This is a genomic window from Maribellus mangrovi (genome assembly GCF_037646455.1).
Taxonomy (GTDB): Bacteria; Bacteroidota; Bacteroidia; order Bacteroidales; family Prolixibacteraceae; genus Draconibacterium; species Draconibacterium mangrovi_A.
This window is the reverse complement of the sequence record NZ_JBBIXN010000003.1, coordinates 430,160-487,830: the sequence shown is the minus strand read 5'-3', so window position 1 is coordinate 487,830 and position 57,671 is coordinate 430,160. Positions and strand designations below refer to the sequence as shown.

The following is a 57,671-nucleotide window of genomic DNA, read 5'->3' as shown; positions in this document are numbered from 1 at the left end:
TCGTTTCAGATGTAAGTCTCATAGCGCGCCCCTTTTTCGAGAGAGCTGGATTTGAGGTGATACAAGAACAAAATAAGCTGATCCGGGGAGAGAACCTGATCAATTACCGTATGCAGAAAATGTTAACTTAGGGCCTCAAAGCAATCTAAAATGTCCGAAACGTCCGTTTTCAAAAACAAAAACCTCTACATTATTTTTGGTGTTACACTGATCGCTATGATGGGTGTAGCCAGCATCACTCCGGCCTTTCCTGATATTATCCGTTATTTCGACATCAGTCCGCAACAGGTTGGTGGATTAATAGTGGCATTTACGCTTCCGGGTATTTTTCTTACACCTTTTACCGGCATACTGGCCGACCGTTACGGCAGAAAGATTGTGTTGGTTCCTTCGTTATTTATATTCGGAATGGCAGGATTTGCCTGCATGTTCACCAAAGATTTTTACTGGTTGCTGGCTTTGCGATTTTTCCAGGGCATTGGAGCCAGTTCGCTTTCAAGCATGAACATTACCCTCGTTGGTGATTTGTTCGGGGGGAAACAGCGTACCGCCGTTATGGGATACAACGCCAGTGTATTAAGTATTGCTACAGCTTCCTACCCTGCTCTTGGCGGAGTTATTGCCATTTTAGGCTGGCATTACATTTTTGCTTTGCCGATATTGGCCATTCCTCTTGGATTATGCGTGATCAGGTGTTTAAATAATCCCGAACCAAGAAACAAAGCGAATTTACGCTCTTACTTTGGCAAAGTTTGGCAAACCATCAATCGGAAAACCGTGTGGGGATTGCTCCTGCTTAATTTCATTATTTTCCTGATCTTATACGGCACTTACCTGACCTATTTCCCCCTGATGCTGGAAAAAAGGCTAGGTGCCGAATCGTATCAAATCGGGCTGATGATGTCGTTAATGTCGATAACAACGGCAGGGATCAGTTCTCAATTGGGACGAATCCACCAGTGGCTGGGATTGAAAAAACAGTTGATCTTTGGCAGTTCGGCTTACTTGGTTGCCACCTTGATTATGATGACTGCCGGGGATTATAAACTAATCGGGATTGCTGTTGTGATCTTTGGGTTGGGTCACGGCGTAATTATTCCCTCCATACAAAATATGATGGTGGGGTTTGCCGGCATTAGTGAACGCGCGGCTTTTATGTCGCTGAACTCGATGGTACTGCGTGGCGGGCAAACTTTTGGCCCCTTAATGGTGGGATTGTTCTATGCATTAAAAGGACTTGAAGCGGCATTCCTGGCCGGTGCAATTATGGCTGGAATCATGTTAGTGATTATCTTTCTAATGGTATATACAGAAGATCAGAAAAAGGAGCATTAAAATCCCGGACTATTACGCCTACGAATACATTTCACTTCATAATTACTTCCTCTGAGAAATAGTGTTCGTTTTAGTGCATCATTTCTTATGAACTGAATATTCAATTAAAAATATTTCTATATTCATCCCGAAAATGTGAAGCAATCGACCTTTCGATATTTTACTGTTATTCAAACCATTACGCAACAACAAAACAAAAAGATTAACCCGTTTTATTTTTTTCCGTAATCACGTTCATGAAACCATTGAATATTCAAATCAGGAAAGCCGGGATCGAAGATCTTGATTTCCTGCTTCGACTGGAAAAAAGCTGTTTCGAACCTTTTCAGCAAAACACGCGACAAAACATCAGGTACAGCCTGCTAAGCGATTTCCAGAGTGTGCTAATTGCCGAAGCAAACGAAAAAAACACAGAAGCCGTAGGCTCACTCACCTTGTTTTTATATCAGCACACCATCCGAATTTATTCGGTGGCTATTCTTCCCGAACATCAAAATAAAGGTTTTGGCGAGTTACTTTTGAAACATGTGTTTGAGCTGGCCCGGCGCAAAAAATATGGGAAGATTGCCATTGAAGTAAACGAGAAAAACACAGCCCTGGTCAACTGGTATCAAAAACGCGGATTCCGGGCTATAAAAAACATTCCGGATTATTATGCAGAAGGTGAGCATGCCTTAAAAATGGAGTGCCGAATGAAAGCCGAATTAAATGGAAAAACCTCGAACATCATTGTGATTAACCAGCCTTTTAAGTGGTCGTTTACCGAGGTGGACGCCAACATTATCACGGTAAAAGATTACATCAATAATCCAAACTATCAGAACTGCACGGATTACCGGGTTTTTAACCTGTGTAGTTCGTACAAATACCAGAGTTACGGTTACTATGTTTCACTACTGGCATCGGCACGTGGCCAGCGGGTTATCCCGAGTATTGCAACCATCCGCGATTTCAGACTACTGAATGTGGTAAACAGCGCAGCTTTCGATATCGAGGAAGAAATTAATCGTTCGTTAACGCGCGAGAAAAACAACACTTTTTCACTGAAAGTCTTTTTCGGGCAAACCTCCACCCGAGGTTTTAAAGCACTGGCCATGAAACTCTACCAGTTATTTGAAGCACCATTATTTAAGGTTGAATTTGTGAAACATGACAAGTGGCTGATCAAAGATATTCAGGTATTGACATTACCGCGACTTAGTGACGACGAACTGGAAAATATGTACGAGTTTGCGCGAAAATATTTTAGCAGAAAACGCTTTAGCAAACCCAAGCTCACCAATTTTAAATACGATATAGCCGTGCTGGTGAATCCCGAAGAAGAAACACCGCCGTCGAACACTACAGCTCTGCAAAAACTAAAGAATGCCGCCGGTAAGAAAGGTGTTTTCCTAGAGTTCATTACGCGTAAAAACATGGACAAGATCAACGAGTTTGATGCCTTGTTCATCCGCGAAACCACCAACGTGAACGATTATACCTACGAGTTCTCGCGAATGGCTTATGCTGAAGGATTGGTGGTAATCGATGATCCGTGGTCGATTCTGAAATGCTCAAACAAAATCTATCAGAACGAGATTTTCAGAAAACACAAAATTCCCACACCGCAAACCCTTGTTTTCACTAAAAACCTGTTCAATAAAAAAATGCTGAATGCGGTCAGTTACCCGATAGTGTTAAAACAACCCGACAGCGCTTTCTCGCTGGGTGTATTCAAAGTTGATAATGAAAAAGAGGCATTGACCGCGCTTGATCAGCTGTTTAAAAAATCGGACATGGTAGTTTGCCAGGAATTCGTGTATTCCGATTTCGACTGGAGGATCGGTATTCTGGACAACAAAGCTTTGTTTGCCTGCAAATATTACATGAGCGAAAACCACTGGCAAATCTACAACTGGAAAGACAAAGACGCTGAAGTGGAAGGTGATTCCGAAACCTTGCCGGTGGAAGAGGTGCCTGAACCGGTGTTGAAAACAGCGTTAAAAGCTGCAGCTCTGATCGGTGATGGACTTTATGGTGTGGATCTTAAAATGATTGGAGATAAAGTTTATGTATTGGAAGTGAACGACAATCCCAACATCGACGACGGAATAGAAGACCTTGTGCTGGGTGACATATTGTACGACACGCTGATCGATTCGCTGATCAACAGGATAGAAATTGCCAAGAACGTTCAAAAAATTGAACTGACGGTAAAATAATTATCGGTTGGATTCAGCCCGGAACTTTTTTTTGCATCATTCTTTAGCGCGGTTTGTACCCACAGAATTGCTGTCGTTGATTTTAGTAAAATACAGGCTTGCTCATTAAAACCGAGTCGGTCTTTTCGTATGTTAATGATTCGAACAAACATAGAAAGTCTTTCCCGGAAACTATTCCGATTATGTTTTTAAAACCGAAAGTTCCGATTGTTGTTTAAATAATAAGCTCATAAATTAAATCTGCAATTCAGAAACAGAAAAATTTAACAGACTGAAAAATATGGAAGGATCCGCAAATGTACATCGCAAAAATAAACGTAAAAAAGTACTACTAATAAGTGTAGCTATGCTGGCTTTGCTGTTAATTATTGCACTCGCGCTTGCTCCCAAAATCGTCAGAAATTGCCTGAATAAAAACGGCGCTGAAATTAGTGGTCGGACGCTATCGATCGAAAAAATCCGGTACAATTATTTCACCTCAAGTCTGAGGGTATACAACGCCAAAATGTACGAGCAGAATGGTACTGATATTTTCGTTGGATTCGATTCGTTGCTGGTAAATCTAAAGCCTCTGCGTTTGTTAAAACATGAGTTTCATGTGCAACAATTTCAGGTGGTGAATCCAAACACGCGGATCTTGCAAAACGATACAATTTTCAACTTCACCGACCTGATCGAATTTTTCGATACCGAAGAGCATGCAGAAAAGGACACCACCAAATCGCGATCTTATAAACTTAACCTCAACCAGATTGAAATAAAAAAAGGACAGCTGAGTTATACCGACCAGCAACTTGATCACACGATAGGGATGGAGAATATAAGTTTCCTTATTCCGCAAATATACTGGGGTGGTGCTGAAAGTACAGCCGATGTGGCCTTCAATATTGGCGAGGGTGGAAGTATCAGCAGTTCTTTTGATTACAATTCACAAACACACGAATATTCCGGAGAAGCCGACTTTAGAAACCTCGATCTTAAAATTGTTCTGCCCTATATTCAGCAATACATGAACTTTTCCGACATTGAAGGGCTGTTGGATGCCGACATCTTTTTTAATGGCCTGGCTTCCGACCTCAACGAGTTTACTTTGAATGGTAAAGCCTATGTAAATGATCTGGTGCTTGATGATCAGAACAGTCAAAAAGTGCTTGGTGTTAAGCATGCAGAAGCCGATTTAAAAACTATGAAACCATTGTTGTTCAAAGCTGAGCTGGGAATGATCAGACTTGATCAACCGTATATGAACCTGGTACTGATCGATTCGGTTTTTAACCTCGAAAACCTGATTGCTGAGCAAGACGAAGAACAGGAAGCGAATCAGCAAGAGGAAGCCAGTACTCCTTACGATGTTTTTGTAAATAATTTTGTGATTGATAGTGGCCTGATCGATTTTAGCGACCAACGACTTCAGGAAGTATTCAATTACGAACTGTCGGCCGTACATGTTGACATGGATTCCATTTCGCTGACTAGTGACTTGCTGGAGATCACCACCACCATGAAGCTAAACAAGCGTGGAAACCTGGAGGCTAATCTGGGTGTCAATCCACACGATCCGTTTAATCATATCGAGTTGAATTATGTATTGTCCGATTTTCAGTTGCCCGATGTAAATATCTACTCGAAACACTATATGGGTCTGCCGATTTTATTTGGGGAAATGTATTACGTAAACAAAACCGCCATTATCGACCGCCAACTCGAAAGCAGTAACGAACTGGTGATTCGCAATGTCGAAATGGGCCGAAAAACCGGTGGCCTTTATGACATTCCCATTAAACTCGCACTTTTTATTTTAAAAGACATTAATGGTGATGTAAAACTGGATATCCCGGTGAGCGGTGATCTTTCAGACCCAAAAACAAATGTCGGTCAAATCGTTTGGAATACCTTTAAAGGTTTCATGTTTAAAATTGTTGCCTCCCCATTTAAGGCTCTCGGAAATTTGCTGGGTGCCCAACCCGAAGAAATTGAAGAGATCACTCTTGTATACAGCGACACCACACTTACCGGCAAGCAACGTCGCAGCCTCGATCTGTTACTCGAACTGGAAGAATTAAAACCCGAACTGGCCATTGAACTGCAATATTTGAACGACCGAAAGCTGGAACGTATTGATGCAGCTTCACAGATTGTTCAGGAAGCATACAAAGATGAGCACGATAAAAATCCACTTAAGCATCAAAAAGACTACCTCAAATACCTTCAAAACGAAAGTGGTCGCGATTCGTTGGTGATACAGGACTACGAACGACTTTTGGCACTAGATACAGCCAAAGACAGTGTAATTCAATTCCGGGAAAAACAGCGGTTAACGATGGTAAAAGATTACCTGCTCACGCTAAATGATTCTACCTCCATCAGAGTTTTGGATTATGATCCAGATAATGTGCTAAACATTGGTAGCCGGCCACGATTTGCCATTTCGTACAAACTTGCTGAGGATGTTGAAACTCAAAATCCGTAATTTTCTAGCTGATCGGATACAAATATTGTAAAAACACTAAAAGTACAACAATGAAATCCACAATTAACGATAACGATAAAAAGTATCCCAAAGGTTATTTTTTGAATCTGTGGATGGGCATCTGCATTGCCGTATTCTCAGGAGTTGGAATTCCGATCGCCATTATAAGCAAGAATTTTGCATTTATAGGAATTGGCCCGGCCATTGGTGTTTCTGTGGGCATTGCAATCGGACAGGGTATCGAGAACAAGCAGGAAAAAGAAGGAAGGATCAGGCCACTAACCAATGAAGAAAAACGAAATGCCAAACGAATGTTAATACTGGGAATCGCATTACTCTTTGTTCTCGCAATTTTAGGAGTAATCTTTTCTTACGAATAAAATCATAATGCAAAAAGGGAACCGAAGTTCCCTCCAATTATTCCATCAAAAATTTATTCTTCTTATGAATGCCGCGGGCCCAGTAAACAAAAGGAGTGTCCGCAGCGGCTACCACCCATTTCAGAATATAAGTGGTCAGAAAGATTTCGAAAAGAACAAGGCCTTCGTAAACTCCCCAAAAAGCGATGAGAACAAAAACTACACTGTCGATCAATTGCGAAACCATGGTACTCAGGTTATTCCGTAACCAGATCTGATTGTCTTTGGAAAAGCGTTTTCTCCAAAAATGATAAGCCCAGACATCGTGGCGCTGCGAAAGCAAATATGCTGATAAACTGGCAATGGCAATCCGCGGCATCAAACTGAAGATGGTGCTGGTTGCTTCGTGAGCGACCGGAGCAAAATCGTCGCCGGCAAGAGGGATGAATTCCAATGCCAGGTTCATTAAAAATGTCATTGAGATCAGGCTAAAAAACCCGATCCAAACTGCCTTTTTTGCTTCCTGCTTCCCATAATTCTCCGAAAGAATATCTGTGACCAGGAAGGAAGTGGCATAAACAATGTTACCCAATGTTGCCGCCAGTCCAAACAGCTTCACGGTTTGAATCACCTGAATGTTGGCTACGATCACCGAGATCGGGATCCACATGATCAGTCCCCATTTGCCAAACAGGCGATACGCTAAAATAATTAACAGGAAATTGGCCAGTAACATGACCAGCCACAGGATTTCGTTTTGCATTTTTTTAATTTTTATGTCATCGCAGGGTGATGCCACCTGCGAAAGTTTAACATTTCAATTCGGGCTGCAAATGTATGAAAAAAGGTAAAAGTAAAAAGCAAAAAGGCAAAAGTATTTGTTTTTCAGCAGTTTATTATGCTTGCGATTTTTTCAGGATACCAAGCACGCGTTCGTCCACTTTCCCAAAAAGAGAAACACCAGACGCCCCATTATCCATGGCATAACGTATTCCCTGCTCCAACTCTTCATCTGTTTTAAAATCGGGAATGAACAAACCTGCATAAATCGGGAATTTACCGCACAAAAAGTGCAGGCCTTCTTCCACAGCGTCTCCGATCCATTTTACAGGTTCCCGGTAAAATCCGTGGTAAATCATCGGACAAATACCATCCAGGTCCCAGTTGGTCCAGTCTTGCCGAACGATCCTGCGTGCCACTTCGGGCGTTGGAAAAACTGCTGCCGTTATTGGCTTTTTATGCGAATGCGCTAATTGAGCAAGATGATTCACAATATTATTTACCTGCTCGTACCGAAACTTTCGCCACGACGGACTTTGGTCGGGAAATTCCATATCGAGCGGATCGGTACCGTATTGTTCTTTGTATTTCGAACGACAAGAATTGCAGTAACAAAAATCGTACTCGGGTAATTCTTTAGTCTGATCGATGCCGTATTTATCCCAGAGATTTACCGGCAAGATCACATCGCAATACCGCACATAATCCAGGTGAAGGCCATCCACGTAATCTTTTTCCAGAATTGCTTTCGATTGCTGTGTCAGAAATTCTTTGGTCTCGGGTTTTGTTGGACACAACCAGCGGTAATATCCCACATACGGCGGATCGGTTGCACACGATTTTCCGTTACGGCTAACGGCATAAATCTCCGGTTGATTTTCCAAAAGTTGCTTATCTCCGCGATTCATCGTCCATATCCAGCGGTGTGTTTCCAGCCCTGCTTTTTTGGCAATACGAAAGTGATGCTCGCTGTCGGCCTCAAAGAACATTCCTCGAACTCCTGAAGCATAAAACATTTCGTACTTCTCTTTCAACTCCTCAACGCTGGCATTGCGGTTTGGATTTTCCCAAACCCAGTGCTTAATCTTAGGACCTTTCTTTTCCGCATTCGATTCGCTTGCCGATGCTCCCAAAACCGTCATTCCCATTCCGGCTAAAACCGACGACTTGATAAAATCACGTTTATTCATCTCCGCATTATTTAGTTGCTTGTTGTGCAAATCCTTCCTGATCGATCGTTATCACCAATCCGTTGTCAGCAGTTAAAGTAAGCAGGAATTTTGTAGAATCAGCCTTCATATTTAGTTGAAACGTTAGCCCGGCATCCTCACCGCTTTCTGCCATCTTGAGTTCGTTTAGCGATGTTGCAAATCGTTTATGCGCTCTTCGAAACTGTTGTTGATGATAGTAGGTTTCCCAAAGGTATTTGCGCAGAACTTCATCGTCAGGCAACTCGAAATCCACAATGCTTCCCGCCGGTTTTTCTGAGAACCTGACCAGTCCCCAGCGTTCGGGATAATGCATATTGATCACGCCCTGCGGACTCCATACCCAGTTATTCTCATGGAGGTTCTTACCAGTCTCAGGATCTTTTTTCTTGACGTACTTTCCATTCTTAACCTCGGTTTGCCACTGCACCCTAGAAAAATTTATTTTCCAAAGGCTTCCATCTTGTGGCTGAACATATTCGTCGTTTGTGCTTAACGACGAAAACGGAATCTGCATTTCAACACACCATTTTGTATCCATATCAGAAGGATCATTCAATGTGCCTTCAAGATGCACGGCACTTCGAAAACCTTCAGCATTCCAGTGTAAATTAAAAGTACCATCACTTCGATAGGCTTTATTCATCACCAAATCGAGAATTACATTTTGAGCATTGATCTCAAACTCGTAATAATTGTGCGTGTCGCGTGTAGGATCAAGGAAGATCTCGAAATCATTTTCGTGAAAAACGATCATATCATTCGTATCGTAGTAGGCCCAAATGTGTGGTTCCTCGAGTTCGGCATAGACAAACAAACTTTGCTGATCCCAAAGCATTTTAAACCGGGTGCTGTAGGTTGGCCTTGGTTTATCAGCACCTTCAATATCCACGAATTTATCGGACCACCTTGCTTTCTGCCACGATTTCTCCAATGGTTTTCCATCTACAGTTATCGCATCTGTTGTGTGAAAAATAACGTAGCTTTTGGGGGCAGTCAATAACTTTTCAAACGTATTTTGTTTGACCTGTGCAACCGATGTAAAACCGGAAAAGATCCAGGTGAATAAAAAAATGGCACCATTCCTCCACTGCATTTTCTATATCTCGTTGGTGAACTGCAACAAAAATATTAAAATAATTGCATTCGATACCTAATCTTATAAAATTATTAAAAAAGTTACGCCATTTCTAAATCCCGGGAAATATAGTCCCTGTAATCCTTTAAAATGGGATCATATTCATCGTGAAACAGGTGAGAACTCACCATAAAGTCGGCGGTAGAGCGGTTCGATGCAGTAGGAATGTTGTAAAGAACCGTTATTCGCAATAAAGCTTTCACATCCACATCGTGTGGCTGTGGTTGCATCGGATCCCAGAAAAAGATGAGCAAGTCAACTTTTCCTTCGCAAATCATGGCTCCAAGTTGCTGATCGCCACCGAGCGGTCCCGATTTCAGTCGAACCACTGTTGGCGGAACAGTTCCATGCTGTTCACACATTGTACGCAACGTATCATCCACCAATTTCCCGGTGGTTCCGGTACATACCAAATCATGCTGGGCCAACTCTTTCCAGTTGAATCCCACCCACTCCATAATGTCTTTCTTTCTGTTGTCGTGGGCAACTATTGCAATATTTTTTTTCTTCTTCATACGATTAAAATTTTTTGGTTAAAGCATCGTATGTAATTCGTCCCGAATAATCGGGTCTCATTTCATGGCTTTTAATTGTTTTATCCAACAAAACTAAATCAGAGTTCGTAAGTCAAGGAGATCAGTGTGGTGGTTTTTCGGAAGTCTTTTCTGTTCATTTCCAGCACGCTGGGAATGTTATTAATTGTTTTCACCACAAAGGTATATTCATTTTTATCACAAAATGACACCCGGAATCCCTACAAACGAATTTATTTATGTTTATTTAATTTTACAGACATAAACAACTGCAAGACAGCCAAGTAGAACTAAATGATAGATTTTATCTTGTCAATAATGCTCGCAGCCAGTTGTTCTGCTGCCTCCGTTGATTTGGCCTCGGCATAAATCCGGATAATAGGTTCGGTATTCGATTTCCGAAGATGAACCCACGAATCCGCAAAGTCTATTTTCACACCGTCGATATCGGTAACTTGCTCTTTGCAATACAAGTCTTTAACCTTGACTAAAATTCCATCAACATCGATATCAGGTGTTAGTTCAATCTTATTTTTTGAGATAAAATAATCAGGATAAGTTTTCCTGAGTTCAGAACATTTCAAGCCGCTTTTTGCCAAATGAGTCAAGAACAAGGCTGCTCCCACAAGCGCATCGCGACCACTGTGGCTGGCCGGATAAATCACTCCGCCGTTTCCTTCGCCACCAATAACAGCATTGGTTTCGCGTATTTTAGCTACCACATTTACCTCGCCAACAGCAGCCGCACTATATGTATGGCCATGCTTTTCGGTAATGTCGCGCAAAGCCCGGCTCGACGAAAGGTTCGAAACCGTATTTCCGGGAGTTTGGCTCAATATATAATCGGCCACGGCCACCAGCGTATATTCTTCGTTAAACATGCTGCCATCTTCGTTGATGATCACAAGGCGATCCACATCTGGATCGACCACAAAACCAACATCTACCTTACTGTTTTTAATGATTTCGGCTGTCTCAACCAGGTTCTCCGGAATTGGTTCAGGAGTATGTGCAAAATGACCGGTAGGCTCGCAATTAATCTCCACCACATTCTCGATATCGAGCGCTTTAAACAAAGCCGGCATTGCAATACCACCCACCGAATTTACGGCATCAACTGCCACCGAGAAATTGGCATTTTTTATTGCCTCAACATCTACCAGGTCGAGGTTTAATACATGCTGAACATGAATATCGGTATAATCTTTTTCAGAGATTTCGCCAAGCTCGTCTACATCGGCAAAGTTAAAATCCTCGGCCTCAGCAATTTCAAGAATTCGGGCACCTTCCTCGGCATTCAGAAACTCGCCTGCCGAGTTGAGCAATTTTAATGCGTTCCATTGTTTTGGATTGTGACTGGCGGTCAAAATAATTCCTCCGTCCGCTTTTTCCTCGGTAACCCCAATTTCGGTTGTTGGCGTTGTAGCCAAACCAATGTTAACCACATTGCAGCCCATACCATTAAGGGTGGCTACTACCAGAGAACTCACCATTTCACCGGATATCCGGGCATCGCGACCAACTACAACCTTTATGGTTTCTTTACCCGATTTTTCTTTGGCCCATGTTGCATATGAAGCCGTAAATTTCACCACGTCAAGCGGACTTAAACCTTCGCCCGGTTTTCCTCCAATGGTTCCGCGTATCCCCGAAATAGATTTTATTAAGGTCATTATATTCGTTTATTTTGAGCCCAAATATACAAATCGGGACAAGATATTTAGCAGATAGAAATCATGTAAAGCAGAATTGACCAAAATGCAACAAGAGTAAAACAAAAAACACAACAAGTTAACAGTTGATATAAGAAAGTGATAGTTCCCCGAGAATCAGAACAAATAATCCTTAATCTTCTTCCAGCGTCTCGAGTTCTTTTAGCGTAGTTTTCAGCTTGTTAATGTAATTACCGTAAAGCTTTCGGAATCCCCAGCGCAAAAATAGAAATACACCACCAACCAGGATAGTAAGGACTGCAAGTCCGATCAGAATAATAAGAATAAGTTGCTGAGCCTCGATGTCGGCCAACTGAGCGCCCTGATCTTCAATGGTTGCGTTTACTCCTTCGAACATTCCGGAAACAAACGACAGCCCGATGGCCACCATAAAAGTTACCAGCGCCAGGTAGAACAAACGTTTGTACAACAAAAGTGTTTGGATAATTTTTTTGAGGGTTTCGCGGAGCTCGCAACTTACATCGCAGGTGCGTTTTACCCGGTAATATTTCACTACAAAATATATAAACGTAGTGATGATCAGCGCGTTGGCAAAAACACTCAAGAATACCAGCCAGTAGGGCATATTCACGCCCCGGGTCATATTATTCAACAATTGTGGCGACAACAGGAAATCGTCGAAAGCAAAGAGCAGGATCAGCACAAACAAAACCACGAAGCCGATTTTAATGTTGCGATCAATCCGCTCAATCAGGCTTTTGGTCCTTTTGCTCAACATTTCGCGAAGCTGATCTTCGTCCAGTTCACGGCCTGCCGACATTTTCTCCCATGTTTTCTTCAGGTCCTTTAATTCCATGTTCTTATTCTTCAGTATCCATCAGCTTTTTCAACTTCTTCTTAATCCGGTTCATTTTCACCCTTACATAATTCTGGGTGATGCCGGTGATCTCTGCAATTTCCTCGTATTTCTTATTCTCCAAAAACAGCAGAATAATCGACTTCTCCACACCGGTTAACTGATTTACCGCTTTATGCAGACTTTTTATTTGCTCTTCAACTTCTGCATCGTAAACCTCGTCTTCAATCTGAAAGTTATCGTATGTCAATCGATTTTGGTCGGGTCTTCTTTTGCTCTTTTTAAAAGAAGTAATAGCCGTATTTAGCGCTACCCTGTACATCCACGTAGAAACTTTGGATTCTCTCCTGAACGATGGATAAGAGCGCCAAAGCTGCGCCACAATTTCCTGGAAAAGGTCGTTCCGGTCATCCTGTGTATCGCAATAGATATTGCACACCTTGTGAACGATACCCTGGTTCTTTTGAATTATTTGTAAGAATTCCTTTTCCAAAATCGGTTTATTAGTCTTTGATCGGGCTAAAAATTACATGAGCTAATCGGTGATAGCATAATTTCCTGGATTTAAACTCGGAGAAAGTCATCGCTTAGATCATTTTCAGGAATTTAACTTCTTTTTCTGATAAGATCCGCCACTTGCCACGCGGAAGGTTCTTCTTGGTAAGGCCGGCAAAAAATACACGGTCAAGTTTTTTCACCCGGTAGCCAAAATGCTCAAAAATACGGCGAACAATACGGTTCTTCCCCGAGTGAATTTCAATTCCTACTTCGGTTTTGGCTTCGCGATCAATGTAACTCACGGCATCGGCAGCAATAAAACCATCTTCCAGTTCAATCCCGGCTGCAATGGCTTCAATGTGGGCTTTTATTACAGGTTTGTCAGTCGTAACCTGGTAGATCTTTTTCATCTGATGGCTCGGATGGGTCAACTTTTTCGATAAAGCTCCATCGTTGGTAAAAAGCAACAATCCGGTTGTATTTCGGTCAAGACGCCCCACCGGATAAATGCGTTCGTCGCAGGCATTTTTCACCAGTTCCATCACGGTTCTGTCGGCATGCGGATCGTCGGTTGTGGTTACAAAATCTTTTGGCTTATTCAGCAACAAGTATACTTTTCGTTCGGCCGAAAGCTTCCGCCCGTCAAATCGTACTTCGTCGCCGGGCATCACTTTAGTGCCCAGTTCAGTCACCTGTTTCCCGTTGATGGTCACCAGTCCGGCACCAATGTATTTATCAGCTTCGCGACGCGAACAAACACCAGCATTGGCAATAAATCGATTCAGGCGCATGCTTTCTTCAGGCATCTTTTCTGCTTTGGCAACTTTACTGCTCCTTTTAGCTGCCGGTTTTATTTTCTCAAAACGTCGGGTTCTCGCTTTTCCCGGAGTAAATTCTTTTCGCCCTGATTCTTTTTCGACCACACGAGATTTACCCAAACGTTTACCTGTTCCTCTCGCTGCACCTCTTTTCGATGGTCCTGTTGGATCACTTTTTCTTCTTGCACCACCTCTCCCGGTGTTTTTTCCTCTTTGCATGTCTTAAATTCTTTCTGCAAAGATCGATAAAAATTCCGATTTCAAATTTTTTTACTTCAAATCCATTAAATTAGTCGGCAAATAAAATGTTTTACTGTTATGCAATCACACGAAATTGATTACGAAATTAAAGGTCACGATGTCCAACTAGTAGAAATAGAGCTCGATCCAGCTGAAACAGTTATTGCCGAAGCCGGTGCCATGTTGTACATGGAAGACGGTATTCAGTTTGAAGCCAAAATGGGTGACGGGAGTAATCCTAGCTCCGGTTTTTTTGACAAATTGTTATCGGCGGGCTCACGATTAATTACCGGAGAATCGCTCTTCCTCACTCACTTTTCAAACCAGGGCTGGGGCAAAAAGAGGGTGGCCTTTTCGGCACCGTACCCGGGAACCATTATTCCACTGAACCTGCCCGATCACGGTAATCGCATCATTGTTCAAAAAGATGCATTCCTGTGTGCTGCTCTTGGCACAAAAATTTCGATCACTTTCAGCAGGAAACTGGGCGCCGGATTCTTTGGCGGCGAAGGTTTTATTCTTCAGCAACTTGATGGCGATGGAAAAGCCTTTATTCATGCCGGCGGAACAGTAATCGAAAAACAACTGAACAACGAAACGCTGCGTGTTGATACCGGTTGCATTGTGGGTTTTGAAACATCAATCGATTACAGCATTGAACAGGCAGGAGGATTACGCTCGATGGTTTTTGGCGGCGAAGGAATTTTCCTGGCCACATTGAGAGGCACAGGAAAAGTGTGGTTGCAAAGCATGCCCATCAGAAAATTAATTGCTGAACTTTCGCCCCGTGGCGGAAATACACGAAAAGAAGGTCGTTCCGGATTACTCGATCAACTTTTGGAAGGATAGCCCGAAAAAGAGTTGACAGTGGTCAGTTGCAGTGATCAGACTGCTTAAATGAATACTGCGACTGAATACTCCTCACTTTCCTATACTACGCCCGGCAAACTTATTCCTTTAATTTTTCGGTACAGGTCGAGGGCAAAAACATCGGTCATGCCGGCCACAAAATCGACAACCGATTGAATTTTATGATACGTTGTTTCTTCGCTGCTTTTATACTGATCCGGCAACAACGACAATATTTTCCGACTGTATTTATCCTTCGGATTCATAATCGCTTCCACAAACTCTTCGAGCAAAGTACCAATGATCTTATAACCTGCGATCTCGATTTCAACTACCGAACGATGCGCATAAATCTCATGGACTGAAATGTGCTGAACGGATTTCATTGCAGCTGCCGGAACGGTTGAAAGCTGGTCGATCAGGCTTCCTTTAAACTCGCCCGACATGATGGCGGCTTCATTCTCTTCGAAAATACGTATGCTTTCGTAAATCAACTTCCCGATCACCCCGGCCCGCAGGTAACTGATCTGCTCATTCCGATCAGTAACTTTTTGCAGGGTGTCCTTTATCCGCTGCAAGGTTGCATTTTCAACTTCATTATCGTAAAAATCGAGGAACAGTTTTTTAATCTGATCATAGCCCAGAATTCCCAGTTTAAAAGCATCTTCCAAATCCATGATCTGGTAACAAATGTCATCGGCAGCTTCCACCAGGTAAACCAGCGGATGTCGGCAAAAACTACCATCTTCTTTTCGGGCAATCTCAAGAGTTTCAGCAATCTTCAGGTAACTTTTTTTATCCGACTGAAAAAAGCCAAATTTCTGTTTAGTAGCCTGCACAGATTCAAACGGGTACTTCACTATACTCGCCAATGTGGAATAAGTAAGTGCATAACCGCCACTTCGTTTCCCGTTAAACTGGTGAGTTAGTGTTCTGAAAGCATTGGCATTTCCATCAAAATGAGTAAAATCTTTCCACTCACCCTCACTTAATTCCTTTTCAAAATGTTCGCCGTTTCCCTTTAAAAAAAAGTTGGCAATGGCTGCCTCGCCTGAATGGCCAAAAGGCGGATTTCCAAGATCGTGAGCCAGGCAAGCCGCAGAAACGATTGTTCCTATTTCATAGATAAATGGATTATCGGGATAACGCGGTGCAAGTTTTTCGGCCAGTAGATTCCCCAGCGATCGGCCAACACTGGCTACCTCGAGGCTGTGTGTCAGCCGGTTGTGAACAAAAATATGCTCAGGCAATGGAAATACCTGTGTTTTATTTTGCATCCTTCGGAAAGGCGATGAAAAAATCAATCGGTCGTAATCGCGCTGAAACTGTGTACGGTCCTCATGTGAAGCCGACGACTGGTGATCTTCCATCCCGAGCCGTTTTGTTGAAATGAGTCTATTCCAATCCATTATTTATGTTTGTTCCACGAAAATAAATGAATTCTTTTAGCCAAAAAGCAGAAAGCGGATTATTTAAGAACTGTGCCCCAATTAATCGCGCCAGAAAGTTCGTGAAAAGATAACCAACACGGCATAAATCTCAAGGCGCCCGATCAACATTAAAAAGGAAAGGAAATATTTGGCTCCTGACGGTAAATGCAAAAAGTTGCTCACCGGACCAACGGTACCAAATCCGGGACCAATCCCCGCCATAGTTGTTGCCACCGCTCCGAACGATGTTGGCAGGTCGCGAGTCCAGAACATCATAATTATTGTGCCGGCAATAAGGAACATGTAATACACAAAAATATAGGTCATTATCTGCCGCAGAAATTCTTCTTTAATGCTTTGGTTGTTGTAGCGAATTATAGTCACCCGGTTGGGGTGCAAAATTTCGATAAAAGTTTGTTTTAAACGCTTATAGGCAATCAGGTGCCTGATAACTTTTATACCGCCTCCTGTCGATCCGGCTGAAGCGCCAATGAGCATAAGCATAACAATCAATCCAATTGCCTGCTCGGGCCATTGCAGGTAATCGGCCGTGGCAAAACCTGTTGCAGTAATTATCGATACCACCTGGAAAAACGCATTTCGAATGGAATGCTCAAAGTTGTATTCCGGATGCTGATAAAACAATACCAGGCTGAGCGCAAAGCCTACCAGAAAAATGATCTTCAGATAAAGGCGAAACTCTTCGTTGCGAAAGGCATCTTTAAGTCGCCCTCGAATCAAAAGAAAATGCACGGCAAAGTTGGTTCCCGATAACAACATAAACAGAATGATCACATACTGAATGTATGGTGAAAATCCGGCTATACTATCGTTTTTAGTGGAGAAACCACCGGTTGCAACCGTTGCAAAAGAATGGCAAACACTATCGAAAAGTGACATTCCACCGAGTAAAAGCATGATGATTTCAACAAGCGTAAGGCCAAGGTAAATAAACCAAAGGTTTCGGGCCACCCTGGTAATCCTGGTCGACATTCTGTCGTTATCCAAACTCGATGCTTCGGAATAGAAAAGGTAGATCCCGTGGATTTTCAGAAAAGGCATGACGGCAATTACCAAAACGATAATTCCCATTCCGCCGATCCAGTGCGTTTCGGCACGCCACAATAATACACTTTTGGGCAAAGCCTCGATGTTAGCCAGGATGGAAGATCCTGTAGTGGTAAATCCCGAGAATGATTCGAAAAACGCGTTGGTGAACGAGGGAATACTACCTGTTGCCAGATAAGGAACGGTGCCTACAAGTCCCATGATCACCCAACCCAAACTTACAATGATAAAACTCTCGCGGATGTTCGGTTCCTGATGACGCGCCCTTTGTGTGAGCACATTTAATGCAATACCGGTAAATGCAGTTCCCCCAAATGCCAGCAACATTCTTGAGGCCACATCCTCGTGAAAATAATAAGAAACGAGAACAGCAAACAACATAAAGATACTCTCGAAAACCATAACGATCGAGACAAAATGAAGCAGAAGTAAGGTATTTATTTTTGATTTATTCATACTATACAGCGGAACGGATCCGCCCAATCAGTATTTTAAAACAACTGAAACGATGATTCACCTATCTAATTTACAAAACCTTTTGTTAAGCAAAAAGTGGCGGAGGCAGGTTGGTATAAAAGATCAGTACAGGACTTTGTCGGAAACCATTTTCTGAAGACAGTACCAGTGAATAAACGGGACTTCTCCTACTGAATAAGTCGCTAGAGTTGTCTGGAAAAATAAAGTTTACGAACCGGTGGTCTTCATTTTCCACGGAGCTCAGCGAGTCCTGCTTTACAACTAAATCTATATCGGATTGATAATGCTCGGTTTCGGAATCAAGAATATACGATGAATGATTCGCCTGAACTGCTGAGTGCAGCAAGAAAGCCAAAATGAGGCAAAAAAACAATATAAAAATCTTATTCAACTTTTGCGTTCATTTATTCCGGGAACAAAAGTAACAACTCTGCAAACTCAATAAAAGGTTTGGGATAAAAGATGGAAGGTATTCAGGATAATTTAATCCATGCGTACCAGAAAAATGGGAAAATCTGCGGTTACAAGGTGTAAGTTGAATATTCCCTGACATGTCGTGAAAGTTCTCTGGCCCGGTTACCGGTTACTTCATCCAGTCTTTTCCAAAATGCCGGACTATGGTTTTTTATTTCAGTATGAACCAGTTCATGCAGCAAAATATAATCGATTAATTGATCAGGCAATTTCATCATCTGCAGGTTCAGACTGATGTTGTTTTTCGAAGAGCAACTTCCCCAATTGTTTCGGTTATTTCTAATGGTCACCTTCTGATACGAAAATCCATACTGCCCGGCCAGTTCCTTTAAACGCACCGGTAACAGCAGTTTGGCTTCAAAACGATAAACCTCAGTGAGGCAATTTTCGATGTAAGCCTGCGACTCTTCAGTATCAAAATCGGGTACGCGAATAACAATCACGCTCTCCTTTTTCGAAACTCGGTTAACCGGACCAACACCAAATTTAATGGTATACATTTTACTCTTGACCTCCGTGCCCTCGTCCACCCTTGTTTTTCGGTCGTGCATTTTCGACTGTTGCTGCCTGATCCACACCTGATTTTCGAGCAAAAAACTAAGCACTTTCTTCTTTGATACATAATAAGGGAAGGAAACCCGCACCGATTTATCGGGCTTTACACTTAATTTTATATTTTTAGAACGGCGATTTCTTGAAAAAGTCACCTTGCCAATCTCAGTTAAGTGAACTACTTGCTCCGGCATGTGTTAATTATTATTGATAACAAAGACCAAATATATCAAACATGGCAAATAAAAAAATGGAAGTATTTGTTAATCTTACAAAAAACGATACCGTATTGGCGCTGGAAGATAAAATATTGAAAGGCAGCCTGGTTTTCGACTCGTTAAATCCTTTCCCCGGTTACTACCACGAATTACCTACCGATGCAGACTCAATCTACATCTACATGATACTCGCCAAGCAGTATCCCCTGGAAGAGATTTTACGTGCAACACAAAACATTGAGAAACAGTACGACTGGAACTTCGATGCCGGAAAGGCTTATATTACAATCGGCACAACCAGCCTCGACGCCATTCGTTTACGTCACCTTCCAACCATCGATCTGGTAGAAAAAATTCAGGAAGCATATGTTAACCAAGGTATAAATTTCCTGATGAACAAAAAGCTGAAAGGCAAGCTCGAGGCACGTACAAAAATTGTAAAGTTTCTGAATCTCGAAGAGTTAGCGCCGGGAATATACGTGAATGCCGACGATCCAACCTTCGCGTATATTGAAATTTCGCAATACCTCGATGCCGAAGATTTTATAAAAGTGTCGATGGACGTAAAATACAACTGGGAAGGTCACGAATTTGATGCAGCCAATGCATCCATCTATAAAAACGGAAAGTTATCCGAAGTGGTACGGATCCGATCGGATAAAATGGACCTTAAATATTTGCATGCCGTTCAGAAGTTGTACGAAGCAAAGATCAATAAATAAACTGATAAAATATTAAATGGAAGGTGGTACAGCGTGCCACCTTTTTTAATTTTCGGACGCTTTATTTTTACTGTTTAATAATACCTCATTTTTAGTACCTTTGAAAAACAGTTAAACGTTAAATCAAAACCAGCGCTTTAGATGGGAAAAAATACCAGGTTAATTATAATTACAGCCGTGATTTCCGGCCTTTTAGTATTTCTGGGCATTTTTCTACTTCAAAACAACAACTCAGCATACCAGGATCAGCAAACATCATATTCGGTTGCAGAAGTTGGTCGCGGACCGGTGACTTTATCCATACATGCATCCGGAATTGTTGAGTCGGATGAAGAAATCATCGTTCGATCGCCCGACCGTAACATCATCGAGAAAGTGTATAAAAATGCCGGCATCAAGGTTAAGAAAGGTGAACTTCTGCTTGAACTGGACAAAAAAAGTGTTTTGAGTGAAATCGATCGGATGCAGAACCAGCTGGAAATAAAACAAAACTCACTCGAAAAAGCAAGACTCCGTGCCCAAGATACCCGATTAAGCCTCGATAGAAATGAGGAGGTAAAAAAGCTTCGCATCGCCACATTGAAATCGAACTTAGCTAAACAGGAAGAAATGCTGGAAGCAGGAACAATTTCGGAAGAAAGGGTAGAGCGTACCAGGCAGGAAGTTCAATTAGCGGAAACCGACCTTCAAAATCAAAAAGAAAAGAACTCAATCCGCATCCAGCAAATGGAAGCCGACGAATCGGGTTTGTTGTTGCAGATCCACAGCCAGGAAAAAAATCTGAAAGAGAAGCAGGCCTTACTCAATCAGTTAAAAGTAAAAGCTCCGGCTGACGGAGTTATTCTCGCCATAAATACCAGCGAGGGACAACGGATCGAGCAGGATGCGATGCTGTTGCGCATGTCTGACATGTCGTCGTTTAAAGTAGTGGGATGGGTCAATGAAAAGTATGCATCGCGTATTAAAACCGGCAACAAGGTATTTGTTGATGTTGATAATGATCGGCTCGAAGGTGTTGTCGGTGAGATCACTCCAATGATCGAAGATCAGATGATTCACTTTAACGTCCATCTTAACAATAAAAAACACGCGGGTCTCGAAATCAACAAAAGTGTTTCGCTTGAAGTCATCAGCCGCAGCCATGACAATGTGCTTCGGGTAAAAAAGTTTCACGAACTCGAAAACACCAGTCAACATTTGCTGTATAAACTTAACGACCGAGTGGCCACAAAAACAACTATTCTTTTCGGAACGATTGGCAACGACTGGTGTGAAATTCTTTCGGGCGCCACTGAAGGTGACCGTATTTTATTTGGGTATCCTGACGTTGAAAACGGACCTGATAAATTTCGCGTAAAGAAGAAACAACTTCAATAAACTTTCCCGGCCACTAAAACGCACACTATCATTTTTGTAGCTGCTAATTTCTTCTCAGTGTGGAATTTTTCAACAAAATGTAGTAAATTGTCTGTAATTCACCCGACTACAAACAGTTAGTCTTAAATCACAATTATGAAAAAATTAGTTGCAGAATTTTTTGGCACCGCCTGGTTGGTAATCGGCGGGTGCGGAAGTGCTGTGTTTGCCGCAGCTTATCCGGAACTTGGAATTGGTTTTGCAGGCGTAGCACTTGCTTTCGGATTAACCGTATTAACCATGGTTTACGCCATTGGTCACATCTCCGGTTGTCATTTAAATCCGGCAGTTTCCTTTGGTTTATGGGCCGGGGGTCGTTTCGACGGTAAAGACCTGATCCCATATATTATTGCCCAGGTTCTGGGAGCTACCTTTGGTGCGCTTATTTTGTATTTAATCCTAAGCGGAAAACCCGGGGCTGAGATTGGCACCTTTGCCGCCAACGGTTATGGCGCCCATTCTCCCGATGGATACGGTATGGTTTCAGGCCTCATTGCCGAAATCGTGATGACCTTTTTCTTCCTCTTTATAATTTTAGGAGCAACGCACTCAAAAGCTCCGAAAGGATTAGCCGGCATTGCTATTGGGCTGTCGCTCACGCTTATCCACCTCATCAGCATTCCCATCACCAATACTTCGGTTAACCCGGCACGAAGCACCAGCCAGGCTATTTTTGTTGGCGACTGGGCTTTGGGTCAGCTTTGGCTATTCTGGGTAGCCCCGATCATCGGTGCAATTATTGCCGGAATTGTGTACAAAGCATTGTCGCCGGAAAAAGAATAAGCTGAATTTGGAGCAATAAAAAAAGGAGTTATTCTTTCGAAATACTCCTTTTGTGGAGAATACCGGAGTCGAACCGGTGACCTCTTGACTGCCAGTGGATTTTGGTTGATTGCAAATGTATTGATATTCAAATAGATAGCTCGTTGTTAAAATCGCAAAATAGTGTATTTTTATAGCATTTTTGCACCTCGAAAGGGCACTCCAGAAGCTTAATTTTGGATGGATTTTATTTATGCCAGTATTGACATTAATTTTTCAAAAGTAAGGAATCACCTATATATCTTAATATAGTATACAACTTTTTGTTGCATATCTAATAAAACTTGAAACCATAAATGAATGGAGGAGAATGAATAGAAAGTTAGCAATATTTCAATAGCAAAATAAAAATTATCATAATTATTAATTTTAAATGTAAAAAGTATCTCTTAAGTTTATAGAAAAATTTGTCCAATAGGTTCTGACGTTAAACAACTCTCACATTACAGTAACTATGGATTACTTAGAAGTTTTAAAGAAAATTTACAAACCAGAAATTGGTTCAATTTGGAAAGCTCCGAATAATATTTGGACAAGTAATTTTGCTAAAAATAGAAACAGTGAAGATTTTCATCCTTCTATTGTTGAAAAAATCAAACAAGATGAAGTCTCTGTTCAACTTGCTCCAGGCACCACAAAAGAATATCAAAAAGGAAGTTGTGTTTTCAAGGTTGATTTAAAAGGAGATGGAAAATATTCCTTCTTTTTATTAAAACTTTCAATGCCGTATATTATAGATGATTTATTAAATCTTGACCAAGGTTGGAATGGTATTGATTCCCTAAACGAATCTCAATTACAAGACTTCGAGTGGCAAATTAAAATATGTAAAGGATGAAAAAAGCAGAATACATAATTGAATTGGCGAGAGGCAATATGTCACTTGAAGGATACGATTACATTGTTTCATTAGTAAAGTACTATTTGAATAAATTCAGCTGGCCAAAAACAATATTAGATGATAATACAAATAGGGATAAATATTGGAATGATGAGGAAGTCCTCTCTTTTACACAACAACTACTTATTTTCATTCTTGAGAAAGGAAAATTAAAAAATTATCTTAAAATTCCAGAAAACTATATTGAATACTATTTTAAAACGATCATTGTTTCATATGTAGCAGATAAAATTAAAGATTATCAAAACAAATTGGGTCTTAGTTTTGACGACTCAAAACGAGTCTCTTTGGAAATACTAGATGAAATTTATTTTAGTCAAAATACTAAAAGTGGGATTATTTGGAATAAAGAGAATATATTTTCCAATCCCGTATTAGATGATGAAACAATAAACGATATTGTAGCAATTCTTCCTAAAATTCCTATTACAGAAAAAACAAAGCATTATAAACCACGTGTTAAAACAGCCCTCAATGATGTGTTTAGCTTAATTAATAGACCTATTGAACAAAATGTAATATTCAATCAAGTATTTCAGCTATTTGACCAATCTTCTTTTGCAGTAAGCGAGGATGAGCAAATTAAAAATGAAATACGAGAAAATGTTGTTTCACAAGCCATAGAAAAGATTGTTAGTAAACTTGAACAAAGGGATATTCCAATATATCTCGATTATTTTTTTAGTGACAGAAATAATTCACTCAAATCCATTGCAGAAAAGTATAACATTCCAAAGAGTACTGTTCACTATAAAACGAATCAATTTACAAAGGTTATTTCCGAAAGTTTAATTCCAGATAATGAACAAGAGGGTGTATGGTTTCTAGAAAAATTACATAAAACCTTGGACGAAATGAAATAATTAAGGTTTACTAATTGTAGAAGTAAAAATTCAAAACACAATGAACAAGATAATTGATTTCTTGCAAAGTTTATCTGAAAATGAGAACATTCCAGAGAACTCAATAGATAAAGGCAATCTTTCTAATTCATTTAATGATATTAAGGATGAAATTGCTTCGATTAAAGTTAAAGAAAATAAGATTCTTCAATTAAAGAGCAGACCTAAAGCAGAAAAAGGTCAAGTATGGCTTTGTAAGCAACAATATTTTGATGCACTTGGTAATCAAATCATTGGAAACTTTCCATATTTGGTTTTTGTAGTAAGTGGTGTTAATAAATTTGCTAACGAAAACTTCATTAGAATACAACCAATTACTCCTTTTACTGAATTTAGTGCGAATGATGAAATATTAATTAAAGATGATTCTATTGTTGGGTTTGATTTTATAATAGAGACTTGGAATGAACAACCTATTTTGACAGAGTTATTAGCTGAATTTGTGGGCAATTTAGATATAGGAGCATTAAATATTGATAAAACTAAGGTTAACTTGACAGAGGTTCAAAAAGAGTTTCGAAAATCAGAAATAAGAAATACTGCATATTTAAGCCAGTCAATAAAATCATTGATTGAATTTGAGGAATTAAGAGAAGAAAAAACTGTCTTTCTCAATATTGGTAATTCAATTCATTTTCCGAAATCAGTAGATAAAGAGACCAAAACCATAAGTTTAATTAATGATTCTAAACAAGATTATTCACTTGCTGCAAAGAAAGGAAAACTAAAGGACAGACCTACGTCACTTTTTGAAAAGAAAATAGATGGTGTGGAAATAAAAATCAAAGTTGTTAAAGACAATGAAAAATATATTCTAGCAATAAAACAACCAAAAATTGTTGAGCTAAAAGACATTAATGGAAAGGTCATAAAGCAAAATACTCCAAATCTTTATGATGAATTAACTGGTGGGTTATATTTTATTGGCATAAATGGAATTAAACAAGAAATTAGAATCAGATTAAAATAATATGGATAATTATGTAAGTACAGACAAGCAATTAGTTTCGTCAATTAGAAATACAGTATGGATTGATTTAAGTAGTGGTCATAAGGCTTTGAGGACTTCTGTAGAGGAGCAAATAGAAAGTGCTTGCGTTAAAAAGGATGATACTTCTCCAATAATGGTGAAAGGTGCATTTGGGATTGGAAAAACTGCGACATTACATTATATGTTTCATTATGCTTGGACAATACTTGGTGTTCCAGCTTTTCTGTTAAACTTGGATGATATCATCATTGTGATTAAAAATTATCTTGAAAAGAATGATTTGGAAAAACTGCCAAATAAAGATGTAAGCAAAGTAATAGGCGATTTATTATCAGCACAGACAGAACTCTTAAGAAATTCAGACTTTGATGAAATAGAAGGAAATGAAATTTACTTTCCATCATTTGACCAAGGTACTTTGACAGAATATTTATCCAAATTCAAACAAGCAAGATTACACACAACTAACAATGGCGGATATAAAGATGAACAACTACCATTGTTTAGTTTGCAAAAAATAAAAGAAGCAATTGATGGTGAACATAGGTGTCTACTGCTGATAGATGAATTCGAAGCAAAATACCAAGAACTTAAAAGCCTAATTGAAAGTTCTGGTGGTGGTATGTTACGTCATTTCTTTGACGATGTAGCTTCAATTTCTTCAACTAAGTACTATTGTATTATCGGAAATGGACCTGCATCGGGTTATGAATTAAATCAGGACTTAAAAGAAAAATCGGATAGTAATGCAGCAGAACAAAGAAGATTATTTGTAAAACAATTGCAAATGCCAACGGTAGCTTCATTATCTAAAACATTTTTAAGGGATTATCCTAAAGAACATATTAATTTTATTTGGTGGTTATCTCGTTCAAGACCTGGACAAATAAAGAAATTGAAAGATAATCTTCAATCCTTAGACGAATTAAAGGAACATAGTTTTGATGCATTTGTCAGAGAAAACATTGTATTTAAGGACCCGATTGATGATACGGGAGAAGCAAATGTTGTATTTCTAAAATCAGAAATATTTAATGATTATGAATCGCAATTACAATTTCACATAAAAGAATCATTAATTTGCCTAGGTCCTAGAAAAATAGAAATCAATGATGATGACAGCAAAAATGTATTGTTAGATGGGAAACACCTTTTTTCTGTTTCAAAAGATAAAATTGATTTCAACACATTAAAAGACGGATTAAAGAAAGATTTAAAGAAGCAAGAAGAATACCAATCTATAGATGCTGAAAAAATATCTCATTATCTAGACTTAATACTGGAATCTATATCAGATAATGATAAAAAGATATGCTTTGGTTATCTTGACAAATCGAACACAGATAAAGCGCTTGTTAATACATTTTTACATCCCTTATGGAGTATTTTGTATGATATGATTACAATTTATGAGGATGAGAATGACAAAAGTATAAAAAGAATACTCGACTTTCTTTTGACCCAAAATAGCATTGTTGATGATTATGAAAACATTGATAGAACATTTAAAAATGTATATGACCTATTTGATATCAATCAACAACGTGAAGATAGTTTATATATTCAATTAAACCTTAAGACTATTCGAGAAGCCATTGAACAACCAATTGGTTCTCCCAAATTACCTTATAAACAAAAATCCTTAGATTCAAAAATAGAAGAAGTAGATTCAATAGATAAGATATTCATTTGGAACAAAAATGATAAAGAAGAAGTTATCCTTATTCCTAACTACGAAAGCGAAGAACTTCTAGAATCTTATCTTGAAACACTTCAAGAATATTTTAAAGAAAACTGGAATAAGAAAAAGAATTATTTCGGTAATGGTGAATTAATTACAAATGTGGTTTACCTTGAGGAGAATAGCCAAATAAATGAGTTTAAAGAATGGTTATGTTTTAATGGTGATAAAGAAGAATTACCATATAAACTAAAACGAGTTGATATTAAAAATATTGACTCCTATCAAATTCACAATAGCCAACGAATCTCTGATTTTGTCTCATCGCTTACTGAAATTGCAACAGTTGGGTTATATGAAAAAGAGATTGATGAAAAGGATTTAAAAACATATTTGGATAATGACGAAGACAATATTATCAGAATAGATAAAATAGTTGATGTCGTTCTAAAAGCCTCTTGGACTGAAAATAAACAAACAAGAAGAACGATAGAATATTATAAAGATTTACTGCTAATAGGAGACAATAGTGTTTTGAATCAAATTTCAATAGATGCCAAAAAATCGTATAACGAAGAAATAGAAAAATATGTATCTGACATTGAAAAAATTAAGGACTATAGCTACTCCTTAAAACTAAGTGATAAAGACCACCTTGAAACAGTGTTTAGCTCACCAAGTAGACGCTTTATAAGTTTCTCTCTTGCACAAAATGAAAAAATTGATGAAAAATTAGTTGAGATACTTCATAATATACAAGATTTGAAATTATACCCAGATGACGATAAAGAAGATTTATCTCTTATTGGATATAATGGTTTTTTGAAAAAATATAAAAAGGACTTACCTCGTTTTGCTGATGATTTTCATCAATCTGATAAACTCACAAAAGGGATTAAAAAATACATTGAATTATTTTCAGAATATTCTGAGGTTAAAAAAGTAGAAGAAATAAACGGTTTACTGGATGAAGAAAACTTAATTCATAAGTCGTACTTAAACTATTTAGGAGTGTCAACCTATAAAAATTATTTTTTTGATGGGTTGTTCTTAAATATCATTTCTGATAGCATTGAAGACTCTGAAGATTATAAAACATCTTTATTATCTGAATTAGAAAGTAGAAAATCCAAATTACGAGAATTAAGTTCAGAATTATTAGATATCTCAGAAAACTTAAAAGATTTAACGGGTAAGAAAGATGATTTTATTGTTGTAAATGATATTGATAGCTTTTACACAAAAGCGATTATTCCTTTTACCGTATACCTGGAACAAAATTTCAGTATTTCAAACCTATTAATTGGAAAATATATTGAAACAACCATTGACAGAAAGATAAAAACAATTAAAGAATTTATCTCTGACGCAAAAAAACTTGAAAGTTCTTTGCAATCTTATAAGGGTAAAATACAAGATAAACAAGATACAATTAATGATTTATATTCGAGTGACTCTTTGAAAACAAAACTTTTTAAAGAAAAGTATTCGACTCCTAGAAATGATAACTATTTATATTCAGGACTTTTTGTAAAATCATTTAAAAATTTAGGTGGAGGAGATACCTATGATAAAATATTTCAACAAAAATATAAACCTGCAGAAACATTTTGGATTAAAAATGACGATATAAAAGCATTTCAAGGCACATTAAAATCTTCGTTTGACAATAATCTTTCTACGATGGATGAAATAATTGAGAACCTTCAAAGTATTTCAGAGGATGTTGAGAATATGAAAGTAGTAGAAAACAGCATTTTGGACCTAATAAAAGTTGAAGATAATGAGTAAAATAAATTTTGACGATATACAGGAAAATTACAAAACTGCATTAGCTGAGAAAGAAGCTAATACTCAAGATGTAGTTGCTGCAATTAATGATAACGATTTAACAGATAAATTCACTTTAATTCAAAAAGAAAAAGAGCAAATTAGTTCAATAGAAGATTTAACTAAATATCAAAAAAAGATTAAATCATTCTTTTATGAAGTTTATAAAATAATTACAGCCCCTGGTGTTCAGAAGTTTATTGATTGGTTGGATGAATTAAGTTCAAACGGTTTAGAAACAAAGACGCGTAAATATATCACCGAATTTTTAATCAAGGAGTACGCATCATACGATAATAACATTAAAAACATTATTAAAAATAAAGATGTCGTTAAATCAAACTTTTCTTTATTTGAAGATGTAAGGAAATCAGTAAAAGAAAATATTAACAAGAGAATAATTAGTTCTTTCACTTCCAATGATAAAGTCGAGGAGGAATTCCCTGAGTTTATTGAGGAACTAAATGACTTATTGGAAGGCCTTTCTAAAATGAAAGAGTTGAGTTTTATTGATATAAAGAGCTTTTATACAAACAACCTTGCAGAAAACGATAATGACGACTACACAGTTGAGATAGATGAAAAAGCTGATTTTCACTTTAGTATTATTAAACAAGTTGTTGAGAAAAAAGATTTTCTAACAACTAATCAAGAAAACATAAGCCTTTCCTCTATTATTGAACATATAAATAGTAATATACAGGATATTAGAGATTCAATCGAAAAATTAAAAACAATTGACATTCAAAATGAAAAGGATGGCAACATCGCAATTCTCTACAACAAATTCGAAAAAAATTTAGTTTTTGATACTGAGAAAAATAATATATCAGATTATTTAGAAATAGAAATTTCAGGCACTTGGGAAAAGACGATTACAGCGTATACTGCCTGTCAGGATTTTTACACTAACAATCCACAAGCAAAAGTTACTAAGCTTAATAGTAATAAAGATAAATGGTCAAGTTTTGCTTTTGCAAGTAAAATTGAACAATATGTTCTAACTCTCAATAATATAATTTCGGATAATCCGATAAAATCGATTAATACTAATGATATCTCTAAAATTAAAACAGCTTATGCTAAAGTCGAGAAATCAATTAATTCATTGGAAGAAAACAATCCAAAAGAATCTATTCTTGAATTCTTTTCAAGTATCACATTAGATTTTGAACATAAAAAGATTGAGATTTTAAGGAAGTTAAAAACGGAAGTGTCGGATGTCGAAAAAATTGAAGGAGCAGTTGAAGAGATAAAAAGCTTCATTGAGAATATCAAGATAACGGATAATTTGTTAGATGCATTAAATGATGATTTTGTTGATGGAATTTTAGGTTCATACGATTATATCAAAAAAGAATTTACATCAGCAATTGAGAAATCGGATATAAAAGATGACCTGGAGTATTTAGATGAAATTAGTAGCGATGAGTACTTACTAAGTAAAGCTGTTTTAGAAACTAATTTAGAGAGATTTAAAAGACTCTTAGAATATGACCTAATCAATATTAACCTTACGAAGAACATATAAAATGGCAGATAAAGCACTTGAAATAATTGACCTTCTTGATGAATTAAGAAATAACAATTTATATGTTCATAATGATGAGTTAATTGGGGTTTCATTTAATAATGAAGCCTTAAAGGATAGACCTGTTTATATTGTTGAAACATTGGCAACGATAAATGCATTGGTAAAAAAAGGCACGATGATGCTCTATGGTGGTCACGGAGGAGGAAAAACTACTTTGTCAAAATATTTAGGTCAGATGTTTCTTGGCAAAACAAGTGATGAAATCGAACAAGCTATATTAAGAGGTCATCCACAACTTACAGAAGAAAAGATTTTAGGTTCGTTGAACCTTGAACAACTGATGGGGCAAAAAAAGATTAGGGATGGAAATATTGAAGTTCAATGGAATGATTTTGTTAAATCACAATGGAAAATAATTGATGAAGTAAACAGGCTAAGTCCTTACGCTCAAAACATTTTACTTTCATTGCTAGCAGAAGGAATTGTGAAATATCAAAATCAAAGTTACCCTGTGGGAAATTTCACAGTGTTTGCAACAATGAACCCCCCAGACGAAGGAAACTTTAATTTGCCGATGCCATTTATGGATAGGTTTGCTCTAGCATTACCTGTTACTATGCCCGATTATTTAAGTATGCAAACCATTGGGAAAAAAGATAAGCTTAACAATAAATCAACTTTTGATTTTAAGCTACACAACAGTGATTTGGATTCAATTCAGGATAATATTCAAGATTCAATTGAATATGAGCCTGAAGCCGAGGAATTTATTAATAATATTATCGCAGACTACAGACTTTGTGTTAGGCTTAACAAAGAAGCGAGCGAAGATTTAACCGTTGACAATGGATTATGCACTAACGGAGGAGAATGTCGCTATTTTGTAGAAGGTCAGATATGTCATAAAACAAGAAATCCATTAAGTGTACGGGTTAAGGAAGATTTATATAGATATGGTCGTGCTTTTGCTTGGTTGCTTGGTTACGAAAAAGTATCGTCAATACATATTAAAACGATAGCTCCCTATTTAATATGGCATAGGTCTAATCTAAGCAAGAAATTTTTGAAAGAAAATATTAAAAGCAAATTTGAGGATAAAGATTTTTCTGTAAACTCTGAACTAGAAGGTACAAAAGCAATTATTAATCAAATTCATTCTCGCTTTAAAAACAGGTATGAAAATTTTATACAATCATTTAATAATGCTTTGAAATCGAAACTTTCTGCTGCAGAATTTACAGAATTGATAAGCAAGTCGACTGAGGTTGAAGATGATTTATTGATTACAATGGAGCTTCTTCCTGAATTACAAAAGCTCGAAGAGTATTATGAAAAAATGTTTGATTACAAAAATATGATTGATGATACGGATGACATTACCAAGCTAAATGAAATTAGTTCGTTTTTAAAACGAGAATATAAGATTCGTAACCGCCAATTGCTTGCAAACAAGGTTGAAAATAAAATCAGAAGATTAAAGGCTGAAAAATATCCTAGAATAAAAATTGAGATAAAAATTGAAGAAGCTACTAAAATATTAGAATCAGATTTCTTGAAGCCATTATTTTCTCCAGTATATGGTGATGATTTGAACTTTGAATACTCGATTGGAAGGAAAATTGCATTATCAAAATCATCTCATGAATTCATATTGGAAACTAAGCCAACAAGAGTAAAACTATTTTGCTTCTATCAAGGTCCCGAAAATAGTATTAAAAAGGAGCTTCTTAAAATTGGAACAGAAACTGTCTAAATATCTGAAAATTGCAGAAGAAGCAATATTTGAAGTTTTTCAAAAAGAGTATTTTGGATTACTAGCTCTTCCAATGCCCAAAGTTAAATTTTTAACCAAAGATGAAGAGAATTATAGAAGTGGAGAATATTATATAAGCGTAGGTAGCAATTGGCAAATACATTTGAATTTTGGAGACCTTCCCGAAAGAACTAAGGAGTTTAAAGATGAAGTAAAAGTTCTGACTCGTCACGAAATAGAACATTACCAGACTTGCCCTTATGATGTTATTGGTCAATTTAGGATGATTAAAAAGATTTTAGACACTAATAAAACCCACAAAAACAGTTTATCTGAAAACAGCATATCACATTTAGCAGGAAGTATTGCAAATCAAATTGCAGATATAATAATTGATACAAAAAATTTCATTAAACATCCAAAAGAAACATTAACAAGTGAAATAAATTGGATAAAAAAAGGAAGTGGAGATTCATTTCAAAGTGCATCGAGAAATGGGAAACTAATGTTTTTATTAAAGGAAACTTTATGGAAAAATAATCTCGAGCTTAATGAATCAGATATTGACTTAAAAGAAAAAATTCAAAAGCTGGCAAGTGAGTTTGAAAAGACCGGGATTACCAATTCAGAATCTTTTCTTGATAAAACAGAAAAATATACTAACCTATTATTGGATTTAATAGAACTCGACAAGAATGATTTTGAACAACAACAACCAGGGAATGGGAATTCACAATCACAAGAAAATAGTGAATTAGGTGATATTGACTCACAATCCCAATGTATAAGCGATGCAATCCCTAGCAAAGACGATACTAACGATGGTGGGCAATTAGTTTTTCAAGACCCAGAGAAAATTGAAAGTGCAATTAACCAACTAGCACAGGAAACTTCAATAGACGAATTTGAATCAATACTCAATATCGCTGGAATTAAATTCAATGATAAGAAGGAGAAAAAGAAAATTTGGTTTGAGCAAAATAATATAGATGCAATACCAATTATTTCAAAAAAGTCGAAAGGCTCAAAGAATGATATGGCATATCCATCAACTTGGAAGATTGGCGACCCAATTGAGGATTTAGATATGCTATTATCATTACAGACTTCTCCAAAAATATTGCCCGGTATCACTACAAAAAAATGGGAACAACAATACTCTCCTGAGCCTTTGGATGAAAAAAATAATTCAGATTTACTTTTGGTAGTAGATACTTCTGGTAGTATGGGTGATGAATCAATTGCAGGTTCAAGAATACACGAAGCCTATCTTGCCTGTTTTGGTTTTATAAAATTCTTTGAAGAGAAAAAAGGAAAGATTGCCCTTGTTAATTTCTCTTCAAGACCAATAGTTTGTGAGTGGACAAAGGATTATAATAAAATCAAAGATACGCTCCTGATTAATCAGGGTAGTTCAACAAATTTCCCTACGCATACTCTTGATAGATTAACTGAATTTAAAAAAGAAGGTTCGGTAGTAGTTATTATAACTGATGGAGATATTCCGAATTGGCAAACTACACTTACTTTACTAGCAGAATTATGCAATCTTGATAATGATGTGTTCTTATTCCTAATGGATAACAAAAATGCAGTAGATAAATATTCTGAATTAAGAAATGTTGGTGGATTTGTTGAATTTGCATCTACAGTAAATGATATTAGAAATGTAGTATTTAATCAAATAGAAATATGATGAGAGCCAGGTTATTATAAACTTCCATTTGTAATATCCATCTCTCCTGTTTGAGTATTAATCCTCAATTCTAAATGTTCCTGATAATCATTATGACTTTATGTTTTCAATAATGTGTAGCTTTGAATTTGATAATACTTGATAAAAGTGTTTCGTTAGCAATGTTAAAAGACATTTTTAATAAATCTAAACAAATTCTTAAGAGCTTGCCCGTTTTTGTAATCGAATTTATTTCATTACTACGAATAAGTGCATTTGGGTGTTTAAAAGAAAGCGTCAAAATTAATTAAATACTGTTGTACTAGAATGCTTGTCCTTACCCCAAAATAGTTCAATAAAAAGGTTTTAGTAGAATTTAGAGAAACATTAGGAAAATATTTGTAATGAAATAATAAACAAGAATCAATGAATTTTGGAATATTTAAATGGTTTAATGAGGAGAAAGGTTTTGGTGTTATAATTTCTGCAAATAAATTCAAGCAGGAAATCTTTTTACATATATCAAACTGGAATAAATCAGATAGTATTCACGAAAGGTTCCAACGAGAATTGCTTGAGTTCAATACTGCCACTCAAAGAAATAAGCTTAGCGCAATTAATTGTGGTTATTTTAAATATGATGAAGAGAAAAGTTGGGAGGAATTATTTAGTTTATTACCAGATGATTATAATATTAGGGTTGATTATAAAAGCTATAATGTATTAGAGTTAGCATTATCTCAAGTCCCACCAGACTTTAATTCTGATATCATTATACATGCAGTGAAAAACAAATTGGTAGATGTTCATGATGATAAGTCATTGCGAAATAATATTCTTTATTCGTTTTTAAGTAAACAAATCAATGAAAGTATTAAATCGTTAATAAACAGGCAGATATGTGAAAGGCTTCAAAAGTTAGATGGGGATATTCAAATTCAAATTTGGATAGGTGGTGCAATAGAAAGTTACGAACCAACCCTTGAAAACTTTAAAAGCAATTTAGACATAATTTCTTCATTAAAAGTTGTAAAAAGAATAAAAGAGGAGTCAAATCGGAATTTAATTTTGATTGCTTGTTTAAAGAAAATAGAAGGACGTTTTAACTATTCTTGGTTTTGTGAGTTTGCTGAAATTCTTGAATCGATTAGCTGTTCAAGGTTTAAAGAGAAAGTATTAATGGACTTGAATCGATTAGCAAAAACATCATACAAAAAGTATCTATTAGAGTTTGTGAGAAATCAAGTTGTTAATTTTGAGGAGCCTGCGAATAAAATTCAAAGTATAATAAGTGAACACCCTGACTTTATAACGAAAGAAATTGTAGAGGACTTAAATAAAGAATTGATTGATTTGATTTTAATAAGTCTTAATGTAAATGATTTGTCAAAGTTATGGTTAAAAGGGATTATTGATGATGTGTCAATTCAAATTACTGAGAATATAGAAGCATTGAACGATAGACAATGTGAAAATTTATTAAGGCATGAAAGTTTTCCAAAACCTATAAAACATCTGATTCTTGAATCTTGGTTTAATAAGAGAGAGTACAAATTCGTGCTAAAAAATTGTAAGGAGAGTTGTTCTGACTTTTATGCGGAATTTGACAAAAAAATATTTGAGGAACATACCGATGACGAGTATTATGAACTATGGAAAGAAAAATTGGGAATAAGAGTTCCAGAGGAATTTTTGTTATCATATATTGGTGAAGAGTCTTTTAGAAGTAGTGAAATTGATTATTGGATAGAAGATGAAATAATCTCAGAAACTGAGATCGCTAATTTACTGCTGAAAAAACTTGATAGTTATAAAACAATCAATAATCGAAATGATTTTAATTCTTTAATGGTTTTAGTTGAGAAATTTATAGAACTTAACCAGAACAATGCCGATCAACTTGTAGCATTAGAAAATGAATTCATTAATTTGATTTTATGGCATATTGGAGCTCGAGAAGAATTGAACCTCGAATTAATCAGAAGAAAGTTCATTTTTTTCTCTCCAGAAGAACAAGTGCGTATTTTTAAAAGACTATTCTATTTAAAACATATTGGGCAAATAGATTTTTCGTTTGATTATATCGAAAAGCTTGTAAGGGCAGATATAGATCTGTATTTAACAAATGAGCAATTTGGGAATGACTTTGTTCTTGATATTTCGACACATATAATCATTGAGGCAATAAGTAGCTTTATAAAGAAAGGTAGTTTTGAATTCGAAAGTGATCTGATTTTAAAAGACTTGAAGCGAAACAGTAAAAAGAAATTTCTAGTTGAAAATTATTTTGATAAATGCGAAGGTCGAATGTTGGCTCACTGGAACTGGAATACTGAAGGGAAGGTGAAGCAAATTTCATTCCCAGGAGATAGCTTAAAATTTTATTATGCCATTGAATTTCAAGCAGCTTTTGAAAGAGAAGGTAAAAGTTATTATGGGGGAGTATATACTTTTCATGAAAAGAATCCCAATTTCGAGCATCTTAAAAATGAAGTAAAGAAATTACCTCACAGGAAATGGAATCCAGATAAGAACCATTGGGGAGTTCCTTCTAAATTCAAAAATGAAGTATATGAATTCGCACGAATGAATAGATTTTTTGTTGAATTGGATGATAGGAAGCATTACACCAATAATGTCCATCTGGTAGAATACTCTAGATATATGGATGGTGAGCCCAATGTTCCAAAAGGTATTCAATTTTGCGAAGGAAGGAAAGCTAAAAAGAAACATCAACAATTTAATAGAGAATTTTGGTGGTGTACAAACCAAGAGTGTTTTGAGAATTGTTCAGAAAATCATTTGAATTTAAAAATTAAAATTGACAAAGACTCAGAGCGTCAAGTCTGGGAGTACTATACTCTTTTAGATATATTAAAAATCCTTGAGATTAATGTTGATGAAACAAAGACAAACCCTATTGATTACATCCCCGATGGACATTATTATAAATTGCTAGGACATATCAACGCATTCAACAGGTTACTGAGGAAGTTATATTGTGAGGAATGTGGAGAGCTGTTATATCCAACTCAAACATCACATTTTGCTTTATATAGAGATACTCGTTTTCATTGTGAAAATGAAAAGTGTGAGAGTTACAAAAAGACGATTTACCTTAATCATTGCCTAAATGGTGAGTGTACTAACATTATTGATAGTAGAGTTTCCAAACAATGTGAGAATGGACTATACATATGCGATAATTGCGGAACATGCTGTTCAAATGATATGTTTAAAAGAAGGTTGGACAGTCTTAATCTTACTGGTGGATATGCTCATCAAGCTTTAATTGATAATGTGAAAAATAAAAATGGCCATCTTGAAAAGAAAGAATATTATTGCTTCAAGTGTCAAAATATGGTTACCGAAATATCTGACACTCTTTTTAGATGTGAAAAATGTAATGTGCAATACGATTTAGATAAGTTTAAGTGGTTAGAAAGGAGATGGACAATGAAATATGCAAGAAGAGCAGACTATCCAATAAGGACCGTTACCAATGATGATGGTGATTAACCTTGATGTTATATTTGCAGACATCGCTGGTTTAAATACCAATCAATCCCAAATTCATTTTTTAACACCACCAGACCAACGGTATAAATTCCGTTAGATTGACTTTGAGAGCTGCACGAATCATACCGTGTAGCTTCAGAGAGTTTGTACGATTTTTTGCTTAGCGACTGAACTTTCTCAACAATTTTAGCATGAGGATAATTGTAGAGGGAAGAAATGAAGTTCCATAGTTCATTCATTTTGGTTTCAGCTTGTTTTTTGTCACCGAAAACATCAATCACAAATCCATTCAGTTCCAAATCAGCGAATAACAAGTAGTGATTTTTATTGGTCTGAATGATGGAATTTTTTGGTAGTTCAGTTTCGTTGGAATAGTTGATTACATTATCAACAAAAATGGTTTTGCCCCTTATTCTATTTAATATTTCATCTTGAGGGAAATATTCTGATTTTATAAGATGCTGATTTCCTTCAATAACAGCCTCAATCCCATTTACTTTTAAGTTGTGTCGTGCAGCTCTCAGTTTTCGTTTATACTCACGGTTAACATTCAATTTTTCATTTACCACAATTCCTGTTACAGTTTGGCGAGTATGTTTAGAAAGAACACGGTATTTTTTATAGTTCAGTTTAAAACCGTACTTCTCAAGAATACTGGTTAATTCGTCTTTGAAATTTACATCAGGTTTAAGATCCCCAGAGAAAGTCAAATCGTCGGCAAAACGGGTATACTCATAGCCATTACTAATTGCGAATTTGTTTAATTCATCGTCTATTGATAAACAAACAAGATTTGAAATTGCTGGTGATGTCGGAGCACCAGTAGGCAGCCAATTCTTTTGTATGCACAATAATGCTATTGCTGAAGCCAGGTTGTCGTTGAAGTTGAATGGTTCATTCAGAAACACTTCCTTCACCATCTTTCCAGTAACTGATGGAAAAAACCGAAATACATCAGCATTGATTACATAATCTTTCCCAACATGATGAGATGCATTTGAAAGGATGGAGCGTTTATCTTTCGAATTCGTTGGGCTTTTAATAAAACCGTGAACACACTCAGGTTTATGAAAGTAATAAACAGCTTGTAAAAAGTCGTTTAGTCGTCTTTGTATCTGTTTTAGTTCATAATTTGGTTCAACTACTATTCGCTTTTTCCCTTTATGTATGGAAGTAAATGTGGTGTATTTTTGATTTTTCGTATACTTCCATAAATCAGCAATTGTTATGTCAAGAAGATGACATAACTCCATTGGTTCATAAATGGATAGAAATTGATTTCTCAATCTCTCAAATTGCGATATGGTAAACTTTCTACTCATATTTAAATAAAAAACTGCTGCCCAACTATCTCTTTCAATCGTATTGCGAAGAATGAGTCAATACGCATTTCCTTTAAATTACCTACAGACAGCGAAACGCCATCCAACAGTGCTGATTGTTATATGCACTCATAGTCTTTCGGGCAGCAGTTTAAAAAGGTGTATCGTTATCAGTGTTGTTCCCTGTTTGATTATTAAATCTATTGCTAAAATTGAACTGGCTATTCTCTTTTATTTCTTCGAACCGAGGGATTTGGTTGTTGAATTTGAATGTTAATTCGCCAGTTCTACCGTGTTTGTTCTTTTTTACTAATATTTCGGCAATTCCTATAAGGCTGTTTCCACATTCATCTTCCGTAATTCCATAAACTTCTGGTCTGTGAATCATGAATATGGTATCACAAAAATCTTCTAATGCGCCAGATTCACGAATGTCGCTAAGGTATGGTTGTTTTCCCTCTCTACGGTCAACAGACCTGCTCAGTGAAGATCCAAGAAAAAATACTACTTGGTTTTGTACCGCAATCTTTTTTATTTCTCTCGTAATGAAACCAAGCTGCTGGTCACGATTCCTGAATGTCTCATCGGTTTGCAATCCTTGAATCTTATCGAGATAGAAAAACTTGATGTCTTTCTCTTTGATTAACCACATAATTTCCTCACGCAAATCTTCCCAGGATGATTGTGAAAACAATATTAAATTGTCCTTGCTTAAATAAATATCGCTATATGGAAATTTGGGAGAGCCAAATTTCTCAATAACGTTACTTATTGAAATACCTGTCGTTGTCGCGATTAGTTTGTGAAGAAGCTTTTCTTCACTTTCTTCATTGGAAATATATGCTTGAGGTAATCCATTTGACTGCCAAATGTCGTGATACAAAAACAATAAAAACATAGTGCGACCAACTGCAGGACGAGAACCTACTAATACAACTTGTCCAGGACTAAATTCAATACTTAGTTTTGAAAACTCCCCGATACCTGTATGATAACTCTTTGTAGTGAAGGAGTCTCTGCTTTTTATCAAGTCGTTTATGCTTTTGTATTCGCTCATGTCTGGTTTTTTTAGATGCATTTAAAGGTAGTAAACGAATTATATAATCTGGGATTGAATTATTAACACCAAGCATAAACCACTGATTTGCAGGAACTAGTTTTTATCAACAGGTCCCTGTGCCACTTCCCTATATGCTTTCATAAATTTAAGCCAGAATTGCTGGGATAAGTTTTAAGAGCTTTTCTGATTTTTAATAACTACATGTACTCTTTTTTCTTTTGAATTAAACCTGCAACACCCCACATGTGCCTAGCGAGAAAATTCATTTTATCTTGAGGTTGGTTTTATTTATGTCAAAACTGGCAATAATAGATTCTTCATCGCAAGACGTTTTTTTGTCGACTATAATTCAATTTTAAAAATCGTAAATTCGCAACTCTAACATTTCAATAGATGCACATCACCAATTTTCAACATTTTCTAAATGAAGAAGGCAATATCTCAACAGACATACCAAAGGAAGCCAGAGAACTTGCCAATTTTCTTGCATTGTTAATTGATGATGCAAGCACAGGTGATTATGAAGCTGAACCTACAATAAGGTGTATTGAAAAAGGATGTGAGGGATTAATTGTGCCTACCTGGATTCAAGAAGGTGATGAAATCTACTGGATTTGCATTAAGTGTAAAACCAAAGGTTATATAACCGATTGGCGTGGAACCAAATGGGATAATAGCTCTGAAATCTGATTTAAATGATTCTACAAGTTTGTCAATTGCCTGAGCTGTCCCAATAAATACCCCCTTATTTCAGTATCTTCCTCATGCAATAACCGTTTACTTATTTCAATGTATTTCTCCTTAATATTTTGAAATATTTCTGATTTTTCAAATTCCAAAAGCCATTCCGAAAAGTCAGCTAACTCCTTCTGTTCCGATGAATAATGGAAATACTGTACAAACTCAGCAGTCGAAACATTTGAATATTCATATTTTTCGATTGGGATTATTTCCCTACCAAAATATTTGTCAAAAAGATAAGAGTTGGAAAAGTAGATTTCAATTGCTTTTTGTTCCGCATCTTTTAGTTTGCCATTTTTAAACAAGATAAGAGTCCATTCAAATAAAAATTCAGGGAATCCAGCATCGTCAGAAAAGTTCTTTTTAAACCATCTCATATAAACAAGTCCACCTTTATAATCTCCAATTTTTACAAAAAGTTGAGGAGGTATATATCGCATTCCTCTGCTATCATCATAACACCCAAACTTCCTTTTTTCGTCTGCCAGTGCTGCACGGATCTTCTTGATTTTTATTTGAATTCTTTCGATTTGCTTTGGTGTCATATTGTTCACGTTGTTCTTTTTTTAGAAAGTACTGTATTCATCTTTGTTATTGACCAAAGATAATACCTGGAATTATGAGAATTAAGCCTCGGAGGAGGATATTTTGCTCTTAATCCTTAGGTTAGCAGATATTAGTGTTATAACGGTTTTCATATTAATAACGATTAAACATGTCAAAATAATGATAAGGGGATTGGTATTTTTGATTCTATTATTACCTGTAAACGCAATATCTCAAACATGTAATCAAGAATTTGAGAATCTTGATGTCGAAAAATTTATGGCGGACATTGATACTATTAAGTTGGAAATAGATAGTACTTTCTACTATATCAATGCGACATATAAGATTCTTAAAAAAGAAGTAGGTATGTTCGGTTTGAAGAAAACAATACAAATTAATCGAAGTGTATTTTTGCCTTTTCTAATATTCATTTGTTTGTATTTATTATGGCTGGGTGGTAGAAATGCTTAGCTATCTCTTTGAGATTATGAAGTTAACCCGAATCTAAGTTGTATTTCATTTTTATTGGATAATGTTAGGATAAATAAGGAAGAAACTGTTAGAAAGAAATAAGGAGATAACGTAATCACGAAATTACCTTTGCCTCTATAATTAAAAAGCCACCTAAATCTCCTTTTACAGTAATACCTGTCGGTTTATTAAAAGTAAGGATTGCGAAAAGATTATGAGTCAATTCGTGTTTAAATATGGAAATGTATGAGTCTCCAGTCATAAAGTTTAGATTGAATAAAAATGACGAAACGAAAAGCGCCCAGAAGTGCAATTGGTTTGCAAAAGCGTAGCTGAAGTTCAGCCATACAGACCATAATTCTGATGAGTAGGGCAGGATCGATTTATAAAAATGATATACTCCCAAAATACCTCAAGAGCAGAATTGTAAAGCTTTTTTCTGAACTACTATTTTGTCAATATTGACAAAATTTTTTATCGGTTATTTAATTGCTAATATTCCCGGCAATCGCTACTTTTAGCAGTCGAAAATCAACGGACTACTGTCTCTTTAACTATTTTTCTAATAATTAACCAGTTAAAATGTAGCTCTGCATTTTTGTGATTTTAATAAATAGTAACTAATGGAAGAAATTCGAACACCCAACATAATTGCTTTTCTGAAATCTGATGCACGAAATAAACTTGTAATTTTTCGTGAAGAGCTTAGTTCCATTTTGCCAGTCGATGTTGGTACTGAATTATCATTAGCCTTAAAAGATATACTTGATGACAAAAGGTTGTCGATGAAAGCCAAACTTTTGATAGAAAAGTTATTCAACAAATCAGTTATTAATCACCCGGAATTTGGAAATATTTTAGCGTTGAAAAACATTAATATACTTTTTGAGCCGGAACTGAAGATAGATTTTGCCAACCTGCTTGACCAGTATTCAAAGACAAATCCACTGTTTCTCTTTTGGGAAGGTGATATAAGAAATAAAAACCTATACTTTTTAACTGAGCAAGGTCTAAAAACAAACATCAAAAACATAAGCCATATTGTAGTATGAAATACAATGAACTAATCCAATTTGAACCTATTACCGAGGTTGTAAAGTTCAGCCGAACTTCAGAAACTGATTATCAGGAATCACTGGTTAAAACCTTTGTTTTTTCTGAAACTTTTAAGAATGTTCTTATCCCATTGATGGTAAGAAATCTGGATTTTAATAGTTCTGGTGAAACATTCGGGTTACATGTTGTCGGAAATTACGGTACTGGTAAATCGCACCTAATGTCGTTGGTGTCGTTAATTGCTGAAAACGCTGACTTACTTAACTTGGTTGCTGAAGATAAACCCAAACAAGAACTAAAAAAGATTGCAGGTAACTTTAAAGTTCTTCGATTTGAATTAGGTAACACCGAAAGCTTATGGGAGGTGGTTACTTTTCAAATAGAAAACTATTTAGAAGAAATAGGCGTAGAGTTTTCATTTGAAGGACATGGCCCCAAGACTTATTTCAATAAACTTCAGTTAATGATGGCTGAGTTTGAAGATAAATTCCCAGATAAAGGTTTTATGGTGGTGATTGATGAGATGCTTGCCTATCTAAAAGGGCGTAGTGCATCTGATAAGCTAAACCAGGATTTACAGGTACTTCAGGCATTGGGGCAGGCATGTGATTCTTCCAAATTCAAATTTATTTTTGGTGTTCAGGAAATGATTTACCGTTCACCAGAATTTCAGTTTGCAGCCGAAATGTTGCAGAAGGTGAATGACAGATACAAAGACATCATTATTACAAAAGAAGATGTTGCATTTATTGTAAAAAACAGGCTATTACGAAAAGACGAGCATCAAAAACAAAAGATTAAAGTCCATCTCGACCCGTTTTTAAGTTTGTTTACTGATATGCATGGGCGTACTCAAGACTATGTAGAATTGTTCCCGGTACATCCGACATACTTCGAGAACTTTGAAAAAATTAGAATTGGTAAGAGCCAGCGTGAGATATTAAAAACCTTATCAAATCAGTTTGAGGAAATATTAGAATTAAATGTACCAACTGATAACCCTGGACTTTTAACCTACGATAGGTATTGGAACGACATTCAGAAAAATCAGGATTTAATGGCTATTCCTGATGTTCGGAAAGTAAAAGAAATTACCGACACCATCACCGATAAAATTGATTCGTACTTCAATGGTGTTCGAACAAATAAAAAAGGAATAGCCCAGCGCATAGCCAATGCCTGTGCAATTAAAATACTTCAACAGGAGTTAAATAAGCAACATGGTACCAATACTGAACACTTGGTTGACGATTTGTGTTTAACCGATGCATTGGCTGATGACAGAGAGTTTTTAATAGATATTATGGACTCTACTGCTCAGCAATTAATTTCGGCTACGGCTGGGCAATATTTCGATAAAGACCCAAACAACAATGAATATCACTTAAGAATAGAGGGCGGCATAAACTTCGACCAAAAGATTAAAGATTATGCCCTCACAATGTCTCCGTCTCAGAAAGATGATGCTTTCTATAAGTTCCTACGAGTTAACCTACCATTAGAGCAAGATAGTTACCGTACTGGTTTTAACATTTGGAGCCATACACTCGATTGGAAATCGCATAAAACGTTTCGAGATGGTTATATCTTTTTTGGTAATCCAAACGAAAAATCTACTACACACCCACGGCAGCATTTCTACATGTACTTTATGCCGATTTTCGATGAGGAAAAAAAGAGGCGTAACCACGATGAAGATGAAGTATATTTTGTTTTTGATGATATTTCTGATGAGTTTAAAGATGCTGTTTCTTTATATGGTGCAGCTCTGGCATTAGAAGTTCGTTCTGATTCATCGCAGAAAGCCATTTATCGTCAAAAGATTGGTGATTTAAATACAAAAGCAAGAGCATTATTCGATGCCGAATATGTTCAGGTTACCAAAGTTGATTATCAAGGTAAAGAATTGCCTTTAGGTGGTTACCCATTACCGGGTGCTGGTTCAACAAAAGAACAAATATTTTCAGATGTAGCATCGTTGGTATTTGACGAATGGTTTGAACAGGAAGGCCCGGAATATCCCAAATTCAGCCAACTTAGTAACTTCTTATCGAAAGACAATTTCGATAGAATGATAAAGCAGGCATTTGTGAAAATTATTACACCTGAGCAACCTAACCGTGATGGTGAAGGGATATTAAATGGTTTAGGCTTGTGGGTTCCTGGTATGCTCGATTACAGCCATTCTCCCTATGCCAAAAGTGTAATTCAACAATTAAAAGAGAAGGGCGAAGGGAAAGTACTGAATCGTGACGACATAATCGAATATGTTGACAGAAGTGATAATGTTTGGCTGTCGAAAGATTTCGGTATTGAAGCCGATTTGGAATTTGTGGTAATGGCAACGTTAGCCGCATTAGGTGAGATTGAAATAACACTCAATTCCGGTAAATCCATTAATTCAACAAACCTGAAAGAACTGCGAGATTTAGCTAAAGAAGATTTCTATACATTCACTCATATTAAACCACCAAAAGGTTTAAACGAAGCTGCACTCAAAACCATGTTTGTTGGTTTATTGGGGCGTGATTTAAGCAAACAGTTAAAAGATGCTTCTACATATACCAGTTTGGTAAGTGCCGCAAACGATTGGGCAAAAAGAACAGTAATCGCAAAAAGTAAGATACAAGAAGGTTTGGTGTATAAAGGCATTGAAATCATTACGAAAGGTGAGGCCATTCACTACCGGGCACAATTTGATAGACTCTCTGGTTTTTGCGATAAACTAGCCAATTTTAATACGGAAGCCAAAATGAAAAACTTCCAATATTCCATTGAGGATATTAATAAAATATTGGAAGCAAAACCGCTGGTAGAACAGGTAGAAAGTCAGTTAGAAGAAATTGATTCGTTTAAGGAAGATATATCCTATTTACAGCAGTGCCATCAGTATGTTACCGATGTTTCGTTTAAAGAGGAAATTAAAGATACTATTAATCATTTGGCAACTGTTTTAACTGACGATAACAAATCAAAAAAAGATGCCTATAAGTTAAAGTTGTCAAGGTTGAAAGAGCAATATGCCGATTGGTACTTGAAATTGTATTTGCAGCACCGCATAAGTGAAACTGACAATACGAAAAAAATCGCCTTGCTGGATTCTGATAAAAAAGCAATTTGCGACATTTTAAAAGATGCAGATTTCCTATCGTCAGGGCAATATATACACTGGCATAGTAAAGTGAATAAGTTGCAACCAGCAGATGGTAGTGTAAATAAATCGTTGATTTTGGTAGCACCTTATCAGGATTTTAATCCTTTGGATTATGCCGGCACTGAAACGATTTCGGTTGATGAGTTAAAAACTGAATTAAGTGAACTGTTGCAACAGTGGGAAGAAACACTGCTTGATATGCTTGACGACCCAATGGCTAAAAAGAATATGAAATTGATGTCGGATGCTGATAACCTGTTGCTTGATAATTTTAAAACAGGAAAAATACAATTGGCTAAAGACAATGCACTTCCTATTCGAAATGCCATTATGAAGTTGCACAAAGGGCTTGAAAAAGTGGAATTAACCATTGATGCATTAAAGGCAACATTTAATAAACCACTTACACCTGATGATGCAATAGCTGCCTTTAAAAAGTACATTGATGGTGTAGCCAGCGGTAAAGAACGAAATAAAATTAGAATTATACTGAAATAGAATATGTTTAAGCAAGATACCAACCAACCCATAACCGTTTTAGGACTTACATTTAATTCTGAAGAAGAACGCAGGGAACATTTTAGAAAAGAACTCCGAAAAAAACTACCGGAACTAAAACAAATGGAAGGTTTCCCCATTGGTGAAGATGATGATATTATCAACCTAAGCGACCCACCATATTATACAGCCTGCCCAAATCCTTGGTTAAACGATTTTATTGTGGAATGGGAAAAAGATAAAAAGCAATTAGAAAAAGAAGGTAAACGTTCTGGCCATTTTCAGATTGATGAACCTTATGCCAGTGATGTTAGTGAAGGGAAAAATAATCCAGTTTATTCTGCACATAATTATCATACTAAAGTTCCACACCCTGCTATTATGAGGTATATCTTGCATTATACACAACCCGGGGATATTGTTTTTGATGGATTTGCAGGAACAGGCATGACGGGTTTAGCGAGTTCTCTTTTAGCATGCCCGCCAGTGTCTACAAGGCAAGAAATAGAAAATGAATTTAGAAATAACGCTTTAAAATTACCCACTTGGGGTACAAGGAAATCGATCTGTTCTGATTTAAGCCCGATTGCATCGTTTATTGCGCATAACTATAACAAGGATACCGCCATTGAAATTCTTAATGAAATAGAAGAAAAGATTCTCTCAGAAATTGATTCAGAATATGGGTGGATGTATGAAACTATTGATCCCTCAACTGGAAATAAAGAGACTGTTGATTTTACGGTTTATAGTGATGTTTTTGAATGTCCACAATGTTCTAAACGTATTACTTTTTATAATAGTTGCGTTAATCATGATACCGGAAAAATTAATAGAGAGTTTGAATGTCCGGGTTGCTCCACAAGCCTAACAAAGAGGAAGGTTGCAAATGCTAAGGAAACTGTTTTTGATGATACTTTAGGGATACCAATTTCGCAAAATGTTTCAGTGCCTGTATTGATTCAGTATCGAAGAAAAGGGAAAGCGCTTCAAAAAAAAGTTGATAAAAACGACCTTGATCTTATCAACAAAATAGCGGGACAACAAATTAATTCTTGGTATCCAAATATTCGGATGATGGAGGGGGGTGAAAGTCGAAGAAATGATAAAAGTGGTTTAACTCATGTTCATCATTTCTATTCTAAAAGAGCATTAATAGTCCTTTCTCGTGCCTTTGAGTTATGTGAAGAAACAAGTGATCCCAATATGGCGAGGTTTGTAATAGAACAATGCGTATTAGGAATGGCCCGAATTTCGAGATATGTACCAACTCATTTTTCTCAAGTTAATCAATATTTGAGTGGGACTCTTTATGTTGGCTCACAAGTTGTAGATGTAAGTCTTCGCTATATTCTCGATGGTAAGCTAAAAAGATTAAAAAAAGCGTTCAGTTATTTCAAAGCTGGTTCTGTTATATCAACTCAAGATGCTGGCGATTTTAGGAACCTTACAAATAATAGTATTGACTATATATTTACGGATCCTCCATTTGGTGCAAATTTAGCATATAGTGAATTGAACTTTTTTTGGGAAGCATGGGAAAAAGTAATCACAAATTATAATAATGAAGCAATTGAAAACTCTCCACACGGTAAGGGTAAGAATGAGTATTCTAATTTAATGAAAACTTGTTTTTCCCAAATGTTTAGAGTACTAAAACCAGGAAAGTGGATGACAGTTGAATTCAGTAACACAAGTGCAGCTATTTGGAACGGTATTCAGAATGCTATACAAGGCGCTGGTTTTGTGATTGCAAATGTTTCAAGTTTAGATAAGAAGCAAGGGAGTTTTAAAGCTGTAACAACTGCGACTGCAGTAAAACAAGATTTAGTAATTTCCTGTTATAAACCATCATCAGAATTTGATGAGAAATTTATTGAAAACCATAACAAGGATTTAGCGGTTTGGGATTTTATAAATGAACACTTGCAACATTTACCGATTTATATAGTAACAGAATATTCAACTTCAGCTATTATTGAGAGAAGTCCAAAAATACTTTTTGACAGATTAATAGCTTTTTATGTTCAAAAAGGATTACCTGTACCAATAGATGCCATTAAGTTTCAGCAAGATTTGCGTGAGCATTTTATTGAACGAGATGGAATGTTCTTTACCAATGAACAGGTACAGGAATACGATAAAAAGAAAGAAGAAGCACCCACATTTATTCAGTTGTCGCTATTGGTTTCATCGGAACAAGATGGTGTATATTGGTTGAAAAATTTATTAAAAGAAAAATCGTTTACCTACCAAGATATTCAACCGAAATGGATGCAAGCACTGGCTGGGGTGCGTAAAGGCGATATTATACCAGAATTAGCAGATATACTGGAAGAAAATTTTCTAAAGAATGAAGCTGGAAAATGGTACCTGCCCGACCCGGAAAATGAAGCCGATTTAGAAAAGTTAAGAAACAAACGTTTACTCAAACAGTTCGATAGCTATAAAACACAAGCAACAGCTGCCAGAACCAAAAGGATTAAGGAAGTGCGTGTGGATGCCTTGCGTGTTGGCTTTAAACAGTGTTATCAGGAAAAAGACTTTAACACCATTGTAGCTGTTGCCGATAAAATACCTAATAACCTGCTAATGGAAGATGAAGTATTATTGCAGTTTTATGACATTGCTGCTGCTAAAGTTTAAAAAATATAGAATTGATGTTCAAACAAGAAACACAACAAAATAAAATCGTAGTATTAGGTATTGAATTTTCTTCTGAAGAAGAACGAAGAGAATACTTTAGCAAAGAACTACGAAGAAAACTACCGGAATTAAAACAAATGGAAGGCTTCCCCATTGGTGAAGACGATGATATTGTAAACCTTAGCGACCCACCCTATTATACAGCTTGTCCAAATCCTTGGTTAAACGATTTTATCGCTGAATGGGAAGAAGAAAAAAAGCAATTGGAAAAGGAAGGTAAGCGCTCCTGGGATTTTCATATTGATGAACCTTATGCAAGCGATGTGAGCGAAGGGAAGAGTGAAGCGCTATATAAAGCGCATAATTACCATACAAAAGTTCCTTACAGAGCAATTTTAAGATATATATTACATTATACAGAACCAGGTGATATAATTTATGACGGTTTTGCAGGAACAGGAATGGTTGGAGTCGCAGCAGCTAAAGCGAATAAACCTAATTTAGATCTGAAATTCGAAATTGAATCTTCTGAATCTACAAAGATTAAATGGGGGCAAAGGAGAACAATCAATAATGATCTATCTCCTATAGCAAGCTTTATTGCATATAACTATCAAATGAAAACTAATCTTGCTGATTATTCAAAATTAGCCAATGATTTACTAAAATCCTTCAACGCAGAATTTGGATGGATGTATCAAACAAAACATGAAACTGGTGAATTTGCAAGAATTGATTACATAGTCTGGAGTGAAGTGTTAGTTTGTTCAAATTGTCAGAATGAGTTTATTTTTTCAGAACTATTCTACAATCCAGAGACCCAAAAAGTATCCAAAGAAGCAAGCTGTTTAAAATGTGGAGCACTAATTTCAAAAAATAATACAGAAATTAGCTTTTCAACAACTATTGATCCGCTTTTGAAAGAGCCTAAAAAGAATCCGAAAAGAGTGCCTCATAAAATACATTATACATTTAAAGGGAAAAAACATATTAAAACGCCAGATGAATATGATATGCATATTCTCGAGGAAGTAGAGAAATTGGAATACCCGAAGTTTCCATTACTAAAGTTCCCGGAAATGCAGATGATGAAAGTCGGAAGGGTTAAGACAACAAATATTTCTCATTTACATCATTTCTATCTAAAAAGAGCAGCGATTTCAATAAGTTACTTTTGGTATAAAATAAATGAAATCAAAGATACCCGGATGAGAAATAGTTTATACTTTCTTTTTGAGCAGATCATTTGGGGTATGTCATTTTTGAATAGGTTTACTCCAACACATTTCTCTCAAGTTAACAGATATCTGTCTGGAGTGTTTTATGTTGCTTCCCATATATCTGAAGTAACGCCTTTTTATATTCTGGAAGGCAAGATCAAAAGATTAATATCAGCCTTTTCTAAGCATAATTTTAACTCTAAATCTCATCTAATAAATACGGGAGATTGTTCTACTATAGGAATTCAAGAAAATTCAGTAGACTACATATTTACTGATCCTCCTTTTGGGGAAAATATATATTACAGTGATTTAAATATGCTGATTGAAGCTTGGCATCAAGTTATCACCAATTCATCTTCTGAAGCAATAGTTGACAAAGCAAAATCAAAAGCCTTCCTTGAATACCAAAATTTAATGTATAACTGTTTTAAAAAGTACTATTCAGTATTAAAGCCAGGTAAATGGATGACAGTTGAATTTTCAAATACCAGTGCAGCTATTTGGAACGGAATTCAAACAGCTATTCAAAATGCAGGTTTTGTCATTTCTAATGTGGCATCTTTAGATAAGAAACAAGGAACATTCCAGGCTGTAAATTCACTTACGGCAGTTAAACAAGACTTAGTTATTTCCTGTTATAAACCATCATCCGAGTTTGACAAAAACTTTAAACAGCACCAAAATACTGATGTGTCAATTTGGGCTTTTATTGAAGAACATTTACTACATCTTCCGATTCATTTGATAAAAGAAAACGCTACTACTGCAATAGTTGAAAGAAGTCCTAAAATATTATTTGATAGGTTAATTGCATTTTATGTACAAAAAGGATTGCCAGTGCCCATTGATGCCGGTAAATTTCAGGAAGGCTTGCGTGAACGTTTTATTGAACGGGATGGCATGTTCTTTACCAGCGAGCAGGTGCAGAAATACGATAAAAAGAAAGAAGAGGCACCCACATTTATTCAATTATCGCTATTGGTTTCATCGGAACAGGATGGAGTGTATTGGCTAAAGAGCCTATTAAAAGAAAAGTCACTTACTTATCAAGATATTCAACCACAGTGGATGCAAGCATTGGCTGGTGTTCGCAAAGGCGATATTATACCTGAATTGGCAGATATACTGGAAGAAAATTTTCTAAAGAATGAAGCTGGAGAATGGTACCTGCCCGACCCGGAAAATGAAGCCGATTTAGAAAAGTTAAGAAACAAGCGTTTACTCAAGCAATTCGAAACCTATAAAACTCAGGCAACAGCAGCAAGAAGCAAAAAAATAAAAGAAGTGCGGGTTGATGCTTTGCGTGTTGGTTTTAAGCAGTGTTATCAGGAAAAAGATTTTTCAACCATTGTTACTGTTGGTGATAAAATACCCAACAATTTGCTAATGGAAGATGAAGTATTGCTACAGTTCTACGATATAGCAAGTACGAGGGTGTAGCAATTAAATCAATAAAGAGAATAAAATACAACCTCACTAAACCAAATAAAACAAAGTGCAAGCAGAATTAGAATTACGAACAATATTCGACTTACTGGGGCATCATTTTTATATTCCCCATTATCAAAGAGGTTACCGGTGGACATCGGAACAAGTAACACAGTTACTTGATGATGTATGGGATTTTGCAGAAAAAGACCCTGCAAAAGGCGAATTTTACTGCATCCAGCCCATTGTGGTAAAACCCAAAAAATGGGAAGAAAACGGTAATAGTATTGATGGTTTTGAAGTAATTGACGGGCAGCAACGATTAACAACGAGCTATCTGATAATAAAATACATTAAAGACTACTTGTTAAAGGTTGATTCCCTTGTTGAAGATTACGGCAAAGAACTTTTTACGCTGAGGTATGAAACACGTACAGATAGTGAAAGTTACCTTGCAGACATCTCAGCCGATGACTACAAAAAGAATATCGACTACTTCCATATTTATAGTGCTTACGAAACCATAAAAAACTGGTTTGCTGAAAGTGGTAAAGTTGATACACGAACAAAAAAACACAAACTACTGAATATTTTCCTTGGTGAAAAAACAGATAATGGTTCTGTTCAGGTTATTTGGTACCAACCAGAACACCGTAGCGATACGAATGGGGAGGAACTGAAAAAAAGTAGAGAACTTTTTACCCGGCTGAACATGGGTAAAATTCCATTAACCAATGCCGAGCTCATAAAAGCTTTGTTTTTATCAGATTATAGTTTCAATAATGTGCCGGAAAAGGAAGCCAGTAGAAGAAAACTGGAAATATGCCAAACCTGGGATATTGTTGAGCAGCAGATTGCCGATGAGTCATTCTGGTCGTTTATAACCAATGCCAAGCAAAAAGATTACCCCACTAAAATAGAGTTACTTTTTGATTTTATGGCAAAAAAGGAGGAACATCAAAGAGACCCTTTACATACCTTTTTGTACTTCCTAAATCTATCAAAAAATGAACACCTTGACTTATGGTATGTATGGTTAAAAATTGAGAAATACTATCAGACATTGGTTGAATGGCAAAAAGATAGAAACCTCTACCACAAGGTTGGATTTCTTATTGCAGTTGGCAAAAATGCGAGGGTATTGATTGAAAAATCAGAAGAATATCTAAAGGATGAGTTCACCGCTTATTTAGATGGTATTATTAAAAATGAAGTGCTGGATTGTACATTTGATGATATTCTGAATTTACGTTACAACAAGAAATCACAATATGCCAAATTAGAAACAGTTCTGTTATTCTTTAATGTAGAAACCATCCGGAATAACAGCCATATTTCTGAGTTTTATCCATTCAGGTTTCATAAGAATGTAGAAAATTGGTCGCTGGAACATATACATGCCCAAAACTCCGATTTTTTAGACCAAACAAAAAAAGATCAATGGAAAAAATGGATTGATTGTCACTTACCATTATTGAAAGAACTTTTAGAAATTGATACCAAAAACCAAGAGCTCGGAGAATTAATAAATAAACTTCAAGTATTCAGAAATAAGACGGTTGGTGATACATGGTCAGAGTTTGAACAGTTGGCAAGTGTAGCGTTCTCCTATTTCAACAAAGGAGATGAAAATGGTGACTACAGTATTCATTCCATTTCAAATCTGGCACTGCTTGGACAAGCCGATAATTCAGCTTTAAACAATTCTGTTTTTGAAGTAAAAAGACGAAAGATTATTGAAATGGACACAGATGGAAATTATATTCCGGTTTGCACCAAAAGAGTATTCCTTAAGTACTTTGAGAAACAGTCTATTAATCAACAATTTTATTTCTGGGGAGCTACAGAACAGAAAAATTATGTGTCTGCATTAAAAAGTGTATTGGATCAATTTTTAAAACAAGAATCATCAGAAAATGGCAACGAGTCTAGTTCAATTGCTTAAAAAATATAAAGTAGAAATCCCAATTATACAAAGGGATTATGCGCAAGGTCGTAAACATGGTAAAGTACCCAAAATTCGAGATCGCTTTTTAAATAAATTACTTGAAGCTTTGCAGCCAGATGCTGAAATACTTGAGTTGGATTTTGTGTATGGCTATATACTTGATGAGCAAACGAGTGCTAATCAAAAACAGATATTTATTCCACTCGATGGACAGCAACGTTTAACTACGCTGTTTTTATTACACTGGTTTATTGCGTATAAAGAAAAAGGACTGAATGAAGTAAAAGATATTCTTTTAAATTTTAGCTACGAAACAAGGCATAGTTCTCGTGTATTTTGTGAAAAAATTATAGCTGAAAACATTGTTATACCTGAAGATAAAAGTGATAATGATGAGCCAGGGCAAACACCCAAATCAATAGGCGAACATATTGCGAATCAGTCATGGTTTTTCTCCGGTTGGAACAACGATCCTACCATTTCTTCTATGCTTACCATGCTTGATGCTATTGAAGCTAAAACGCTTAATTTAAGCACGAGTTCATTGTGGAAAGCTTTGTGGAAGGATAATGCCAAAATTGTATTTCATCAACTTGATATGACGAAGCTGAATTTACCGGATGAACTCTATATCAAGATGAATTCAAGGGGAAAACCATTAACTAATTTTGAATATTTCAAATCACAGTTTTCTGAAATAATTCCAGCCGATAAGAAAGATGATTTTAATGACAAGATTGATAAAGACTGGTATGATTTGTTTTGGTATCAGTTGTATGAAATAAAGCAACAAAATGGGGAAGAGTTAAAAGACATTGCCAAGTTTGTTGATGAATCATTCCTACGATTTTTCCGGTATCTTACAAATACTCTCATTGCCCGGCACCAACTTACAATTGAATTAGAATCATTCCCTGATGAAATTTCATTCTATAAAGCAGTTTATTCCACGGAAAATATGCTTGATGAGCTGTTTGAAATATTAGATAGCATCAAAAAAATAGATTTTAATCATTTCTTTAACGATTATTTCTACATCAATACAGGAGAGCAAAATCAATCAAATGTTCGTTTGTTTTTTGCTAATAGGTCTACCCAATTATTTAGACTTTGTTGTACCAGCTATGATCCTGCACAACGAAGCAATCCATTTTCTATTGGTGAACAATTAATGCTATATGCTTTTATTTATGGCATTGTTAATGATATAGGAACACCTTACGAACAAATAAGAATAATTAGAAACCTGATAGCTAATTCCGAAGATACTGTTCGTAAAGATAATATGCATACACTACTTGTTTCGGTGGAACAAGTTATGAATGGTAATGAACTTGATAAATCATCAAAATTCAACAATACCCAAGTTCAAAATGAACGGGATAAGAAAGAGTATTTACAACAAAAGCAGGAAAACAAAGAGCTTTTAAACAACCTTGAAGACAATGCCATATTGCAAGGCTGCACCACTATCTTTGATTTGGATGAAAACTTCCCTTCAAGAGCTAACCAATACCTACAAACATTTAATGAGAATGACCCGGATTTTGATGGCATAAAAAGAGCGATGTTTAGTATTGGTGACTATTCACAGTTTTATGGTTCAAACAAATCAAAATCAGATAAAATAAGATGGGAGACTTGGATGCATTACCAGTTGGGTTCTAAAAAGAATTCACATTGGAGAGAGTTATTTACACCAAGTAATTTGCGGGTAGGCTTTAGTAATACTAAAACAATACTACTTAAATTTCTAGATCGCCTGGAATACTATACTGTAGAAAGTTTAGTTAAAGATTATCTTGATTCAGAGACAACAATTAAGGATTGGCGTTACTACTTTATAAAATACAGTTATTGCCGGCATATGCCACAGGGATATTCAAGTTGGATTATTGATAAAAAATATCAGTACCATTCCAGAATGATGAATAGCACACAGCTTAATGGGCAAAATTGGTCGCCATATCTATTTTGTATTAACAAAAAAGCAAAAGAAAAAACTTCACTTGAGAATTACGATAGTTCTTTAATTGTAATCAATGAGCATGGTAATTCCTTTGCAATCCGAAATGTTAATAGCTGGTATGAGGTAAGTGTACTTTCTGAAAATGAAGATGAACTTCAAGAAAAATTGAATTCGGTTGAAGGCTTTGAATTGGTAGAAAAAAATGAAATAAAACAACTACGATACTTAATCGAACAAGATGCTGATTATATAGATATTGAAGATCGTGTTGAAAAAGGTTTAAAATTGGTTGAAATATTACAAAATATAGAATAACAAAGGCTAAGGAACATTGTATAGAACTTAAGGAATAAGCATTTGGCAATTGTAGATGTCAGACTATCAGTGGCATAGCTACATTAAGGAGCATTTAAGATGAAATGAGGAACATTATTATGCATTACAAAGGTAAACCAGTTGAAGTACTTGGGGAAAAAGAAGTATTTGGGCAAAGAATTGTCTGGGTACGGGTACTTGAAGATAATTCCTTTCTTCAGGTAGCCTTTGATGAACTGGAAACACCTGACACTAAATACACCTTACCACATATTCATTTTATTTCTATTGCTGCCAAAATAAAAGATGAAATAGCCAGAAAGAATATATTGGCACCTTACGAGAGCAGCTTAATTCCGCTACCACACCAAATATTGGTGCTAGAAAAGGTAATGCAATCAATGCAAAATCGTTTTTTATTGGCTGATGAAGTGGGTATGGGAAAAACCATTGAAACCGGTTTAATATTAAAAGAATTAAAACTAAGAGGTGATATAAATCGAATATTAGCCATTGTTCCAAAATCATCAATGTTACAGTGGCAAAGCGAAATGAAAGAACATTTTAACGAAGTCTTTCATGTTTACGATTCTGAGATGATTACTTCTATGTCTCGTACCTTTTCGAATATTAATGCTGATGAAGAGTTTAATTTCTGGACGCAGCACAACCAAATTATTGTTTCTACCGATGCATTAAAGCCTTTAGAAAAAAGACAAGGTTGGTCGCAGGAACGAATAGATGAATACAATAAGTATCGTTTAGAAGCGGTATTACAAGCCGATTTTGACTTGGTGATAATTGATGAAGCGCATAAAATGGGTGGTGCAACATCTGCCGTTTCTCGTTTTATATTAGCTGAACAACTTTGTAATACTGTGGCAAATGTATTGCTATTAACTGCAACGCCTCACCGAGGTAAATCCGACCATTTCAGGCGCATTCTACAATTGCTCGACCCTGATGCTTTTGCTGGCGAAGGCTTACCAGAAATTAATGAACTGGAACCTTATGTAATTCGCACAGAAAAGAGATTGGCAGTAGATTACGAAGGAACTGCATTGTTTAATGAACGTATCACCCACCGTTTTGATGTAAGTTTAGATATTAATAAACATCAGAAGCAGATGGCTTTGTATGATGCTGTTACAGACTATGTACGAAAGGGATTTAATACGGCTAAACAGCAAAGAAATACTGCCACTGGATTAATAATGATATTGTTTCAACGCCTGGTTAGTAGTTCAACTGCTGCTATTCTTTCTGCAATGGAAGGTAGGTTGGAACGCTTAAGGTATGGCGAAGATAATTCAGTGGATAACTATTCCGATGAAGTAGATGTTCCGGTTGATGACTTTGATGATTCAGTTGATTTTGAAAAATTATATCAATACGATGCCTCAGGACTGAAAGACGAAGAACAGTTACTGGCAGATTTAATTCAAAAAGCAAAAAATTGTATTCAATCGGAAACCGATGCAAAAGCTGATGCATTGCAAAAAAAATTCACTGCATTACAACAACAATATGAAAACCCGGAACTAAAAATTCTAATTTTTACCGAGTTCCGTTCTACTCAAAAGATGCTTATTTCCTTTTTCGAAAAGAAAGGTTATAAATGTGTTGGGATTAATGGTAGTCAGGAAATTGATGAACGAAAGCGAGTTTTAACCAGCTTTAAAAATGAAACACAAATAATGGTTGCCACCGATGCAGCTGGTGAATCGTTGAATATGCAATTCTGCCATATCGTTATCAACTACGATTTACCGTGGAACCCAATGATGATTGAACAACGAATTGGAAGGGTAGATAGAATTGGGCAAAAAGAAAGGGTTCAGGCATACAACATGCTTACCAATAATAGTGTTGACCTGAGGGTATATGATGTTATTGTAGAAAAATTAAATAATATTCTTAACCAATTGGGGATTGATAAAACATCTGATGTATTAGATTCTACCATCGAAATGAAAAGCATCAACAACCTGTATCTACGCAGTTTATTAGATCCAGACCATTTCGAATTTGCAGAAGAAAGTTGGTTACATGAAATAAAAGAGAAACTTCGAAACTTTAAATCAACAGAAGGTATATTACCGGAAGTGAAAGAATCGGAAATAGAACACAAAAAAGCAGCAGAGGTAAAACATAGTCCGCTACCAAAATGGTTGGAAGATTTGGTGGTTTCGTATGTGAATATACACGGAGGTTCGGTTGATAAAAACCTGTTGGGGATATTTGATTTTAATGTTGATGGTCAAAAAAGAAAAGTTGTTTTCGATTCAGAACTCTCTTTGAATAACCCAGGTGTTGAACACATTACCTTGCAACACGATTGGATTAAAAGGATTTTAAGTGAATTGGG

The 57,671-nt window shown here is 36.3% G+C and carries 39 protein-coding genes (2 of these 39 running past the window's edge); 25 read left to right on the top strand and 14 right to left on the bottom strand.

Translation table 11 applies throughout. The annotated features are described in order from the left end of the window. The 5 genes from WFY05_RS14920 to WFY05_RS14900 all read left to right on the top strand — a co-directional run. Nucleotides 1–131, top strand: the end of a protein-coding gene (locus WFY05_RS14920) for a GNAT family N-acetyltransferase (protein ID WP_340113695.1). 346 nt of this gene lie to the left of the window's left edge; the window shows 131 of its 477 coding nt (coding positions 347–477); its start codon lies off the left edge, out of view; its stop codon occupies nucleotides 129–131. 19 nt (nucleotides 132–150) lie between these two features. Beyond that, complete coding sequence (locus WFY05_RS14915; RefSeq protein ID WP_340113694.1) at nucleotides 151–1,335, top strand: MFS transporter; 1,185 nt, start codon at nucleotides 151–153, stop codon at nucleotides 1,333–1,335. A gap of 236 nt (nucleotides 1,336–1,571) precedes the next feature. Then, on the top strand, nucleotides 1,572–3,536 hold the full coding sequence (locus WFY05_RS14910) for a GNAT family N-acetyltransferase (RefSeq protein ID WP_340113693.1): 1,965 nt from the start codon (nucleotides 1,572–1,574) through the stop codon (nucleotides 3,534–3,536). A gap of 280 nt (nucleotides 3,537–3,816) precedes the next feature. Then, entirely contained in the window at nucleotides 3,817–6,006 is a 2,190-nt protein-coding gene (locus tag WFY05_RS14905) for a DUF748 domain-containing protein (RefSeq protein WP_340113692.1), read from the top strand. Between the two features lie 50 nt (nucleotides 6,007–6,056). After that, entirely contained in the window at nucleotides 6,057–6,386 is a 330-nt protein-coding gene (locus WFY05_RS14900) for a hypothetical protein (RefSeq protein ID WP_340113691.1), read from the top strand. 37 nt (nucleotides 6,387–6,423) lie between these two features. Here the strand turns inward: WFY05_RS14900 and WFY05_RS14895 are convergent, their stop codons facing one another. The 8 genes from WFY05_RS14895 to WFY05_RS14860 form a co-directional block, all read right to left on the bottom strand. Then, the gene (locus WFY05_RS14895; protein WP_340113690.1) at nucleotides 6,424–7,128 is read right to left on the bottom strand and encodes a queuosine precursor transporter; all 705 of its coding nucleotides are present in this window, start codon (nucleotides 7,126–7,128) and stop codon (nucleotides 6,424–6,426) included. 133 nt (nucleotides 7,129–7,261) lie between these two features. Continuing rightward, the gene (locus tag WFY05_RS14890) at nucleotides 7,262–8,335 is read right to left on the bottom strand and encodes a family 10 glycosylhydrolase (protein WP_340113689.1); all 1,074 of its coding nucleotides are present in this window, start codon (nucleotides 8,333–8,335) and stop codon (nucleotides 7,262–7,264) included. Between the two features lie 7 nt (nucleotides 8,336–8,342). Then, the gene (locus WFY05_RS14885) at nucleotides 8,343–9,449 is read right to left on the bottom strand and encodes a carbohydrate-binding family 9-like protein (protein ID WP_340113688.1); all 1,107 of its coding nucleotides are present in this window, start codon (nucleotides 9,447–9,449) and stop codon (nucleotides 8,343–8,345) included. A gap of 83 nt (nucleotides 9,450–9,532) precedes the next feature. Next, nucleotides 9,533–10,006, bottom strand: coding sequence for a methylglyoxal synthase (locus tag WFY05_RS14880; RefSeq protein ID WP_340113687.1), 474 nt, complete (start codon nucleotides 10,004–10,006; stop codon nucleotides 9,533–9,535). A 308-nt stretch (nucleotides 10,007–10,314) separates the two neighbouring features. After that, on the bottom strand, nucleotides 10,315–11,697 hold the full coding sequence (glmM, locus tag WFY05_RS14875) for a phosphoglucosamine mutase (RefSeq protein WP_340113686.1): 1,383 nt from the start codon (nucleotides 11,695–11,697) through the stop codon (nucleotides 10,315–10,317). A gap of 172 nt (nucleotides 11,698–11,869) precedes the next feature. Beyond that, complete coding sequence (locus WFY05_RS14870) at nucleotides 11,870–12,553, bottom strand: DUF8845 family protein (RefSeq protein WP_340113685.1); 684 nt, start codon at nucleotides 12,551–12,553, stop codon at nucleotides 11,870–11,872. 4 nt (nucleotides 12,554–12,557) lie between these two features. Beyond that, nucleotides 12,558–13,046: an RNA polymerase sigma factor gene (locus tag WFY05_RS14865; RefSeq protein WP_340113684.1), complete on the bottom strand. Its 489-nt coding sequence runs from the start codon at nucleotides 13,044–13,046 to the stop codon at nucleotides 12,558–12,560. A gap of 94 nt (nucleotides 13,047–13,140) precedes the next feature. Beyond that, nucleotides 13,141–14,088, bottom strand: a complete 948-nt coding sequence (locus tag WFY05_RS14860; protein WP_340113683.1) for a pseudouridine synthase — start codon at nucleotides 14,086–14,088, stop codon at nucleotides 13,141–13,143. 99 nt (nucleotides 14,089–14,187) lie between these two features. On the opposite strand from WFY05_RS14860, the gene WFY05_RS14855 reads away from it, so the two are divergent. Continuing rightward, nucleotides 14,188–14,958 carry a TIGR00266 family protein gene (locus WFY05_RS14855; RefSeq protein ID WP_340113682.1) on the top strand — a complete coding sequence of 257 codons (771 nt, stop codon included), beginning with the start codon at nucleotides 14,188–14,190 and terminating at the stop codon, nucleotides 14,956–14,958. An 80-nt stretch (nucleotides 14,959–15,038) separates the two neighbouring features. Here the strand turns inward: WFY05_RS14855 and WFY05_RS14850 are convergent, their stop codons facing one another. The 3 genes from WFY05_RS14850 to WFY05_RS14840 all read right to left on the bottom strand — a co-directional run bounded on the left by WFY05_RS14850 (nucleotide 15,039) and on the right by WFY05_RS14840 (nucleotide 19,153). Next, nucleotides 15,039–16,367: a deoxyguanosinetriphosphate triphosphohydrolase gene (locus WFY05_RS14850; protein ID WP_340113681.1), complete on the bottom strand. Its 1,329-nt coding sequence runs from the start codon at nucleotides 16,365–16,367 to the stop codon at nucleotides 15,039–15,041. An 81-nt stretch (nucleotides 16,368–16,448) separates the two neighbouring features. Next, nucleotides 16,449–17,912 carry a TrkH family potassium uptake protein gene (locus WFY05_RS14845; protein WP_340113680.1) on the bottom strand — a complete coding sequence of 488 codons (1,464 nt, stop codon included), beginning with the start codon at nucleotides 17,910–17,912 and terminating at the stop codon, nucleotides 16,449–16,451. A 542-nt stretch (nucleotides 17,913–18,454) separates the two neighbouring features. Further along, nucleotides 18,455–19,153, bottom strand: a complete 699-nt coding sequence (locus tag WFY05_RS14840) for a M48 family metallopeptidase (RefSeq protein WP_340113679.1) — start codon at nucleotides 19,151–19,153, stop codon at nucleotides 18,455–18,457. A gap of 41 nt (nucleotides 19,154–19,194) precedes the next feature. Between WFY05_RS14840 and WFY05_RS14835 the strand changes: the two genes are divergently transcribed. The 11 genes from WFY05_RS14835 to WFY05_RS14785 all read left to right on the top strand — a co-directional run bounded on the left by WFY05_RS14835 (nucleotide 19,195) and on the right by WFY05_RS14785 (nucleotide 36,923). Beyond that, nucleotides 19,195–19,899, top strand: a complete 705-nt coding sequence (locus WFY05_RS14835; protein ID WP_340113678.1) for a hypothetical protein — start codon at nucleotides 19,195–19,197, stop codon at nucleotides 19,897–19,899. Between the two features lie 141 nt (nucleotides 19,900–20,040). After that, nucleotides 20,041–21,276, top strand: a complete 1,236-nt coding sequence (locus WFY05_RS14830; protein ID WP_340113677.1) for an efflux RND transporter periplasmic adaptor subunit — start codon at nucleotides 20,041–20,043, stop codon at nucleotides 21,274–21,276. Nucleotides 21,277–21,411: 135 nt separating this feature from the next. Beyond that, nucleotides 21,412–22,098: an aquaporin Z gene (aqpZ, locus tag WFY05_RS14825; protein ID WP_340113676.1), complete on the top strand. Its 687-nt coding sequence runs from the start codon at nucleotides 21,412–21,414 to the stop codon at nucleotides 22,096–22,098. A gap of 493 nt (nucleotides 22,099–22,591) precedes the next feature. Then, complete coding sequence (locus tag WFY05_RS14820; protein ID WP_340113675.1) at nucleotides 22,592–22,975, top strand: hypothetical protein; 384 nt, start codon at nucleotides 22,592–22,594, stop codon at nucleotides 22,973–22,975. Next, the gene (locus WFY05_RS14815) at nucleotides 22,972–23,901 is read left to right on the top strand and encodes a hypothetical protein (RefSeq protein WP_340113674.1); all 930 of its coding nucleotides are present in this window, start codon (nucleotides 22,972–22,974) and stop codon (nucleotides 23,899–23,901) included. The genes WFY05_RS14820 and WFY05_RS14815 overlap by 4 nt, the downstream gene beginning before the upstream one ends. Before the next feature lie 40 nt (nucleotides 23,902–23,941). After that, complete coding sequence (locus WFY05_RS14810) at nucleotides 23,942–24,910, top strand: hypothetical protein (RefSeq protein WP_340113673.1); 969 nt, start codon at nucleotides 23,942–23,944, stop codon at nucleotides 24,908–24,910. A 1-nt stretch (nucleotide 24,911) separates the two neighbouring features. Continuing rightward, complete coding sequence (locus tag WFY05_RS14805) at nucleotides 24,912–28,403, top strand: hypothetical protein (protein ID WP_340113672.1); 3,492 nt, start codon at nucleotides 24,912–24,914, stop codon at nucleotides 28,401–28,403. Further along, nucleotides 28,396–29,973 carry a hypothetical protein gene (locus WFY05_RS14800; RefSeq protein ID WP_340113671.1) on the top strand — a complete coding sequence of 526 codons (1,578 nt, stop codon included), beginning with the start codon at nucleotides 28,396–28,398 and terminating at the stop codon, nucleotides 29,971–29,973. Before WFY05_RS14805 ends, WFY05_RS14800 begins: the two co-directional genes overlap by 8 nt. Before the next feature lies 1 nt (nucleotide 29,974). Continuing rightward, nucleotides 29,975–31,729 carry an AAA family ATPase gene (locus WFY05_RS14795; RefSeq protein WP_340113670.1) on the top strand — a complete coding sequence of 585 codons (1,755 nt, stop codon included), beginning with the start codon at nucleotides 29,975–29,977 and terminating at the stop codon, nucleotides 31,727–31,729. Beyond that, the gene (locus tag WFY05_RS14790) at nucleotides 31,710–33,425 is read left to right on the top strand and encodes a vWA domain-containing protein (RefSeq protein WP_340113669.1); all 1,716 of its coding nucleotides are present in this window, start codon (nucleotides 31,710–31,712) and stop codon (nucleotides 33,423–33,425) included. Before WFY05_RS14795 ends, WFY05_RS14790 begins: the two co-directional genes overlap by 20 nt. Before the next feature lie 405 nt (nucleotides 33,426–33,830). After that, entirely contained in the window at nucleotides 33,831–36,923 is a 3,093-nt protein-coding gene (locus WFY05_RS14785; RefSeq protein ID WP_340113668.1) for a cold shock domain-containing protein, read from the top strand. 8 nt (nucleotides 36,924–36,931) lie between these two features. Here the strand turns inward: WFY05_RS14785 and WFY05_RS14780 are convergent, their stop codons facing one another. Together WFY05_RS14780 and WFY05_RS14775 are read right to left on the bottom strand one after the other, a co-directional pair. Beyond that, on the bottom strand, nucleotides 36,932–38,245 hold the full coding sequence (locus WFY05_RS14780; protein ID WP_340113667.1) for a reverse transcriptase family protein: 1,314 nt from the start codon (nucleotides 38,243–38,245) through the stop codon (nucleotides 36,932–36,934). Between the two features lie 151 nt (nucleotides 38,246–38,396). Next, entirely contained in the window at nucleotides 38,397–39,302 is a 906-nt protein-coding gene (locus tag WFY05_RS14775) for a DnaB-like helicase C-terminal domain-containing protein (RefSeq protein WP_340113666.1), read from the bottom strand. A gap of 396 nt (nucleotides 39,303–39,698) precedes the next feature. Here WFY05_RS14775 and WFY05_RS14770 point away from each other — a divergent pair, with 396 nt between their 5' ends. Next, complete coding sequence (locus tag WFY05_RS14770; RefSeq protein ID WP_340113665.1) at nucleotides 39,699–39,995, top strand: hypothetical protein; 297 nt, start codon at nucleotides 39,699–39,701, stop codon at nucleotides 39,993–39,995. 11 nt (nucleotides 39,996–40,006) lie between these two features. Here the strand turns inward: WFY05_RS14770 and WFY05_RS14765 are convergent, their stop codons facing one another. Beyond that, nucleotides 40,007–40,600 (bottom strand): hypothetical protein, encoded by a 594-nt coding sequence (locus tag WFY05_RS14765; protein WP_340113664.1) that lies wholly within the window; start codon nucleotides 40,598–40,600, stop codon nucleotides 40,007–40,009. Between the two features lie 1,089 nt (nucleotides 40,601–41,689). Between WFY05_RS14765 and WFY05_RS14760 the strand changes: the two genes are divergently transcribed. The 7 genes from WFY05_RS14760 to WFY05_RS14730 all read left to right on the top strand — a co-directional run. Next, nucleotides 41,690–42,118 carry a hypothetical protein gene (locus WFY05_RS14760; RefSeq protein WP_340113663.1) on the top strand — a complete coding sequence of 143 codons (429 nt, stop codon included), beginning with the start codon at nucleotides 41,690–41,692 and terminating at the stop codon, nucleotides 42,116–42,118. After that, nucleotides 42,115–45,774 (top strand): DUF6079 family protein, encoded by a 3,660-nt coding sequence (locus WFY05_RS14755; protein ID WP_340113662.1) that lies wholly within the window; start codon nucleotides 42,115–42,117, stop codon nucleotides 45,772–45,774. Before WFY05_RS14760 ends, WFY05_RS14755 begins: the two co-directional genes overlap by 4 nt. 3 nt (nucleotides 45,775–45,777) lie before the next feature. After that, a complete protein-coding gene (locus WFY05_RS14750; protein ID WP_340113661.1) occupies nucleotides 45,778–48,420 on the top strand; it encodes a DNA methyltransferase in 2,643 nt (880 codons plus the stop codon). 14 nt (nucleotides 48,421–48,434) lie between these two features. After that, nucleotides 48,435–51,083: a DNA methyltransferase gene (locus tag WFY05_RS14745; RefSeq protein ID WP_340113660.1), complete on the top strand. Its 2,649-nt coding sequence runs from the start codon at nucleotides 48,435–48,437 to the stop codon at nucleotides 51,081–51,083. Between the two features lie 55 nt (nucleotides 51,084–51,138). After that, nucleotides 51,139–53,016, top strand: a complete 1,878-nt coding sequence (locus tag WFY05_RS14740; RefSeq protein ID WP_340113659.1) for a DUF262 domain-containing protein — start codon at nucleotides 51,139–51,141, stop codon at nucleotides 53,014–53,016. Further along, nucleotides 52,988–55,303 (top strand): GmrSD restriction endonuclease domain-containing protein, encoded by a 2,316-nt coding sequence (locus tag WFY05_RS14735; protein WP_340113658.1) that lies wholly within the window; start codon nucleotides 52,988–52,990, stop codon nucleotides 55,301–55,303. The genes WFY05_RS14740 and WFY05_RS14735 overlap by 29 nt, the downstream gene beginning before the upstream one ends. A 119-nt stretch (nucleotides 55,304–55,422) precedes the next feature. Beyond that, nucleotides 55,423–57,671 carry the 5' portion of a DEAD/DEAH box helicase gene (locus WFY05_RS14730; protein ID WP_340113657.1) on the top strand. It continues 520 nt past the right edge of the window, so only the first 2,249 of its 2,769 coding nucleotides appear in the window; its start codon is at nucleotides 55,423–55,425; the stop codon falls past the right edge of the window.

What these genes read in the sequence shown, in the direction of transcription:
- WFY05_RS14795 (WP_340113670.1), top strand. Translation starts at nt 29,975, where the DNA reads ATGGCAGATAAAGCACTTGAAATAATTGACCTTCTTGATGAATTAAGA.
- WFY05_RS14915 (WP_340113694.1), top strand. Translation starts at nt 151, where the DNA reads ATGTCCGAAACGTCCGTTTTCAAAAACAAAAACCTCTACATTATTTTT.
- WFY05_RS14735 (WP_340113658.1), top strand. Translation starts at nt 52,988, where the DNA reads ATGGCAACGAGTCTAGTTCAATTGCTTAAAAAATATAAAGTAGAAATC.
- WFY05_RS14845 (WP_340113680.1), bottom strand. Translation starts at nt 17,912, where the DNA reads ATGAATAAATCAAAAATAAATACCTTACTTCTGCTTCATTTTGTCTCG.
- WFY05_RS14750 (WP_340113661.1), top strand. Translation starts at nt 45,778, where the DNA reads ATGTTTAAGCAAGATACCAACCAACCCATAACCGTTTTAGGACTTACA.
- WFY05_RS14810 (WP_340113673.1), top strand. Translation starts at nt 23,942, where the DNA reads ATGAACAAGATAATTGATTTCTTGCAAAGTTTATCTGAAAATGAGAAC.
- WFY05_RS14745 (WP_340113660.1), top strand. Translation starts at nt 48,435, where the DNA reads ATGTTCAAACAAGAAACACAACAAAATAAAATCGTAGTATTAGGTATT.
- WFY05_RS14805 (WP_340113672.1), top strand. Translation starts at nt 24,912, where the DNA reads ATGGATAATTATGTAAGTACAGACAAGCAATTAGTTTCGTCAATTAGA.
- WFY05_RS14855 (WP_340113682.1), top strand. Translation starts at nt 14,188, where the DNA reads ATGCAATCACACGAAATTGATTACGAAATTAAAGGTCACGATGTCCAA.
- WFY05_RS14815 (WP_340113674.1), top strand. Translation starts at nt 22,972, where the DNA reads ATGAAAAAAGCAGAATACATAATTGAATTGGCGAGAGGCAATATGTCA.
- WFY05_RS14900 (WP_340113691.1), top strand. Translation starts at nt 6,057, where the DNA reads ATGAAATCCACAATTAACGATAACGATAAAAAGTATCCCAAAGGTTAT.
- aqpZ (WP_340113676.1), top strand. Translation starts at nt 21,412, where the DNA reads ATGAAAAAATTAGTTGCAGAATTTTTTGGCACCGCCTGGTTGGTAATC.
- WFY05_RS14785 (WP_340113668.1), top strand. Translation starts at nt 33,831, where the DNA reads ATGAATTTTGGAATATTTAAATGGTTTAATGAGGAGAAAGGTTTTGGT.
- WFY05_RS14880 (WP_340113687.1), bottom strand. Translation starts at nt 10,006, where the DNA reads ATGAAGAAGAAAAAAAATATTGCAATAGTTGCCCACGACAACAGAAAG.
- WFY05_RS14885 (WP_340113688.1), bottom strand. Translation starts at nt 9,449, where the DNA reads ATGCAGTGGAGGAATGGTGCCATTTTTTTATTCACCTGGATCTTTTCC.
- WFY05_RS14780 (WP_340113667.1), bottom strand. Translation starts at nt 38,245, where the DNA reads ATGAGTAGAAAGTTTACCATATCGCAATTTGAGAGATTGAGAAATCAA.
- WFY05_RS14770 (WP_340113665.1), top strand. Translation starts at nt 39,699, where the DNA reads ATGCACATCACCAATTTTCAACATTTTCTAAATGAAGAAGGCAATATC.
- WFY05_RS14860 (WP_340113683.1), bottom strand. Translation starts at nt 14,088, where the DNA reads ATGCAAAGAGGAAAAAACACCGGGAGAGGTGGTGCAAGAAGAAAAAGT.
- WFY05_RS14755 (WP_340113662.1), top strand. Translation starts at nt 42,115, where the DNA reads ATGAAATACAATGAACTAATCCAATTTGAACCTATTACCGAGGTTGTA.
- WFY05_RS14835 (WP_340113678.1), top strand. Translation starts at nt 19,195, where the DNA reads ATGGCAAATAAAAAAATGGAAGTATTTGTTAATCTTACAAAAAACGAT.
- glmM (WP_340113686.1), bottom strand. Translation starts at nt 11,697, where the DNA reads ATGACCTTAATAAAATCTATTTCGGGGATACGCGGAACCATTGGAGGA.
- WFY05_RS14910 (WP_340113693.1), top strand. Translation starts at nt 1,572, where the DNA reads ATGAAACCATTGAATATTCAAATCAGGAAAGCCGGGATCGAAGATCTT.
- WFY05_RS14760 (WP_340113663.1), top strand. Translation starts at nt 41,690, where the DNA reads ATGGAAGAAATTCGAACACCCAACATAATTGCTTTTCTGAAATCTGAT.
- WFY05_RS14905 (WP_340113692.1), top strand. Translation starts at nt 3,817, where the DNA reads ATGGAAGGATCCGCAAATGTACATCGCAAAAATAAACGTAAAAAAGTA.
- WFY05_RS14895 (WP_340113690.1), bottom strand. Translation starts at nt 7,128, where the DNA reads ATGCAAAACGAAATCCTGTGGCTGGTCATGTTACTGGCCAATTTCCTG.
- WFY05_RS14840 (WP_340113679.1), bottom strand. Translation starts at nt 19,153, where the DNA reads ATGCCGGAGCAAGTAGTTCACTTAACTGAGATTGGCAAGGTGACTTTT.
- WFY05_RS14850 (WP_340113681.1), bottom strand. Translation starts at nt 16,367, where the DNA reads ATGGATTGGAATAGACTCATTTCAACAAAACGGCTCGGGATGGAAGAT.
- WFY05_RS14800 (WP_340113671.1), top strand. Translation starts at nt 28,396, where the DNA reads ATGAGTAAAATAAATTTTGACGATATACAGGAAAATTACAAAACTGCA.
- WFY05_RS14820 (WP_340113675.1), top strand. Translation starts at nt 22,592, where the DNA reads ATGGATTACTTAGAAGTTTTAAAGAAAATTTACAAACCAGAAATTGGT.
- WFY05_RS14830 (WP_340113677.1), top strand. Translation starts at nt 20,041, where the DNA reads ATGGGAAAAAATACCAGGTTAATTATAATTACAGCCGTGATTTCCGGC.
- WFY05_RS14870 (WP_340113685.1), bottom strand. Translation starts at nt 12,553, where the DNA reads ATGGAATTAAAGGACCTGAAGAAAACATGGGAGAAAATGTCGGCAGGC.
- WFY05_RS14775 (WP_340113666.1), bottom strand. Translation starts at nt 39,302, where the DNA reads ATGAGCGAATACAAAAGCATAAACGACTTGATAAAAAGCAGAGACTCC.
- WFY05_RS14890 (WP_340113689.1), bottom strand. Translation starts at nt 8,335, where the DNA reads ATGAATAAACGTGATTTTATCAAGTCGTCGGTTTTAGCCGGAATGGGA.